Annotated in this window: 50 protein-coding genes (1 of these 50 running past the window's edge); 31 read left to right on the forward strand and 19 right to left on the reverse strand. The window is 58.7% G+C overall.

What is annotated here, in order from left to right:
• Positions 1-180 precede the first annotated feature (180 nt).
• Both G5137_RS15755 and G5137_RS15760 read left to right on the forward strand, forming a co-directional pair.
• Positions 181-1,407 carry a winged helix-turn-helix domain-containing protein gene (locus tag G5137_RS15755; RefSeq protein ID WP_421255644.1) on the forward strand — a complete coding sequence of 409 codons (1,227 nt, stop codon included), beginning with the start codon at positions 181-183 and terminating at the stop codon, positions 1,405-1,407.
• A 91-nt stretch (positions 1,408-1,498) separates the two neighbouring features.
• The gene (locus tag G5137_RS15760; RefSeq protein WP_421205255.1) at positions 1,499-2,248 is read left to right on the forward strand and encodes a substrate-binding periplasmic protein; all 750 of its coding nucleotides are present in this window, start codon (positions 1,499-1,501) and stop codon (positions 2,246-2,248) included.
• Between the two features lie 88 nt (positions 2,249-2,336).
• Here the strand turns inward: G5137_RS15760 and G5137_RS15765 are convergent, their stop codons facing one another.
• The 10 genes from G5137_RS15765 to mscM all read right to left on the reverse strand — a co-directional run bounded on the left by G5137_RS15765 (position 2,337) and on the right by mscM (position 14,754).
• Complete coding sequence (locus tag G5137_RS15765; protein ID WP_128835120.1) at positions 2,337-3,461, reverse strand: M20 family metallopeptidase; 1,125 nt, start codon at positions 3,459-3,461, stop codon at positions 2,337-2,339.
• 25 nt (positions 3,462-3,486) lie between these two features.
• Positions 3,487-3,954 (reverse strand): YjiG family protein, encoded by a 468-nt coding sequence (locus tag G5137_RS15770; protein WP_005335063.1) that lies wholly within the window; start codon positions 3,952-3,954, stop codon positions 3,487-3,489.
• Positions 3,951-4,679 (reverse strand): nucleoside recognition domain-containing protein, encoded by a 729-nt coding sequence (locus G5137_RS15775; protein WP_158109835.1) that lies wholly within the window; start codon positions 4,677-4,679, stop codon positions 3,951-3,953. Before G5137_RS15775 ends, G5137_RS15770 begins: the two co-directional genes overlap by 4 nt.
• Positions 4,680-4,931: 252 nt before the next feature.
• Positions 4,932-5,288: a fumarate reductase subunit FrdD gene (gene frdD / locus G5137_RS15780; RefSeq protein ID WP_040066869.1), complete on the reverse strand. Its 357-nt coding sequence runs from the start codon at positions 5,286-5,288 to the stop codon at positions 4,932-4,934.
• Between the two features lie 10 nt (positions 5,289-5,298).
• Complete coding sequence (locus tag G5137_RS15785; RefSeq protein WP_005335058.1) at positions 5,299-5,697, reverse strand: hypothetical protein; 399 nt, start codon at positions 5,695-5,697, stop codon at positions 5,299-5,301.
• A gap of 16 nt (positions 5,698-5,713) precedes the next feature.
• Positions 5,714-6,448, reverse strand: coding sequence for a succinate dehydrogenase/fumarate reductase iron-sulfur subunit (locus G5137_RS15790; protein ID WP_005335057.1), 735 nt, complete (start codon positions 6,446-6,448; stop codon positions 5,714-5,716).
• Positions 6,441-8,225 (reverse strand): fumarate reductase (quinol) flavoprotein subunit, encoded by a 1,785-nt coding sequence (frdA, locus tag G5137_RS15795; protein ID WP_421255645.1) that lies wholly within the window; start codon positions 8,223-8,225, stop codon positions 6,441-6,443. The genes G5137_RS15790 and frdA overlap by 8 nt, the downstream gene beginning before the upstream one ends.
• A gap of 509 nt (positions 8,226-8,734) precedes the next feature.
• On the reverse strand, positions 8,735-10,612 hold the full coding sequence (locus G5137_RS15800; protein WP_421208790.1) for a methyl-accepting chemotaxis protein: 1,878 nt from the start codon (positions 10,610-10,612) through the stop codon (positions 8,735-8,737).
• A 158-nt stretch (positions 10,613-10,770) separates the two neighbouring features.
• The gene (locus tag G5137_RS15805; protein ID WP_421255646.1) at positions 10,771-11,448 is read right to left on the reverse strand and encodes a glycerophosphodiester phosphodiesterase; all 678 of its coding nucleotides are present in this window, start codon (positions 11,446-11,448) and stop codon (positions 10,771-10,773) included.
• 24 nt (positions 11,449-11,472) lie between these two features.
• Positions 11,473-14,754 (reverse strand): miniconductance mechanosensitive channel MscM, encoded by a 3,282-nt coding sequence (mscM, locus tag G5137_RS15810; RefSeq protein ID WP_421255647.1) that lies wholly within the window; start codon positions 14,752-14,754, stop codon positions 11,473-11,475.
• Between the two features lie 155 nt (positions 14,755-14,909).
• Here mscM and G5137_RS15815 point away from each other — a divergent pair, with 155 nt between their 5' ends.
• Positions 14,910-16,247, forward strand: a complete 1,338-nt coding sequence (locus G5137_RS15815; RefSeq protein ID WP_421255648.1) for an MATE family efflux transporter — start codon at positions 14,910-14,912, stop codon at positions 16,245-16,247.
• Between the two features lie 88 nt (positions 16,248-16,335).
• On the opposite strand, the gene G5137_RS15820 is transcribed toward G5137_RS15815, so the two are convergent.
• A complete protein-coding gene (locus G5137_RS15820; protein ID WP_139408095.1) occupies positions 16,336-17,157 on the reverse strand; it encodes a peptidoglycan DD-metalloendopeptidase family protein in 822 nt (273 codons plus the stop codon).
• Positions 17,158-17,458: 301 nt separating this feature from the next.
• Between G5137_RS15820 and G5137_RS15825 the strand changes: the two genes are divergently transcribed.
• Positions 17,459-18,238: a BPSS1780 family membrane protein gene (locus tag G5137_RS15825; protein WP_005362278.1), complete on the forward strand. Its 780-nt coding sequence runs from the start codon at positions 17,459-17,461 to the stop codon at positions 18,236-18,238.
• Positions 18,239-18,304: 66 nt separating this feature from the next.
• Here G5137_RS15825 and G5137_RS15830 read toward each other — a convergent pair whose 3' ends face one another.
• Positions 18,305-19,204 (reverse strand): LysR family transcriptional regulator, encoded by a 900-nt coding sequence (locus G5137_RS15830; protein ID WP_005362277.1) that lies wholly within the window; start codon positions 19,202-19,204, stop codon positions 18,305-18,307.
• A 126-nt stretch (positions 19,205-19,330) separates the two neighbouring features.
• Here G5137_RS15830 and G5137_RS15835 point away from each other — a divergent pair, with 126 nt between their 5' ends.
• From G5137_RS15835 to oxyR, 4 genes are all read left to right on the forward strand, one after another.
• Entirely contained in the window at positions 19,331-20,191 is an 861-nt protein-coding gene (locus G5137_RS15835; RefSeq protein ID WP_058055949.1) for a Vmh family MBL fold metallo-hydrolase, read from the forward strand.
• Between the two features lie 75 nt (positions 20,192-20,266).
• Positions 20,267-20,911, forward strand: a complete 645-nt coding sequence (locus G5137_RS15840; protein WP_421255649.1) for a DsbA family protein — start codon at positions 20,267-20,269, stop codon at positions 20,909-20,911.
• Between the two features lie 171 nt (positions 20,912-21,082).
• Positions 21,083-22,723 (forward strand): methyl-accepting chemotaxis protein, encoded by a 1,641-nt coding sequence (locus G5137_RS15845; RefSeq protein ID WP_216953054.1) that lies wholly within the window; start codon positions 21,083-21,085, stop codon positions 22,721-22,723.
• 156 nt (positions 22,724-22,879) lie between these two features.
• Complete coding sequence (oxyR, locus tag G5137_RS15850; RefSeq protein ID WP_257687017.1) at positions 22,880-23,779, forward strand: DNA-binding transcriptional regulator OxyR; 900 nt, start codon at positions 22,880-22,882, stop codon at positions 23,777-23,779.
• A gap of 49 nt (positions 23,780-23,828) precedes the next feature.
• On the opposite strand, the gene G5137_RS15855 is transcribed toward oxyR, so the two are convergent.
• The gene (locus tag G5137_RS15855; RefSeq protein ID WP_421255650.1) at positions 23,829-26,300 is read right to left on the reverse strand and encodes a penicillin-binding protein 1A; all 2,472 of its coding nucleotides are present in this window, start codon (positions 26,298-26,300) and stop codon (positions 23,829-23,831) included.
• Between the two features lie 299 nt (positions 26,301-26,599).
• Here G5137_RS15855 and tapM point away from each other — a divergent pair, with 299 nt between their 5' ends.
• From tapM to G5137_RS15945, 18 genes are all read left to right on the forward strand, one after another.
• On the forward strand, positions 26,600-27,661 hold the full coding sequence (gene tapM, locus G5137_RS15860; protein WP_323137627.1) for a PilM family type IVa pilus assembly protein TapM: 1,062 nt from the start codon (positions 26,600-26,602) through the stop codon (positions 27,659-27,661).
• The gene (tapN, locus tag G5137_RS15865) at positions 27,649-28,227 is read left to right on the forward strand and encodes a PilN family type IV pilus biogenesis protein TapN (protein WP_216953058.1); all 579 of its coding nucleotides are present in this window, start codon (positions 27,649-27,651) and stop codon (positions 28,225-28,227) included. Before tapM ends, tapN begins: the two co-directional genes overlap by 13 nt.
• Complete coding sequence (gene tapO, locus G5137_RS15870; RefSeq protein WP_216953059.1) at positions 28,224-28,823, forward strand: PilO family type IV pilus biogenesis protein TapO; 600 nt, start codon at positions 28,224-28,226, stop codon at positions 28,821-28,823. The genes tapN and tapO overlap by 4 nt, the downstream gene beginning before the upstream one ends.
• Positions 28,820-29,353 carry a pilus assembly protein PilP gene (locus tag G5137_RS15875; protein ID WP_216953060.1) on the forward strand — a complete coding sequence of 178 codons (534 nt, stop codon included), beginning with the start codon at positions 28,820-28,822 and terminating at the stop codon, positions 29,351-29,353. The genes tapO and G5137_RS15875 overlap by 4 nt, the downstream gene beginning before the upstream one ends.
• Positions 29,354-29,369: 16 nt before the next feature.
• Positions 29,370-31,583, forward strand: coding sequence for a type IV pilus secretin PilQ (locus G5137_RS15880; RefSeq protein WP_421255651.1), 2,214 nt, complete (start codon positions 29,370-29,372; stop codon positions 31,581-31,583).
• 191 nt (positions 31,584-31,774) lie between these two features.
• Positions 31,775-32,293 (forward strand): shikimate kinase AroK, encoded by a 519-nt coding sequence (gene aroK, locus G5137_RS15885; protein WP_005347909.1) that lies wholly within the window; start codon positions 31,775-31,777, stop codon positions 32,291-32,293.
• Positions 32,294-32,307: 14 nt separating this feature from the next.
• Positions 32,308-33,390 carry a 3-dehydroquinate synthase gene (aroB, locus tag G5137_RS15890; protein WP_421208787.1) on the forward strand — a complete coding sequence of 361 codons (1,083 nt, stop codon included), beginning with the start codon at positions 32,308-32,310 and terminating at the stop codon, positions 33,388-33,390.
• Positions 33,380-34,960 (forward strand): SPOR domain-containing protein, encoded by a 1,581-nt coding sequence (locus tag G5137_RS15895; protein WP_421255652.1) that lies wholly within the window; start codon positions 33,380-33,382, stop codon positions 34,958-34,960. The genes aroB and G5137_RS15895 overlap by 11 nt, the downstream gene beginning before the upstream one ends.
• A gap of 70 nt (positions 34,961-35,030) precedes the next feature.
• The gene (locus G5137_RS15900; protein ID WP_005335008.1) at positions 35,031-35,903 is read left to right on the forward strand and encodes a Dam family site-specific DNA-(adenine-N6)-methyltransferase; all 873 of its coding nucleotides are present in this window, start codon (positions 35,031-35,033) and stop codon (positions 35,901-35,903) included.
• 189 nt (positions 35,904-36,092) lie between these two features.
• The gene (rpe, locus tag G5137_RS15905) at positions 36,093-36,767 is read left to right on the forward strand and encodes a ribulose-phosphate 3-epimerase (protein WP_005335006.1); all 675 of its coding nucleotides are present in this window, start codon (positions 36,093-36,095) and stop codon (positions 36,765-36,767) included.
• Entirely contained in the window at positions 36,754-37,422 is a 669-nt protein-coding gene (locus G5137_RS15910) for a phosphoglycolate phosphatase (RefSeq protein ID WP_139494141.1), read from the forward strand. The genes rpe and G5137_RS15910 overlap by 14 nt, the downstream gene beginning before the upstream one ends.
• Positions 37,423-37,464: 42 nt before the next feature.
• Positions 37,465-38,469 carry a tryptophan--tRNA ligase gene (trpS, locus tag G5137_RS15915; RefSeq protein ID WP_005362251.1) on the forward strand — a complete coding sequence of 335 codons (1,005 nt, stop codon included), beginning with the start codon at positions 37,465-37,467 and terminating at the stop codon, positions 38,467-38,469.
• Positions 38,470-38,586: 117 nt separating this feature from the next.
• Entirely contained in the window at positions 38,587-38,802 is a 216-nt protein-coding gene (locus G5137_RS15920) for a hypothetical protein (protein WP_216953064.1), read from the forward strand.
• Between the two features lie 21 nt (positions 38,803-38,823).
• Entirely contained in the window at positions 38,824-39,405 is a 582-nt protein-coding gene (locus G5137_RS15925) for an aminodeoxychorismate synthase component II (RefSeq protein WP_216953065.1), read from the forward strand.
• Between the two features lie 277 nt (positions 39,406-39,682).
• The gene (locus G5137_RS15930) at positions 39,683-40,900 is read left to right on the forward strand and encodes an aspartate aminotransferase family protein (RefSeq protein ID WP_421255653.1); all 1,218 of its coding nucleotides are present in this window, start codon (positions 39,683-39,685) and stop codon (positions 40,898-40,900) included.
• A gap of 76 nt (positions 40,901-40,976) precedes the next feature.
• Positions 40,977-41,996 (forward strand): arginine N-succinyltransferase, encoded by a 1,020-nt coding sequence (gene astA, locus G5137_RS15935; protein WP_278167812.1) that lies wholly within the window; start codon positions 40,977-40,979, stop codon positions 41,994-41,996.
• 72 nt (positions 41,997-42,068) lie between these two features.
• Positions 42,069-43,538 carry a succinylglutamate-semialdehyde dehydrogenase gene (astD, locus tag G5137_RS15940; protein ID WP_421255654.1) on the forward strand — a complete coding sequence of 490 codons (1,470 nt, stop codon included), beginning with the start codon at positions 42,069-42,071 and terminating at the stop codon, positions 43,536-43,538.
• A 59-nt stretch (positions 43,539-43,597) separates the two neighbouring features.
• Positions 43,598-44,395 (forward strand): DUF1338 domain-containing protein, encoded by a 798-nt coding sequence (locus G5137_RS15945; protein WP_421255655.1) that lies wholly within the window; start codon positions 43,598-43,600, stop codon positions 44,393-44,395.
• Between the two features lie 92 nt (positions 44,396-44,487).
• On the opposite strand, the gene G5137_RS15950 is transcribed toward G5137_RS15945, so the two are convergent.
• Entirely contained in the window at positions 44,488-45,594 is a 1,107-nt protein-coding gene (locus G5137_RS15950) for an anhydro-N-acetylmuramic acid kinase (protein WP_421202767.1), read from the reverse strand.
• A gap of 123 nt (positions 45,595-45,717) precedes the next feature.
• The gene (locus G5137_RS15955) at positions 45,718-47,043 is read right to left on the reverse strand and encodes a peptidoglycan DD-metalloendopeptidase family protein (protein WP_157161227.1); all 1,326 of its coding nucleotides are present in this window, start codon (positions 47,041-47,043) and stop codon (positions 45,718-45,720) included.
• 109 nt (positions 47,044-47,152) lie between these two features.
• Here G5137_RS15955 and tyrS point away from each other — a divergent pair, with 109 nt between their 5' ends.
• Positions 47,153-48,352: a tyrosine--tRNA ligase gene (gene tyrS / locus G5137_RS15960; RefSeq protein ID WP_005347884.1), complete on the forward strand. Its 1,200-nt coding sequence runs from the start codon at positions 47,153-47,155 to the stop codon at positions 48,350-48,352.
• Positions 48,353-48,394: 42 nt separating this feature from the next.
• Here tyrS and G5137_RS15965 read toward each other — a convergent pair whose 3' ends face one another.
• Positions 48,395-49,330 carry a LysR family transcriptional regulator gene (locus tag G5137_RS15965; protein ID WP_124929994.1) on the reverse strand — a complete coding sequence of 312 codons (936 nt, stop codon included), beginning with the start codon at positions 49,328-49,330 and terminating at the stop codon, positions 48,395-48,397.
• Between the two features lie 108 nt (positions 49,331-49,438).
• On the opposite strand from G5137_RS15965, the gene budA reads away from it, so the two are divergent.
• Positions 49,439-50,233 (forward strand): acetolactate decarboxylase, encoded by a 795-nt coding sequence (budA, locus tag G5137_RS15970; RefSeq protein WP_227342115.1) that lies wholly within the window; start codon positions 49,439-49,441, stop codon positions 50,231-50,233.
• An 18-nt stretch (positions 50,234-50,251) separates the two neighbouring features.
• Positions 50,252-51,922: an acetolactate synthase AlsS gene (alsS, locus tag G5137_RS15975; protein ID WP_421235968.1), complete on the forward strand. Its 1,671-nt coding sequence runs from the start codon at positions 50,252-50,254 to the stop codon at positions 51,920-51,922.
• Positions 51,923-52,037: 115 nt separating this feature from the next.
• Here alsS and G5137_RS15980 read toward each other — a convergent pair whose 3' ends face one another.
• Complete coding sequence (locus G5137_RS15980; protein WP_421255656.1) at positions 52,038-53,450, reverse strand: MATE family efflux transporter; 1,413 nt, start codon at positions 53,448-53,450, stop codon at positions 52,038-52,040.
• A gap of 73 nt (positions 53,451-53,523) precedes the next feature.
• Positions 53,524-54,462 carry a LysR family transcriptional regulator gene (locus G5137_RS15985; protein WP_042055187.1) on the reverse strand — a complete coding sequence of 313 codons (939 nt, stop codon included), beginning with the start codon at positions 54,460-54,462 and terminating at the stop codon, positions 53,524-53,526.
• Between the two features lie 498 nt (positions 54,463-54,960).
• Here G5137_RS15985 and G5137_RS15990 point away from each other — a divergent pair, with 498 nt between their 5' ends.
• Entirely contained in the window at positions 54,961-56,253 is a 1,293-nt protein-coding gene (locus G5137_RS15990; RefSeq protein ID WP_005338498.1) for an HAAAP family serine/threonine permease, read from the forward strand.
• Between the two features lie 66 nt (positions 56,254-56,319).
• On the opposite strand, the gene G5137_RS15995 is transcribed toward G5137_RS15990, so the two are convergent.
• Positions 56,320-57,348 (reverse strand): MBL fold metallo-hydrolase, encoded by a 1,029-nt coding sequence (locus G5137_RS15995; RefSeq protein WP_421255657.1) that lies wholly within the window; start codon positions 57,346-57,348, stop codon positions 56,320-56,322.
• A gap of 156 nt (positions 57,349-57,504) precedes the next feature.
• Here G5137_RS15995 and G5137_RS16000 point away from each other — a divergent pair, with 156 nt between their 5' ends.
• Positions 57,505-57,671, forward strand: the beginning of a protein-coding gene (locus tag G5137_RS16000; protein ID WP_421172083.1) for a LysR family transcriptional regulator. 733 nt of this gene lie beyond the right edge of the window; only the first 167 of its 900 coding nucleotides appear in the window; its start codon is at positions 57,505-57,507; its stop codon lies beyond the right edge, outside the window.

Genomic DNA, 57,671 nt, shown 5'->3' on the forward strand with positions numbered 1-57,671 from the left:
GTCCGTTTCACACCTTGTCCCATCGGGTTCTCCATTTATTGGGGGGAAAGGTGTAAACCATATTCAGGACGGGACAGCAGGCAAAAAAAGGGTGGGGAGGCATGCCAGCGTGGTGTCTCCCCCGGTTTTGTTGGCTATCCGCCGGGCGCGCGATGGTCAGATACCAGGGAGCGGTTGTTGATGTCGATTACCCATTTGTCACTGCAAGATGCCCGTCATCTGCAACTGGCGGCGCAGGGGCTGCTTGCCCCCCGTCGCAGCAAGGCGACCCCGGCTGATCTGCTGGCCACCATTCGCCGCATGGCGCTGCTGCAGATCGATACCATCTCGGTGGTGGCGCGCAGCCCCTATCTGGTGCTCTTTAGCCGCCTTGGCCAGTACGAACCGCGTTGGTTGGAGCAGCTGCTGGCCGACGGCGAGATCTTCGAATATTGGGCTCACGAGGCCTGTTTTGTGCCCCGCGAGGATTACCGGCTGTTGCGCCACCGGATGCTCGATCCCGCCGCCATGGGCTGGAAGTTTTCGGCCAACTGGCTTGCCACCCATCAGCAGGAGATTGGCCAGCTTATCGAGCGCATTCGCCAGCACGGCCCGGTGCGGGCGGCTGACTTTGAACGCACAACCGGCAAGGGGAACGGCTGGTGGGACTGGAAACCGGAGAAGCGTCATCTGGAGGTATTGTTTACCACCGGTCAGCTGATGGTGCGGGAGCGGCGCAACTTTCAGCGGGTCTATGACCTGGCCGAGCGGGTGCTCCCCGAGTGGTGTGATGAGCGGGATCTGCCGAGCATCGAGCAGGCGCAGCGGGATATGGTACGCGCCAGCTGCCGGGCGCTGGGGCTGGTCAAAACTGGCTGGGTGGCGGACTACTATCGGCTGCGACGCGGCAAATACGACGCCTTGCTCCATCAGCTGGCGGACGAGGGGGAGCTGCTGCCGGTACGGGTGGAGGGGTGGCAGCACGGCGCTTTTGTGCACGCCTCGCTGGCCGATGAGCTGGCAAGGGCACAGGCGGGCAACCTCAAGGCAACCCATACCACCGTCTTGTCGCCGTTCGATCCGCTGGTGTGGGATCGCAAGCGAGCCAAGGATCTGTTCAACTTCGACTATCGCATCGAGTGCTATACCCCGGCCCCCAAGCGCCAATACGGTTACTTCGTGTTGCCCTTGCTCCATCGCGGCAAGCTGGTGGGCAGGATGGATGCCAAGGCCCATCGTCAGCAGGGGATCTTCGAGATCAAGAGCCTCTATCTGGAAGCCGGGGTGAGAGTGACCCGTACGCTTGCACAGGATCTGGCGAAAGCCCTGCAAAAGCTGGCTGACTGGCACCAGACCCCGCAGCTTCGTTATGGTGCCATTCCGGCCAATTTGCTGACGTTGTGGCATGAAAGCGCCCCTGCAAAGTGAGATCTATCCCTTCTGGGCTAAGCTGCAAGAGGGATAAACAGTTCGGGAGCGGGAGATGAAACGAGCGGCAACATGGTGGGCGGGATTGGCGATGGCCATCTTGTCCCCCGCGCTATGGGGGCAAGAGCCGCCAGTGAAGATCTGTCTGGGGGAGGGCAACGAATGGGCCCCCTTTACCTACTGGGAGCGCAAGGACGGTGTGCCCGATACCAGCCGCCTGACAGGTTCGGCGACGACGCTGGTGCTCGATGCATTGCAACAGAGCGGGCTCTCGCACCAGATCCGCTATCTGCCCTGGGCGCGGGTGCAGCAGGAGCTGGCGGATTATCGCCAGAATGGTCTGTGCGAGCTGACTTGGGATGCCAGCTACAAGCCGGAGCGGGCCGAGTTTGCCTTCTACAGCGTTCCCCTCTACTACACCCACCTCGGTTTCTTCTATCTCAAGCGCCGCTACCCCGAACCGCCGGATCTGCAGACGGTCAATCGCTCCCGGGTATGCGGGGTGATTGGCTACAACTACACCCCCTACAGGCTTGCTCAGGAGCCACGCCGGGTCAAGCAGTTGCAGCAGGCGCTCGATATGCTGGAGCGGGATCGCTGCGACTTTGTGCCGAGCGAAATCGAACCTCTGGTGGCAGGCATCAGCCTTGGCATCTACCGCAGCGAGAGCGGGTTGCTCAATCTCGCTCTGCCCAGCCGCAAGGGATTCTATCTGCTGGTGAGCAAGGGCTCCCCCCGCGGTCACCAGCTGGTGAACATCCTCAATCAGTCGCTGGTGGTATTTCAGGAAGGGGGGCATACGGATGAGGTGATGCGCCGCTTCTTGCCGCCGATGGAGTAATAGCGAAGGGGGGCTGTCATTCTGGGGGGCTGATACACAGAGGGCCAGCCGGTGCAAACCGGCTGGCCATTTTTTACGTGAGAGGCTGTCAGGCCGCCAGACGGGTCAGTACCTTCACCAGCAGCTCGATGCGCGGGGCAATGCTGGCCAGATCCAGATACTCCTCGTCACTGTGGAAACCGGCACCGATGGGGCCCAGACCATCCAGAGTGGGGATGCCGAGGGCGGCGGTCAGGTTGGCATCGGAGCCGCCACCTACCTCCTGCCAGCTGATTGGCAGTCCCAGTTCGGCGCCACACTCTTCCACCAGCTGCATCAGCGCCTGAGTACCCTCTGACGGCACCATGGCCGGTTTGTGGGCCTCGCGGGTCAGCTGGATGGTGACACCATCCAGATGCGGCCGCTCGGCCAGGGTCAGCAGATGATCGTCGATCTGGTGGTACTCCTGATTGTCCCAGAAACGGACGTCTACCACAGCGCTGGCATGGGCCGGCACTATGTTGGCGCCATTGCCCCCCTCGACAATGCCGATGTTGAGGGTGGTGCCGCTCTCGAAGTTGGTCAGGGCGTTGATGGCCAGGATCCAGTGGCCCAGCTCGGTGATGGCGCTGCGCCCCTTCTGTGGTTCGTTGCCCGCGTGAGCAGCCTTGCCGGTGAAGTCGATGCGATAACGGGCCATCCCCTTGCGCGCCTTGACCAGCGAGCCATCGGCGCGGGCCGCTTCGGCCACCAGCACCTGTTTTGCCTGTTTGGCCACCGTTGCCAGCCAGTCGCTGGAGTGGAGGGAGCCGATCTCCTCATCCGGGTTCATGCAGACGCAGATGCTCAGGCGATCGCGCACCTCGCGGGGCAGTTCACGCAGGGCATAGACGATGTTGAGCAGGCCGGATTTCATGTCGGAGACACCGGGGCCGTAAGCGCGCTCACCATCGATGCTCATCGGGCGGGCAGCGGCGGTACCGAGGGGGAAGACGGTATCCATATGGCCGATCAGCATTACATCGATCTGCGCCGCATCAGGCTGGTTGCGGATCTCCAGTCCCACCCCGGCTGCGCCACAGTCGACCCGCTTGATCTGCCAGCCGCCCATCGCCTCATATTTGGCAGCCATCAGGTCGGCCACTGCCGCAATGCCCGGCTGGTGCAGGGATCCGCAATCCAGATTGATCAGCGGGGCCAGTTCGGTCAGGTATTGATCCAGAGAAAAAGTCATTGCTTGCTCCACTATCAGGTTCGGGTCAGAGAAGGATGTTCATCACCAGCATGGCGCCGAAGGCGTTGAGTACCGAGATGGCGACCATGATGGGGATGTAACGCCCTTCGGTACCGATGCAGCCGAGGATGCGGCCCATGTACTGCACCTGGGAGCCCATCAGGTAGATGGCTGGCGCCAGAATGGCGATGTGGGTGCCGTTGAGGATCCCCTGATCGAACAGGGTGATGACCACACCGACTGCACCGCCCATCGACATCCAGGCGCCGATCAGCACGGCTGCCGCCTCACCGGGCAACCCGAAGATGGCCATGACGGGGGAGAAAATGGCGCCCATGGCATCCAGCGCGCCGGTGATCTGCAGCGCCTTGATGATGACAAAGGCCATCAGTACGTTGGGAACGGTGGAGGTGGTGGCGATGACCCAGCCCTTCTTGGCCCCTTCGACGAAGATATCGGTGACGATGGGTTTCTTGATGTTGGCCTGGCTCATTTGGCTTGCTCCTGAGTGTTGAGGGTCTGCTGGGTGTTGTTATCGGTCTGCTTGCCTTCGCTCATATTGAGGTAGACCCGAAACAGGTTGGCCCCGACAAATTTGAAGGCGAACATCACGATGACAGCCAGACCGATGGAGGAGCTGACCGCCGGGCTGCCATCTGCCAGTGTCAGGGTGAACAGCACGGCGCCGGAGGAGAAGAAGTTGACGATGGTGGCACCAGCGGAGAACTGGAACATGGTGAATACGTCGGTTTCACGCTTGGTGATGAGCCCTTCATCCTTGAGCTGACGGGTCATGGCGGCACCGGCATCGGTACTCTGCAGGGAGGCGATAAGGGCGAGGCCGGTGTTGCCCGGGATCCCCATCAGCGGACGCAGCAGCGGGGTCAGCAACTTGCGGGCCGCTTCCAGCGCGCCGTAGTGCTCCAGCACATTGATCATGCCGAGGGCAAACATCACGGTGGGGATCAGGGTCAGGGCGAACAGAAAGCCATCTCGCGCCCCGTTGCCCCCCTTGCCGCGCATGTCGGTCATGGCGGTCTTGATACCGTCACCATTCTCGCTGACGCTCTGGACCATGGTACCGAACGAACCGTTCAGCGTGGTGAAATCGAATACCCCGTACCACTCGCCGGATTGCAACAGTCCGGAGAAGAAGACCACGGCGAAGGCCAGTGCCAGGTAACTGCCTAGGCTCACCGAGCGTGTTTTGTCTGTCATTAGCTAGCTCCATATGAATAATTATTTAATCTGAATAATTATAATTGATATGAATGTCACTAAATTGATGGTGGTCAAAATGGTTTGCTACAAATGACGAATGTATTGGGGTTATGTGACTATGATCGCCATATGCTTGGACGATAATCTGGTTTTTATCGAATTGTTTGAGTGAATAAAAAGCAGGGGCGGGATAGCGGGGCAATAAAAAACCGGGCACGAGGCCCGGTTTGGTCAATCAGTCAGATGTGATTACTGGAGTACCAGTACCATCAGCAGGCCGACGGTAATGGCAGATACCAGGAAGGCAAAGCCATAGAACACATAGTGGTGCAGCTTGGTGGTGTGGATCCCCAGATCGTGCAGACCGTGGTAGATACGGTGCATACCGTGCCAGACTGGCAGGGCGATGATCACCAGCAGGATGCAGGCACCCCACCAGGAGCTGGCGAACGCGTGCACGCGGTCATAGCTCATGGTTTCCACGTCCATGATGCCCATGGGCACCAGCAGACCGGTGATGAGGACAATGACCGGCAGCAGCATGGCAACGACCATGCCACCCGCACCAAACAGACCCCAGTAAATTGGTTCGTCAGAACGTCTCATTGTTTTCTCCTCAGGCCACGATGATCAGGACAAGCAGGGACACCACCGCCAGCGCCACATACTGGGCGAGAACGATCGGCTTCTCCGGTACCAGGTCTTCACCACGGAAGATGCGCATGGCTTTCGGCGCCAGGGCGAACCAGGTTTTGGCATGGAACAGGCACGCCGCCAGAGCGACGACATGGAACAGGATGGCGATCGGGCTTTGCAGGGATTCCAGCCAGCCGTTGAACGCTTCCTGACCCTGAACCAGGCGCATCAGGCCCCACATCAGCACAACGGCGTAGATGGAGACGAAGATACTGGTGCCTTCACGGATCATGTAACCGGTGTAGAAGGCGTTCTTCAGCCACCAGTCTTTCTTCATTTCGCGGACGTAAGGTTTACGTTTGCTATCAGTGTTGTTCATGGTCTCAATCCTGCTCTCAATCTGGCTTGAACATGGCGATCATGTAGTCCTTGGCGCTTTCGACCTTGCCAAGCTGGATGGCCGCCGCCGGATCGACGCCCTTGGGGCACACTTCGGAGCAGTAGCCCACGAAGGTACAGCCCCAGACGCCTTCGTCCTGGCTGATGATGCGCATACGCTCTTTGGCACCAGCATCACGGTTGTCGACGTTGTAGCGATAGGCCAGAGCCAGTGCCGCCGGGCCGGTGAACTTCTTGTTGATGCCGTACTGCGGGCAGGCCGCGTAGCAGAGACCACAGTTGATGCACTGGGAGAACTGCTTGTACTGCGCCATCTGGGCCGGAGTCTGGATGTACTCGCCATCACACAGGCTGCGCGGCTCGCTCGGGATGATGTACGGCTTGATGCTCTCCAGCTTCTCGATGAAGTCGGACATGTCCACCACCAGATCGCGCTCGATCGGGAAGTTGTTGAGCGGCTCGACGGTCATCTTGCCCGGCAGGTAGTCGCGCAGGAACGCCTTGCAACCCAGCTTGGGCACACCGTTGACCATCATGCCGCAAGAGCCGCAGATCGCCATCCGGCAGGACCAGCGGAAGCTCAGGGTAGAGTCCAGGTGATCCTTGATGTACTGCAGGGCGTCCAGCAGAGACATCTCTCTCTGGTATGGCACCTGGAAGGTTTGCATCCAGGGCTCGTTATCCTGTTCCGGACGGTAGCGCAGGATCTCAATTTCAATCATCTCAGCCATTCTTCTTAGCCTCGTCTTGTTTCTCACCCTCGGAGCCGTACACGCGTTTTGCCGGCTGGGACTTAGTGATCTTCACATCGGAGTAATCGATGGAGGGCGTTTCGCCATTTTTGTAGAACGAAAGCGTGTGCTTGAGGAAGTTCACGTCATCGCGCTCTTCGTAACCATCCAGACGCTGGTGGGAACCGCGGGACTCTTTACGATTGATGGCGGAGTGCGCCATGGCTTCAGCCACGTCCAGCATGTAACCCAGTTCGATGGCGTACAGCAGATCGGTGTTGAAGACAGAGGACTTGTCGTTGATCTTGACCTTCTTGTAACGGGCTTTCAGCTCGTTGATCTTGTCGATGGTGCCCTGCATCAGCTCTTCGGTACGGTAGATACCGACACCGGCTTCCATGGACATGCCCAGCTCGTTGCGGATATCGGCCGGGTTTTCGGTACCGTCTATGTCCATCAGGGAGAGGTGCTGCTTGATGAGCGCCTCGGCTTTGGCGGCCAGGGCTTCGGTGTTGCCATGCTTCTGAGTCTTGGCAAATTCACCTGCCTGCTCACCGGCCAGCTTGCCGAATACCACGATCTCGGACAGGGAGTTGGAACCCAGACGGTTGGCACCGTGCAGACCGACGGAGGCACATTCGCCCGCGGCGTAGAGGCCGGGCAGACGGGTGGCACACTTGTTGTCAGTCTCGATACCACCCATGGTGTAGTGGGCAGTCGGACGTACCGGGATAGGCTCTTTGGCCGGATCCACGTTGACGTAGGCTTTGGCCAGTTCGCAGATGAACGGCAGACGCTCTTTCAGGTACTTCTCGCCAAGGTGACGCAGGTCGAGGTGAACCACATCGCCCATCGGGCCCTGAATGACGCGGCCTTTCTGCTGCTCTTGCCAGAATGCCTGGGAAACGCGGTCGCGCGGACCCAGCTCCATGTATTTGCTCTTCGGCTGGCCGATCGGCGTTTCCGGGCCCAAGCCGTAGTCTTGCAGGTAGCGGTAGCCATCCTTGTTCAGCAGGACGCCACCCTCACCACGACAACCTTCGGTCATCAGGATGCCGGTGCCCGGCAGACCGGTCGGGTGATACTGGACGAATTCCATATCACGCAGCGGTACGCCGTGACGGTAGGCCAGTGCCATGCCGTCGCCGGTGACGATGCCACCGTTGGTGTTGTAGCGATAGACACGGCCAGCGCCGCCGGTTGCCACGATCACGGATTTGGCCTGGATGAAGCGGGTGATACCGTTCTGGATGTCGAAGGTCAGTACGCCCTGAACGCGGCCGTCGTCCACGATCAGATCAAGGCAGAAATGCTCGTCGAAGCGCTTGATGCTCGGGTATTTGACGGAGGTCTGGAACAGGGTGTGCAGAATATGGAAACCTGACTTGTCTGCGGCGAACCAGGTACGCGGAACCTTCATGCCACCAAACGGACGCACGTTGGCTTTGCCATCCGGCTTGCGGCTCCAGGGGCAACCCCAGTGCTCCAGCTGGATCATCTCTTTGGTTGCGTTGTTGACGAAGTATTCCACTACGTCCTGCTCGCACAGCCAGTCACCACCGGAGACGGTGTCGTTGAAGTGGTTGTCGAGGGAGTCGTCATCACGGACGACACCGGCGGCGCCGCCTTCGGCAGCAACCGTGTGGCTGCGCATCGGGTAAACCTTGGAAATCAGGGCGATGTCCAGGTCTGGCTGTGATTCGGCTATAGCGATAGCGGCGCGTAAGCCGGTACCGCCAGCACCGATGATGGCCACATCGGTCTTGATAATATCCACATCTGCCTCCTTAGGGATAGATTTGCTGGGCACGATTTTGCTCTATGAAAAAAATTCAGGCTTGATGCAAGTCAAACTGCTAGGTTTTATTCCCTTTTTATTGGTTATTTTTCTATAAAACACCCAAATCCCTGGATGAAAATGTCGTTATTATCGTCATTTTTTGGTGTTACTGAGCAGTTGAACACCTAGCTACGAGTACTTTAACTTCTGGATTGTACGTAGTTTTCTTTCAATAAAATGCGAATCACCTCTCTTTTTAGGTACTCGCGAAAAAAATTTTAAGTTTTTTATTGTAATTTTTTAATGAGAATTATTGGCATTCATCTATTCGGATAGAAATAGGTAATCCGAAATGCGGCGGTGACCACGGCGGTGATCTGATAATTCCAGACGAATCACAAGGATTTCAAGGCGGGGTATTTGATGGGTAATGTGAGATTACTCACTGAAAATTAAGCGCTATTTAGAAAAATAAAAGGGGCCTGTACGGCCCCTTTTGCTCATGCTCAAATGCGGAACATGCCGACCTGATTGCTCAGTTCACCCGAAATATTTTTAAGTTGTTCAGAGAGATGGCGTGAGCTGTCTGCATCCACTGCCAGTTCGTCGGAGACATCTTTCACTGCCTGAATGTTGCGACTTACCTCATCGGTGACGGCCCGCTGCTCTTCAGCCGCGCTGGAGATCTGGGTCGCCATGTCGGAGATCTGGTTGATCGAGGTGGTGATCTGCTCCAGCGCGTGGGTGGCGTTGTTGGCGTCATCCACGCTGTTCTGGGCCAGCAGCTGGCCTTCGTGCATGGTGCTGACCGCTCCCTGGGTATTGCGTTGCAGGGTTTCGATCATATTGCGGATCTCGACGGTGGAGCTGTGGGTACGCTGTGACAGGACGCGCACCTCGTCGGCTACCACCGCAAAGCCGCGGCCCTGTTCACCGGCACGTGCCGCTTCGATGGCGGCGTTGAGTGCCAGCAGGTTGGTCTGCTCGGCGATGCCCTGAATGGTGGAGAGGATGGTGTTGATCTCCTGAGCGTTTTTCTCCAGTTCCTGAATGATGTTGGAGGCCTGTTCCACCTGGGTGGCCAGATCGGTGATGGAGCGCTGGTTGCGGGCGATCACCTGCTTGCCATGCTCGCAACTGCTGGTGGAGCTGCGGGCCGCTTCGGCGGTCTGCTCCGCGTTGCTGGCAACCTCGACTGCGGTGGCCGACATCTCGTGTACCGCAGTGGCGATCTGGGAGATCTCGTTTTGCTGGCGTGCCAGACCCTGATTGGCCTTCTCCGCCATGCTGTGGGACGACTTGGCCTGCTGGTTGAGCTGGCCGGAGGAGTTGGAGATATCCTGCACCATCACATGGATCCGCTCGATGAAGGTGTTGACGTGTTTGGCAACCGCGCCTACTTCATCCTCACGTTCAATCTTGATGCGGCGGGTCAGATCACCGTTGCCGCGTGAGAGATCGGCAATCGCTTCGCCCAGGGTTTTCAGGGGGGCCAGCGAGCCGTTGATGGCGACATAGGAGAAGCCAGCCACGATCAGTATGGTGATAAGCCCCTGGATGAGGGAGGAGGTGACCATGCTGCGCACCGACTGATAGGCGGTTTCCTCATCCACCATCATGCCGTAATACCAGTTGGTATTGGGGATTGCGTTGAAGTCAAAGACCTCTTTCTTGCCACTGATCACCAGCTCGTTGATCATGCCGTCATGGGCGATCTGGTTGATGTAAGAAGCAGTCAATTCAGGGGCCAGTGCGGTGGCAGACTTGAGACTCAACGAGGCATCCGGGTGGGCGATGATGGTGCCATTACTGTCTACCAGAATGGCGTAGGTGCCCTCGGTGGTGACTGCCAGAATATCCGAGATAAGGGCGCTGATGGATACGTCACCGGCGATGACGCCCTGAGTGTTGCCGCGCTGGAACGGCTCGGCAATGGTGACAATCAGTTGTCCGGTAGAGATATCCGCATAAGGGGCAGTAATGACCAGTTTGCCAGCTGCCATTGCATCCTTGTACCAGGGGCGTTGACGGGGGTCATAACCGGCAGGGAGGTTGGTGGGCTTGCTCTGGATCATCTTGCCATCGGCAGTACCGGCATAGACCAGGTCGAATCCACCTGCATTCATGGATTGGGCCAGATGGCTGATGGGTTCATCCTCTTTGGTGAAAGCCTCCTTGGTGGTGCTGACGATGGCGATACGGGAGTCAACCCAGCGGGAGATCCCCTTGACGTTGGCCATGGAGCTTTCGTCGATGATATTCCAGACCAGCCGCTGGGTTTCGCTGCGCAGTTGCGAGGTGTTGTACCAGACCTGTATCCCGGTGATCACCAGAATGATGACCCCGATAGCCAGGACCAGCTTGTTTTTAATCGATAAGTTCATAGTTACATCCTTGTGAGCGTCAGTCTGAGTGTGTGGAAACTGGTTATTGTTATGTGCCTGTTCTTATCGGCTGAAGTTGAACTCTTTGTATCCCGATCAGCTATTTAAAGTTAGTGCCTAAATCAGAGCTTATCCATATGTGTATCCTTGTCAGGTGGCTACAGGAAACGATCTGGACGATTGGTGAAGATTCCATCGACCCCCATGCTGGCTAGTTTTTCATAATCTTCATGATAATCAACGGTATAAACTAGAACCCTTAATCCGCGTTGATGTGCATCTTCCACCAGTATCCGGTCGACAAAATCCACGTCGCAGTTAAGTGACCAGGCCCCCAGCTCATCAGCAAACAGCGCCAGGTTGAGTGGCAGATTGGCGGTCAGGGCGCCGAGGCGGATATCGGGCCGCAAGGCGGCAAATCGGGCCAGCTCCGGGTGATGGAAGGACGAAACCACCCACTGCTCTGGGGTAAAACCAAGCTTGGCCTCTGCCCTTCGGGTCAGGGATGCCACTGCGTCAGCGGTATCGGCACCCTTGAGCTCGATATGCAGCTCGCAGCGTCCGGCGATAATCTCCATCACTTGCCACAGGGTCGGTATCACCTCTCCCTCACCGACATCGAGTTGCTCCAGATAGGCTCGTGATTGTTCAGTCAGCACCCCCTTGCCGTTGGTACAACGCTCCAGCCTCCGATCGTGAAATACCCATAACTCGTCATCTGCTGCCTGTACATCCAGTTCGATGGCACTGACTCCCAGCGTCAGTGCTTTTGCCATCGCCTTGAGGGTGTTTTCCGGTGCCAGACCGCTGGCACCACGGTGGGCAATAATTTGCATGTTCTGCTCCTTGTACCTCGGGGATCAGCCGCGGCTCAGGTGAATGTCGATCTGTTGATGGGGTAGGGGAAGTCCCTGCTGCTGCATCTTCTCCAGCACCAGCGAGTGAACCTCGTGAGTGATGGGCATCCGGTGATCCATGTTGTTGACGTAGAGGCGGATCTCGTAGATCAGCGCCGAGTCGGTGAATTCGATCAGGAATACTTCCGGACTGGGGGTCTCCAGTACCAGAGTAGAGGCATGGATCGCCTCCTCAAGAATACGTTGCACCAGTTTCGGATCACGGGTCAGACCGATCCGGATCCGCAGTTTGACCCGGGTTATCGCATCGGAGAGCGACCAGTTGATGAACTGCTCGGTGATAAAGGCCTTGTTGGGCACGATGATCTCCTTGCGATCCCAATCCACTATGGTGGTCGCCCGGGTTTTGATCTTGGTTACGGTGCCGGTGAGATCGCGAATAGTAACAGTGTCACCGAGCCGGATTGGTTTCTCGAACAGGATGATGAGGCCGGAAACAAAGTTGGCGAAGATCTCCTGCAGGCCGAAACCCAGCCCTACCGAGAGGGCGGCTACTAGCCACTGGGTCTTCGACCAGTCGATACCGAGCATGGAGAAACCGGTGAGGGCGCCAACGAGGATCACCAGATACTTGCTGATCGTGGTGAGTGCAAAGCCGGTACCCGGGGAGAGGCTGAGGTGCTGCAGCAGGGTCAGCTCCATCAGCCCCGGCAGGTTGCGGGCTGTCACCACGGTCAGAATGAAGACGAAGGCGGTCAGCATCAGATCCTGCAAGGTGATGGCCGAGAGCTGCTCGATGCCGCCAATCTTGCTGCTCACCTGCCACACCTCGATATTGCTGAGGAAGCTGAAGGCGGAGTTGAGATCCGACCATTGCACCACCACCAGCATGGTGAAGCCCAGCATCAGCAGGGTGCGCACCAGTCCCAGCGACTGGGCGCTGATGGTATCGAGATCCAGCTCAGTCTCTTCCACCACGTCCGGGGTCTCGGAGCTGAGCTCGTCATGCCCCTCTTCCCGGCCGCGCTGGGCCAGGATCTCAGCCCGCTTGCTCTTGGCGCGCTCGAAGGCTAGGCGGCGGCGCTGGATCAGCATCCAGCGTCTGGCTAGATAGTAGACCAGCAGGCAACCCAGCCCCATCAGCAGGCTAAGCTCCAGCTGGCGCAGCAGGGTGCGCGAGGTATAGAAGTAGCCAAACAGGGCGCCGATCACCGCCAGCAGCGGCGCCAGCATCAGGCTGTTCCAGATGAAGTGGTGCAGCAGATGGGGCTTGGTCATATCGGTCTGGCCCCAGGTGAGTGGCAGCCGCTCCCGGTTGAGGCGGGCAAAGAAGAGCAGCAGCCAGAGTGCACCGATCATGAAGGCCATCCGGCCGAGGGAGTCGTAGAAGGCGTGCTCCTGATAGCTGTTGGCCATCCCCTGCACAAAGAAACTCGGGATCAGCACCAGCAGCAGGGTGCGAAACTGCCCCCATACCTTTTGCACCTGTTCCCGGGGCCAGCGGAAGTGGTGGATCAAAATCCCCCGCTCCAGCGTCAGATGGCGGGCCATCACCAGCGCCAGCAGCAGAAACCAGATCTCGCCAAGACCGCGCGCCACCGCCACCGCAAACGGGTATTGCCAGGCCCCTTCGAGCAGGCCGCGCACCATCAGTACCATGGCGGGCAAGGGGAGGGCGGCAAGCAGGGAGCGCAGCAGCAAGCGGCTGGTGAGGCTGAATTTGTCCTGAGTTACCTTGCCGATCCGCGGCGCAATATGGTCGCAATAGAGGCTCAGGTGACGGGCCAGCTTGAACCAGCTCCAGGCCAGCACCAGCAGCCCAATACTGGCCAGCGTGAGGCTCAGCGGGCTGTTTTCGACGATGGCGTAGGGCAGTTGCAACCAGTTGTCCGGGTTGAAGGCCAGGGTCAGCGCGGCAGGAATACCGAGCATCACCTGTGGGGTAAAGGGGCGCACATCCGGCATCCAGAACAGGTGGCTGGCGCTTATTTCGCGGATCTCGTCGATCTTGCTGTTCTGGCGGCTGTAGAGCAGCTTGAGACGGGTCTGCTCCTGAATGAGGGTATCGGAGGCGTCGTTGAGCCGGGTCAGCAGCTGGCGCCGGGCCTTGAGCAGGTTGTCGAGCACAGCTTGCTGCGGCCGATCCAGCGTCACATCCTCTTCGGCCATCAGCTTGTCGCGCAGCTGGCGGGTATCCTTGAGCCCATCCTGCTCGCTCTCGTACTGGTACTTGGCCATGCGGGCGCTGACGATGGCGGACTCCAGCTTGTCGAGGGGGAACTGGGGAGGAAGATCGGAGAGTTTGCTGCGCAGGTTCTCGCCGTAGGCATTACTGATCTGCAGCCACTCCAGCTGTTCGCGTACCGAGTTGACCAGCTCATTCAGTTCAAACAAATTCTTGTCGACGCTGCGCTGCTCGTCCTGCACCCGCTCAATTTGATCTTCCAGTGTGCCGAGCTGGATGGAGAGCGCCTGATTCTGCTGTTGCTGCTCCAGCAGCAGCGGCATGTCGGTGGTGAGCTGCTTGCGCAGCCGTTCGCTCTCCTCCAGCGCCTGCTCGGTCTTCTCCCGCCGCAGCTGGTTCTGCTGGGTCAGCAGGCTGGCTTGCCACTCATCCTCGTCGGCGATGGCCAGATTGAGCTCCTGTAGTTTCAGCTTGCCGAGATCGTTGCGCTGCTGGGCAGAGAGCTGCTCCAGCTCCAGCATCTGGATCCGGTCGGAGAGGCTCTGCTCTTTCATTCTGGTCAGCAGCAGCTGTGCCTCCTGCTGGCGATCCGATTCGCTGCTGAAGCTCAGTCGCTCCAGCTGGCTGCGGGTCAGTTGCAGCTGTTTGCGCAGATCATCCACCCGCAGGTGATACTCCTGCCCGGTACTCTCTAGCTGGTTGAGGCTATCCATCACCCCCTGCCGCTCCTTGCGCAGGTTGAGCTGGCGGTTGCTGCTCAGGCCTATGGCCTGGCGCAGCGCCTCCTCCTTGAGGCTCGCCAGCGGCGGGCGAGCGGCGGGCTGATAGTTGTGCAGGCTCTCCTTGAGCCGTGCCGACTCCTTGGGGTAATCGATAAGGATCTGCTGATAGGCTTTGCTCTGCTCCCGGTAACGCTCGGCCTCTCTGGCAAATTGCAGCGCCTGCTGGTAGCTCTCCCGCAGCTTCTGGTTTTCCGGGGTATCGCTCTTGGGCACGCTCTGCAACAGGGATTCGGCCTGGGCAATGGCATCGTCGGCGCGCACGGCTGGCGGCAACAAGATAAGGGAGAGCAGCAAGAGGGTGAGCAGGCGTTGCAACATGAGGCTCGTTTCCGTTCAGAAGAGGTGGCCCTAGCCTAAAACAGGGCAGGGAGGCGGGTAAAGCAGTCTATATTAATGATTCATAACACAAATAACAGGAAGTCGTGCTGCCGTTTCGCTATGATCCCGGCCGCTTTCTCTCCACCGAGTCGAATATGTCAGCTGTTGATCTGGGCACAGCCCCGCTATCTCGCCTTTTCTGGCGTTACGTAACCCCGACCGTGGCGGCCATGCTGATCACCGGCATCTATGTCACCATCGATGGCATCTTCGTTGGCCATGTGCTGGGTCAGGATGGCATGGCCGGTCTGATGCTGGCTTATCCCATCTGCGCCGTGCTTTATGCGGTGGGGGCGCTGATCGGCATGGGGGCCTCGTCGCTGGTCTCCTTCTATCTGGGGCAGGGCAACCCGGCCAAAGCCCGCCATATCGTCGGCAATGCCCTGGTGATGGTGTTGCTGGCCTCGGCACTGCTCAGTTTTATCGGGATCCGTTATGGCGAGCCCATGCTGGCCTGGATGGGGGCGGAGGGGGAGATCTTCACCGCCGGGCTCTCCTACCTGCAGGCCTACGCCTGGCTTGGTGTCTTTGCGGTGCTGTCGATGGCGTTCAGCTCGCTGCTGCGCAACGATGGCCGCCCCGGATTTGTCACCCTCATCATGGTGGTCGGGGGGCTGCTCAACGTGCTGCTCGACTATCTGCTGATGGTAGTGTTTCCGTTCGGACTGGCCGGGGTGGCGACCGCCACTATGCTCTCCCAGGCGGTGACGGGCCTTGCCTGCCTGTGGCACTTCTTCACGCCGCGTAGCCAACTGCGGATAAGCTGGGACACCCTGCGCCCCGATCTGCGGCTGATGGGAGAGACGGTGCGCCTCGGGATATCCAGTTTTCTGATGTACCTCTATCTCTCGGTAGTGCTGGCGCTGCACAACAAGGCGTTGCTGGCGGTGGGTACTTCGCTGCATGTGGCGGCCTACGGGGTGATCAGTTACACCGAGGCCTTCTTCTATCTGGTGTTTGAGGGTATCGCCATGGGTATCCAGCCCATCGCCAGCTTTAACGCGGGCGCCGGTCACTGGCGGCGGGTGTTGCGGATCCGCAATCTGGCACTCGGAGTGACGTTGGGGATCGCCCTATCCGCGATGATCCCGCTCTATCTGTGGCCGGAGGCGGCGGTCTATCTGTTTGCCGGGGACAACGCTACCTTGCTGCCGGTGGCGAGCCTCGGGATCTGGCTCTACTTCTGGGGGTTGCCGATGGAGGGCTTGCTGCTGGTGGGGGCCACCTACTTCCAGGCCATCAATCGGGCCCGCATCGCCTCCCTGCTCACCGGTGGCAAGCTGGTGCTGATCGGCGGTTTCTTGTGGGGATTCTCGACCCTGTGGGGCGTGCCCGGGGTCTGGCTGGCATTGCCAACGTGCAGCTCATTGCTGGTGTTGGTGATGTGGCGGGCGATGCGTCGGGAGTCCGGCGCCCACGCGCTGGCCGGATAGGTAATCAGGTTCGACGTGCAGATAGCAGACAGGCAGCCATGGGCTGCCTGTTTTGTTAGAGGATGTTTTGTTAACGGGCTCTGCCGATTCAGGGCTTGAAGGCACCGATAAAGATGGCGGGATCGACCCGGGTGTCGTTGAGGCTGACGTTCCAGTGCATATGGGGGCCGGTAGCGCGGCCGGTCGAACCGACTCGCCCGACGATGCCGCCACGCGGCAGGTTCTGGCCGAGCTTCACATCGATCTTCGACATGTGGCAGAACATGCTGATGAGCCCCTGACCGTGGTCGACAAAGACGGTATTGCCATTGAAGAAGTAGTTACCGATCAGGATCACCTTGCCTGCGGCGGGGGACTTGATCGGGGTGCCGGCGCCGACAGCGAAGTCGAGGCCGGAGTGGGGGTTGCGCTCCTCGCCATTGAAGAAGCGACGCAGGCCAAACGGGCTGGAGAGGGGGCCGTTGACCGGCTTGTCGAACATCAGGTTGCTCGGCTGGTTGGGGCTGAAGGTCTGGTAAGCCCGGGTCTGCTCCGCCAGCTCGCGGTTGATACGTGTCATATCCTCGGCGAGCGGATTGACCTGACGGCTGTTCTTGAGCTTGATGTGCTGCTCGCGGTAGTGCTTGGGGGTCACGGTGAAGCCGAGAATACGGCCATCACCTGTGGTCAGCTGCTGGGCCCCAAGCGGGTTTTTGAGAGAGATGCCGACGATGGCGATCCACTGGTTGTCTTCGCGCACCACCAGCACGGGTTTGTCGTGATAGCGGGCCGTGGGTGCAGTGGCAGATGCGCCAAGAGGGATCACCGCAACGCCACCCGGCACCGGATGGTTGAGCAGGCGACTGATAAAACCCTCGGCCAGGGCTGACTGGCTGGCCAGTAACAACAACAGACAACACACAACTCTCATGACGATACACTCGATGTTAAAACGCCCGGGATGGCGGGATGACAACCCCCTATCCGGCATTCGTCGATCACTAAAGGGTGACCACGACATGCTGGCCATGACAGACGCGGCTGGGGGAGGGAGCAGATTGTGCCTCGTTATGGTCGGGGCAGCCAGAGGCGAGGCGTGGCTGACGCCCCTTTTGTGCATAGCTGCGTCAGGTTTTATGTCGTGGTCGGGTTGCTTCGCCATTGAGTCGCCCCCGCCCTGGCTCTAGAATCGGCTTCCGGCACTGATGCCACCGACACTCCGAGGAGACGATATGAACGGATTACCCCCTTTGCGCACCACACCGGCCCGGTACACGACAGGTCGTGGCTGGCTCTGGGTTCGCAGCGGGTTCGATATCTTCAACAAGGGGATGGGGATCAGCGTGGCCATGGTGCTGGTCTGGTTTATGGTGGGCATGCTGCTGGAGCAACTGCCGGCGGGTGGCCTTATCTCCCAGCTGCTCTACATGGTGTGGGGCGCGGGTTGGGTGGCGGTCGCCGCTCGGGGTTATCGGGGGGAGCCGCTGCAGTTTGCCGATCTCTTCGCCGGTTTTCGCCACAAGTTGACCCCGCTGATGCTAGGCGGTCTGCTGGTGTTGCTGCTGTTTAGCCTGGTTGGCCTTGTCTGTCTCGGTCTGCTCTCCATGTGGGGGCTGCTCCCGCTGCTGACGCAGGATCCCGAGAGCATGGTGGTCTCAGCCAGCCAGTTGCAACAACTGCTGCTGGTGTTGCTGGTGGGGATGCTGCTCATCATTCCTGTGCTGATGGGGGTCACCTTTGCTCCTGCGCTGATCTACCACCACGATATCGGCATCATCCAGGCGGTACGGCTGAGCTTCTTCGGCTGCTGGCGCAATATGTGGCCCTTCTTCTGGTGGGGGCTGCTCTCAGCCATGTTGTTGCTGTTTGGCGCTGTGCTGTTGCTGGTAGGTCTGCTGGTGGTGATCCCGGCGCTCAACTACTCCATCTATGTGGCTTATCGGGATATTTTCCTCGACGAGAGTGCGCAGCCGGAAGCGCCGCACTCAGAACCATTCGGATTTGAAGCCTGATCAAGGGATCAGAGTGAAGAAGGGGCCCGCAGCGGCCCCTTCTTCATGATCGGGTTTGAGGTGTGCTCACTCCTGCCAGATGGGATCCGCCGCCATGCGGGCCAGCAGAAAATCGAGGAAGCTGCGCAGCAGTGGCGACATCTGCTTGCGGGTGGCATATACCCCGTAGACCCCGAGCCGCTTGGGCTGCCAGTCGGTCAGCAGGGGCACCAGTTCCCCGCGCTCCAGATAGGGTTGTGCCGAGTAGCGGGGTTGCAGGCTGATCCCTGCGCCTTCCAGCGTTGCTTCCAGCAGCAGGTTGGAGATATTGGCGCTCAGGTTACCACTGACCGGCACTGACTCGGGACCGTCCGGTCCATTGAACTCCCACAGGCTCTTGCCAAAGTAGGTGTAGGTGAGGCAGTTGTGCAGCGCCAAATCCTGCACCTTGTGTGGCATCGGATGACGGGCCAGATAGGCCGGGCTGGCACAGACTACCGAGTGGCAGGTGCCGAGACGGCGCGCCACCAGATTGGGGTCGAGGTCGTTGGTGATGCGCACCGCCAGATCGATCCGCTCCTCTACCAGATTGACGGTTCTGTCGAGCAGCAGAATGTCGATGGCCGTCCCCGGGTATTGCGCCAGATAGTCGTTGGCAGCCCCGACCAGCAGCGCTTCTGACAGGGAGTAGCTGCTGGTGATCCGCAGTTGTCCCTTGGGGGCGTCATCCCCCTTCACGGCGATCTGCTCCATCTCTTCGCCGAGTGCCAGCATGGCGCGGGCTCGGTTCAGCGCCTCCTCTCCTGGCCCTGTCAGGCTCAGACGACGGGTGGTGCGGTGCAGCAGGCGGGCACCCATCCAGCTCTCCAGCTCGGCCAGATAGCGCGACACCATGGCGCGCGACATATCCAGTTTCTCTCCGGCGCCGCTCAGGCTCCCTTGTTCGACTACGCTGACAAAGACCCGCAAGGCGGTCAGTCGATCCATGTCTGGCTCTCTATATGTTCGATGTGTGCAACAGTGATGCGCTTTTTATGCTGTATTTGCACCTTAAGTGATCCAATACACTGTGTCCATCAAATGAACCCCCGAATACTTAATGAGGAATAGATGATGAACAACACCCTGATCCGCAACCTGACTCTGGCGACCACCCTGCTGAGTGGCGCCGCACTGGCCGCCCCCCTGAGCGTGACCGTCTACAACCCTGGCGAGAAGGCGATCTTCCCGGTCTCCTCCTCACTGGTGACCGGTGACAAAGAGGCCATCCTGATCGATGCCCAATTCGATGTGCAAAATGGTCAGGCGCTGGTCGACATGATCAAGAAGAGTGGCAAGAAGCTGACCACTGTCTATATCAGTGCCGGTGACCCCGACTTCTACTTCGGTCTGGAGCCGGTCATGGCGGCGTTCCCGGATGTCAAAGTGCTGGCCGACCAGCATGTGGTTGACCATATCAACCAGACCAAGGATGCCAAGCTGAGCTACTGGAGCCCGATCCTCGGCAAGGGCGCACCGAAGAGCTTGACCGTGCCGCAAGTGATGACCGCCAGCCACCTGACGCTGGATGGCGAGAAGATTGAAATCAAAGAGATGAATACCCCGAATGCCTACCTCTGGGCCCCTTCCATCAAGACTGCTTTTGGTGGTGTGCCGGTCTACCACGGGGTGCATGTCTGGATGGCGGACAGCCAGACCAAGGCGGCTCGCAGCAACTGGGTCAAGGCGCTGGATAACCTGCTGGCCCTGAAACCCGAGCGCGTGGTACCGGGCCACTTCCTGGGCACGGCTCCCAAAGGCACTGCTGCTGTGAGCTTTACCCGTGACTATGTAGAGCGTTTCGAACAGGAGCTGGCCAAGGCGAAAAACTCCGGTGAGCTGATTGAGGCTCTGAAGAAGGCCTATCCGGCACTGCCGGTTGACGATGGTCTGGCCATCGGTGCCAAGGTCAATACCGGCGAGATGAAGTGGTAAGTCACTGAGCCTGCTTTCCCTGTGTTTTTTTACCGGGCCTAAGGGCCCGGTTTTTTATCCGAGATCGAAGTGAGAATGAAGATGAGCGAACAACAAACCACCCTCCATTATGTCTATGACCCCCTCTGTGGCTGGTGCTACGGTGCCGCCCCCCTGTTGCAGGCGGCAGCAACTATTGCCGGACTCAAGATCGAGCTGCATGCGGGCGGTCTCTGGCTGGGTAGTCGCCGTCAGCCGATGGGCGAGGCATTGCGTGATTATGTGCGCCCCCATGATCAGCGGATCGAAGCGCTGACCGGCCAGCATTTTGGCGAACGCTACTTTAACGAACTGCTGCTGCGGGAAGGCTGTCTGCTGGACTCCGAGCCGCCGATCCGTGCGGTTTTGGCCGTCACGGCGTTGGGGGGCGATGGCCTGGTCATGTTGCACCGGATCCAGCAATCCCACTATCGGGACGGGATCTGGATTGGTGAGCCGGCATTTCTCGCCACGCTGGCGGCAGAGCAGGGGATTGCAGCCGAAGCATTCCAGCAATCCTATCTGCAGGCGCCCTTGCTGCAACATCTGGCAGATAGCCAGGGCTGGATGAAACGGCTGGGCGGTCAGGGTTATCCCACCTTTGGGTTGATGCACAAGGGGCGGGTCACGCCTGTACGGGTTGCCGATTTTCTGGGGGAGCCGGATGCTCTGAGCACGCATCTGCTGGCTCTAATGACATGATGGCTGTTATTTGAACACGAGACCGCTTCAGGAAAGGTGTCCAGGGCCGATAGGCAAACAATCACAGAAACGGTATGAAATCCTTCTGTTTTCCGGGTACAGGCTATGCTCTATATGACCATTCCCGGTGGATGTTGCGGGAGTGAAGACTCATTTCAAGGAAGCCCTTATATGTTCAAAAACATGTCCATCGGCCAGAAACTGAGTGCCGGATTTGCCATCCTGGCCTTGTTGGTACTGGGCTTGGCCTGGTTTTCAATCAGCCAGCTGGCAAAGCTCTATGGTGATACCGAAACCATCACGGGTAATTTACTGCCTTCTACTCGTCTGGCGAGCCAGATGCATGTTGCCGTGCTGGATGCGCGTCGTTCAGAGTTGGCCCAGGTCATCGGTGGCCTGAACAAGGATGAGCAAGAGGTAAGCGATCGCACCCTGACCTTCAATAAGGCCAAGCAGGAATTTGAGCAAGCAGCCCAAAAATATGGTGCTTTACCTTTCACTACTGGTGAAGAGAAGCAGGTTTATGAGCAGGTGGTTGCGGCGGGGGCCAAGTATTTTTCGGTACATGACCAGCTGTTAAATGCCTTTGCTGCTGGCGATCTGGATAAAGTCAGAAGTCTGCGCAAAAACGAGACTCGTGCCGCATTGGAAGAGGTTGGTGCCAAGTCTTATCGTTTGCGGGAGATCAATAACGAGATTGCCGATGAGATGGTGAAAGACATTGCGGCCATGTATAGCAATGCCAGAACCATGAGCATTATTGTCAGCCTGGTGACGCTGGCTTTTGTGGTGGTGATTGCCTGGCTGTTGACCGCCCAGATCCGCAATCCGGTGATGGCCCTGCTGGAGCAGACCCGCCGTGTCTCCTCCGGTGATCTTACCTCCCGCATCGATATGCAACAGTTCAACAATGATGAACTGGGGACTCTTGCCAAAGGGTTTGGCGAGATGCAGACCAATTTGCGTACCCTGGTCAGTGAAGTCTCGGGCTCAGTGGTGCAACTGAGTTCGGCCACCGAAGAGATGAGCTCGGTAGCAAGGCAGTCAGCGGCCAACATGAGTGCCCAGCAGCATGAACTTAATCAGCTGGCAACCGCGATGAACGAGATGCAGGCTACGGTTCAGGAGGTTTCTCGCAACACCAGCGATGCCGCCAGTGCCGCCACCTCGGCCAGCGAAACAGCAGAGATTGGGGCCAAGACTGTTAATGACTCTATTTTGCGCATCGAGCGGGTGGCGGGGGCCATCGAGAGCACTGCAGTGGTGATCCGCCAACTGGGCGATGATAGCCGCAATATCGGCATGGTGCTGGAGGTGATCCGCGGCATTGCCGAACAGACCAACCTGCTGGCATTGAACGCGGCGATTGAAGCGGCCCGGGCCGGTGAGCAGGGACGGGGTTTTGCGGTGGTGGCTGATGAGGTGCGTACTCTGGCCAAACGAACCCAGGACTCCACCTCCCAGATCAATACCATCATTGCCGAGTTGCAGCAGCGTGCCGAACAGGCGGGCAGTACCATGCAACAGAGTCAGGAGCTGATGAACACCACGGTAGCTACCGCGCGGGAAGCGGGCGAGTCTATCTCCCAGATCAGTGGCTCGGTCAGCAGCATCTCCCACATGAACATCCAGATTGCAACGGCCACCGAAGAGCAGGGCGCGGTGAGCGAGGAGCTCAACCGTAACGTGGTCAATATCAGTCATGCTTCCGAAGAGGTGGCCGCCGGTGCCACCCAGATGGCTCAGGCGTGCAACGAGTTGAACCACCTGGCTACCCAACTGCAGGATATGGTGCGCCGTTTCAGGGTGTAATCCATCGGCGAGTCAAACAGCCTGATTACCGCGAGGTGATCGGGCTTTTCTGTTTTGGAGGGGCAGCCAGAGAGGCTCACTGCAAGTGGATGACTTGTCCCGCCGGACGATATTGTGCATGCTGATGGCCCATTTTCCAGGCAGGACTCTTGCTGTATGAATCTTCGCGATCTCGAATATCTGGTGGCGCTGGATGAGGAAAAACATTTTCGCAAAGCCGCTGAACGCTGCTTTGTCAGTCAACCCACCCTGAGCGGCCAGCTGCGCAAGCTGGAAGATGAACTCGGGGTCATTCTGATCGAACGTACCTCGCGCAAGGTGCTGTTTACTCCGGCTGGCGATGCCATGGCCCATCAGGCGCGTCGGGTGCTCAAGGAGGTGCGCGAGCTCAAGAGCATCGGTCAGCACTTCTCCGAGCCGATGTCAGGGGAGATCCATATCGGTTTTATTCCGACCGTGGGCCCCTACCTGTTGCCCCGCATTATCCAGACCCTGCGTGAGCGTTTTCCCCAGCTGGAGTTCTATCTCTATGAGGAGCAGACCCAAACCCTGCTCAAACGGCTGGAAGAGGGGGAGCTGGATTGCGTCATTCTGGCCGAGATGCCTGGGATGGAGGGGTTTGGTTCAATCCAGCTCTATCATGAGCCGATGTGGTTGGCGGTGCCTTGCCATCACCCCGAAGCACAGGCCAGACAAGTGCCACTCGGCAATCTCAAGGGCAAGAAATTGCTGATGCTGGCCGATGGCCACTGTTTGCGGGATCAGGCGATGGGCTTCTGTTTCGCTGGCGGGATAGGTGAGGATCAACGCTTCAAGGGGACTAGTCTCGAGACGCTGCGCAACATGGTGGCCGCCGGTAGCGGCATGACCCTGGTGCCAAAGCTGGCCGTACCCGCCGATCATGATGAGGGAGGGGTGAGCTATCGTCCTGTGGTTGACCCTGTGCCGGGTCGTACCATCTCGCTGCTCTATCGCCACTACTCGGTACGTCGCCCCTGTTTCAACGAGCTGGCCGCCTCGATCTCCACGCTGATGAGCAAGCAGTTGGCCCAATAAAAAAACCGGCAGCCAAGGCTGCCGGTTTTGTTGCTGCCGCGAGAGCAGCTTAGAAGATATCGTCGGTAGAGACAGGCCCTTCCACATCGGGGTTGTCGCCACCGTAGACCTGATTGCCGTCCGAACTGGGCGCGGCGTAACGGGTCGGCTCGGTCCCTTCCTTGAAGTATTCGTCGGTTCCGCCACTGGTCGCCAGCAGTCCGGTTTCGCTGTCAATCTTCACCGTCATGATCCCTTCGGGAACCGGCATCTTGTGCTCCGGCTGCTTTTTGAGGGCGACTTTCATGAAGTCGATCCAGATAGGCTGTGCAGCGCCACCACCAAACTCGGCACGGCCAAGGCCACGCTGGTGGTTGTCAAAACCGATCCAGGAAGTAGCTACGATGTCCGGGGTATAGCCGGAGAACCAGGCATCCCGCGATTCGTTGGTGGTACCGGTTTTGCCGGAGATATCGTGACGTTTCAGGTCACGGGCTGCACGCCAGCCGGTACCACGCCAGCCGTTGCCACCCCAGATGGCTGTGCTCAAGGTGTCGGTGATCAGGAACGCGCTCTGGGCACTGATGGTATGCGGGGCGATGGTTGGCGCGAGAGGGGTCTGCGTGCCATCTTGTGCTGCGCCATCAACAGTTGGCTCCGGCAGTGTGCTCTGCTCGGACGCCGTCTGCTGTTCGCAATTGTTGCAGGCAATGGCAGGATTGGCCTGATAGAGGGTGTTCTCCAGGCTGTCGGTGACTTTGTCGATGAAGTATGGGGTCACCAGGAAGCCACCGTTGGCCAGTACCGAGTAACCACGCACCACCTCGAGGGGGGTAAATTCGGCTGCGCCCAGCGCCAGTGACTCATGGGGCGAGATGAAGTCGCGGGGGAAGCCAAAGCGTGTCAGACCGTCGATATAGGTATCCAGACCGATGGCGCGCATCAGTCGAACCGACATCACGTTCTTGGACTTGGCCAAACCCAGACGCAGCGGGGTGGGGCCATCATAAACGGCCGGGGAGTTCTTGGGCTGCCACATGGGCCCTTTTGACGGATCCCACTGGTTGATTGGCGCATCGTTGATGAGCGACGCCAGGGTATAGCCGTGCTCCAGCGCGGTCGCATAGAGGAAAGGCTTGATATTTGAACCGATCTGGCGACGCGCCTGATCGACCCGGTTGAATTTGGATAGTTCGAAGCTGAAGCCGCCAACTACTGCTTCCAGCGCGCCATTTTTCGGGTTCATGGCAACCAGCGCGGCGTTGACGTCCGGGATTTGGGCCAGCAGCAACTCTTCGCCCTCTTCCCGCACCCAGATCTGGGCGCCGACTTTCAGTACATCGCGTGCCGATTTCGGGGCATAGCTTTGGCGGTCGTCGGTAATAAAGGAGCGAGCCCATTTAATGCCGTTCCAGCCCAGCTCTGCTTCCTTGCCATTTTTAAGTACCAGTGTGGCGCTACGGTCACCGAGCTTGGTAACTACGGCCGCCATCAGCGGATCATAAGTGGGTTGCTTGCCAAGGTGGGCCACGATCTGCTCGTAATCCCAAGCTGTTTCGCCTGCCTTCCACAACTGGGCCGTCGGGCCACGATAGCCGTGACGCATATCGTAGGCAAAGACGCCATCCAGCAGAGCCTGTCTGGCGGCCCTTTGGCGTTCGGCAGAGACGGTAGTGTAGACGTGCAGGCCCATGGTGTAGGCATCTTCACCAAACTGCTCTACCATCTTCTGGCGTACCATTTCACCCAGATAGGGAGCGTGCAGGGTCACTTCGGCGCCGTGAAAACGGGCCTTGATCGGCATTTTGGACGCTTCGTCAAACTGGGCCTGGGTGATCTTGCCGGTCTCCAGCATCCGACCAAGCACAACGTTGCGGCGCGCAAAGGCGCGCTCGGGGGATCGGATGGGGTTGAGCATGGAGGGGGCTTTGGGCAGACCTGCAATGATGGCGATCTCGTCCAGCCCCAGATCCTTGACCTCTTTACCAAAATAAACCTGAGCCGCAGCACCGATCCCGAAGGAGCGATAACCGAGAGGGATCTTGTTGAGGTACAGTTCGAGGATCTCGTCTTTTGAGAGATTCTGCTCGATCCGCCAGGCCAGGAAGACCTCCTTTATCTTGCGGATGATGGTTTTCTCATTGCTCAGGAAGAAGTTGCGTGCAACCTGCTGGGTAATGGTGCTGGCACCCTGACGGGCATGACCTGATACGGCCCAGACGGAGGCGGCGCGAATGATGCCGATGGGGTCAATGCCGGGGTGCTCGTAGAAGCGGGCATCTTCGGTTGCCAGTACGGCATCGATTATTGGTTGGGGGATTTCATCCAAGCGCAACGGAATGCGACGGATTTCACCATATTGGGCGATCAATTCCCCATCTCGGCTGTAGACCCTCATCGGGGTTGCCAGTTTGACATCACGCAGTGCGGTGACATCGGGCAGTTGGGGTTTGATATAGAAGTAGATACCGATGAGGCTGGCAACACCCAGCACAGCACCCAGCATCATGACAATAAACAGGCGAACGAGCCATTTCAGCATGGAAGAACTACCAATCGTCTTAAATTTAGCCAACGGGCGCAGAGTATAGCCCTTTTGCCATCTGGAATTCGAGGTTTTCCTGTGGCAAGTCACCCATCGACAGGATGCGAGAGGTTAGCACTACAGTGAGCAATAACCAAGGTGCCTCCCTTTATCTCAAGAAAGCGAGGTGGGTCACTTTTCGGTATAAACTTTATGACATTGATAGTTAGAGCATTTAGGATGGATCAAGCTCTCATCTGATTAGAGTGTCCTACACTCAATTCAGGTATAAAACCCAATAACGCATGGATGTGTATATGTTTGGGCTATTTAATAAGGGATCCCTCCTCCCCCTGGTGGGCATTGATTTCGGTAGCCAGACCATCAAGGCCGTTACCCTCACTGGTCGTCCCGGCAAGCTTCATATTGAATCTGTTGCCGAGGTCGCCACCCCGAAAGGTACGCTGGTTGATTACCAGCTACAGGATATCGAGCGGGTCAGCCCATCTTTGAAAACCCTCAAGCGCCTTATCTCTGGCCACAGCGATTATGCCGCGACAGCGGTGACTGGTTCCAATGTGATCACCAAGGTCATCCAGATTGATGCTCGCCTTGGTGACAAGGAGCTGGAGAGTCAGGTGCAGCTGGAGGCCGAACAGATCATTCCCTTTCCCCTCGATGAAGTCAGCCTCGATTTTGAGGTGCTGGACACCAGCGCCAGTGAAGATCGTCAGGATGTCCTGTTGAGCGCAGCCCGTACTGAGAGCGTCAATGGCCGGGTCAGCGCTCTCGCTGAGGCTGGCATTGCCGTCAAGGTAGTGGATGTGGGAGCCCATGCCTTGGGGCGGGCCGTTGTGGCCTGTTTGCCCGAGTTGCAGGAGAGTGAGCGACCGATCGGGGTGATCGACATCGGTGCCAGTGCCATGACCTTCGCGGCGCTGGTCAAGGGAGAGGTGATCTACTCCCGCTTGCAAAACTTCGGCGGCGATCAGTACAGCCAGGCGCTCTCCTCCTTTTATGGCATGACGCTGGATGAGGCTGAGCAGGCTAAAACCAAAGGTACCTTGCCTGTTGACCATGAGCTGGATGTGCTGATGCCCCACATCAACTCGCTGCTGCAGCAAGTGCGGCGCAATATCCAGCTGTTTTGCAGTTCATCCGGTTATCGCGACATCGCAAAACTGGTGCTGACGGGGGGAGGCAGTCTGCTACCCGGTTTGTTGGTACAGGTAAAAGAAGAGGTCAATTGCGAGGTGTTGCACCCGGATCTGTTCGCCCTGTTTGGCAAACCGAAAGGAGAGGCCGAGCTGGTACATGGCGCTAAATATATGACGGCATTCGGGTTGGCTCTGAGGAGTTTTACACCATGTCAAATATAAACCTTCTCCCCTGGCGCGAGGCTCGTGCTCAGCGGCAAAAGAAACAGTTTGGTGCCCTGCTCGGGCTTTTCGTGTTGGTCACTGTCGCACTGAGCCTCTTTGCCAACTGGCTGGTCGAGCGTCAGATTGCCGCCCAGCAGCAGCGTAATCAGCGTCTGGTTCAGGAGATGACCATCCTGGATGCACAACTGGGAGAAATCCGCCTGCTTAAAGAACGTCGCAAGGAGCTGATCGATCGGATGCAACTCATCGAACATCTCCAAATGCGTCGAAATGTGCCCGTTCGTCTTTTCAACCAGTTGCCCTCTCTGGTACCCAATGGGGTTTACCTCAATACCCTCTCGTTGCAGAACAATATTATCGATGTCAACGGCAAGACAGAAGCTTATGGTCGAGTTGCCAGCATGATGCGTCGAATCGATGGTTCCGGCTGGCTGGGACAGTCGAAAATAAGCACCATTTTTGCAGCGGAGGTCGCGCCGGTATCGTTGAGTCAATTCTCGATGATGTTCCTGATTGCCAATAATACCGCGGCTGCCGGGGATATGGCCAAGGAGAGCAAATGAACCTTCAGCAACTCAACGAGCTTGATCTGAATGACATCGCGAGCTGGCCAAAATGGGCGAAAGCTGTCTTTATCCTGCTGTGCTGTGTGTTGACTGGTGGCGCTATTTATTACTACGTGATTGCCAATTCCTTAGGCAATCTGACCAAAGAGAGCGCCAGAGAGACGGAGCTTAAAGGCCAGTTTGAAAGCAAGGCGATGCTGGCAGCCAATTTGGGCGCCTACAAGGCACAAATGATCCAGCTCGAGCAACTGGTCGATACCCAGCTCAAGCAGTTGCCCAATACCCATGAGGTCGCCGGTTTGCTGGACGATATCAGTTTTATTGCCACCGATAATGGCTTGAAACTCAATCGCATCAACTGGGAACCTGAGGTCAAGCACGAGTTTTCTACCGAATTGCCCATGCGGATCGAGGTAGTAGGTAATTATCATCAGATCGGCAAGTTTACGGCAGATATGGCAGCCCTGCCTCGTATCGTCATACTCGACTCCTTTACCTTGAGTCAGAGCAAGGATGAGGGAGACCTGATTGCTATGTCGATGCTGGCCAAAACCTACAAGTACAACGGTAAAACAGTGGAGCAGAAACAATGAGACGCATCTGCTGGTTGTTACCTGCCCTCTTGCTGACGGCCTGTGGTGGTCAGGAGGAGATGGATTCCTATATTGCCGAAACAAAGGCAAGACCCCCTGTACCTATTGAACCCTTACCCCAGTTGAAGCCGTTTTCCCCCATGCACTATCAACAACGCGATCTGCGTAGTCCCTTCATGATGCCGCAACCAGAAGCAAGTGTCGGGCGCGCGAATAGTGCCCAGGTGAAGCCTGATTGCGCACAGGTTATGATGGACAGAGAAAAAGAGGTATTGGAAAACTACTCTCTCGCCAGCTTGTCAATGCACGGCTCCTTGGGAAAGGCCGGGCAGTTGTGGGCCCTGATCAGCACACCTGATGGAAAATCAATACGGGTCGGGCTCAACCAGTATATGGGGCTCGATCAGGGTAGAGTCATCAAGATTACTCCTACGGCAGTGGATTTACTGGAAACCATTCCGGACGGGAAGGGGTGCTGGGTAACAAGAGAAACCCAGTTGGCGATGGCCAATATGCAAGAAAAACAATAATCAGGGACGAACAGCAATGAGAACAACCATAGACAGTGTAACAAAAGTGGCTTTGCTGTTTTGCGCCAGTGCCTTTGGTCAGGCGTGGGCAGTGGCAACCTTGCAAGAGATAAAAGTTAATCCATTGCTGGCAGACCAGTTGCAACTGGAGCTCAGCTTCAGCGAGCCTGTGAGTGGCTTTACCGATCGTCTCTCCTATAAACCTAACCAGCTCCTGCTGCATGTCCCCGGTGCTGTGGGTGCACTCAAGGTGAACCCGCTGCCTATTCAGCGTCAGGGAGTAGACAACATCAAGGTGGAAGGGAAGGGAGCTGGCCTTGATATCAAGATTGCTCTCGATCAGCTGGCTCCCTATCAGGTGCAGCAACAGGGTAACAAATTGCTGGTTTCCCTTGGTGAAGGGACCTCATCAGCTCTGATTAATGGCGAAAGCGCCCTGATTGCACCAGCCGCAACGGCTTCCTCAGCCATGGTGGCCACTCCAGCTCCTTCGGCACTGCTCAATTCTCAGGTTGTTGCCAAGTCAATGCCTGTTGCACCGGTAACCCCTCCTGTTGCGACGCCTGCTGCCAGCAAACCACTGCTCGGCAGCTATCAAAACAGTGGCAGTGGAGCCTATTTCAACTCGGTGACCGGGGTGGATTTTCGTCGTGGCAAGGATGGTCAGGGGGAGTTTCTGGTCACACTTGACAACAGCTCGGCTGCCGTCGATGTGAGCAGCCGCGGTCAAACTGTGCTGGCCAAGTTTCATGGTACTCGCGTGCCTGATGGTTTGCTTAATCTGATCAATGTGCAGGATTTTGCGACACCGGTCTCTCAGGTTGAGGTGTCCCGGCAGGGCAACGATACCCTGTTTGAGCTGTCGGTTAATGGCCAGTTTGATTACCGTTACGATCAGGCTGATAAACTGTTCATTATCGAAGTGAAAAAACGCACGGCGGCATCTGCGTCTTCAAAGCAGTATCAGGGCAAGCCCATCTCATTGAACTTCCAGGATATCCCGGTTAGAACCGTGTTGCAGCTTATCGCTGACTTCAACAACCTCAATCTGGTTACTACCGATTCTGTGGCAGGCAATCTGACACTACGTCTGGATGGCGTGCCCTGGGAGCAGGCGCTCGACATCATTTTAAAAGTGCGCGGTCTGGATAAGCGGCTTGATAACAACATCCTGCTGGTTGCTCCGGCTGAAGAGATTGCGGCACGGGAGAAACAGCAGCTGGAGAGCCGGAATCAGGTGGCTGATTTGGCCCAGTTATATACCGAATATATGCAGATCAACTATGCAAAAGCATCCGAAGTGGCTGCTCTGCTCTCATCCGAGAGTACCAAGTTGCTATCGCCACGTGGCGCGGTGAGTGTGGATGAACGGACCAACGTGCTGGTTGTGAAGGATACGGCTGAGGTTATCAGCAGTATCAAGCGGATGCTGGATATTCTGGATATCCCGGTCAAGCAGGTGGTGATCGAAGCGCGTATGGTGACCATCGATGACGGTTTCGATGAAGCGCTCGGGGTACGTTGGGGAGTGACCAAGAACGATGGTCACGGCAACAGCACTTCAGGCTCTATTGAAGGGAATGATTCGTCCGGTAATAACGACGGTAGTTCAACGATTACCAGACCCTCGGTCGATAATCGGATGAACGTCAATCTGCCGGTGACCAATGCTGCCGGTACCTTGGCATTCCAGGTTGCCCGTCTGGCCGATGGAACCCTGCTTGACCTTGAATTGTCTGCGCTGGAAAAAGAGAGCAAGGCCGAGATTATCGCCAGTCCGCGGGTGACCACTGCGAACCAGAAACCGGCGTTGATCGAACAGGGTACCGAGATCCCCTATGTGGAGTCCTCTTCCAGTGGTGCAACCTCGGTCACCTTCAAGAAGGCGGTACTGAGCTTGAAAGTCACGCCGCAGATCACCCCTGACAACCGGGTGATCCTCGACCTGACCGTGACCCAGGATACCAAGGGCGAAACCGTACCGACCGGTACCGGTGATGCAGTCTCCATCAACGCCCAGTCCATCACGACGCAGGTACTGGTTAACAATGGCGAGACACTGGTGCTGGGCGGCATCTATCAGCAGACTATCAAAAGCGATGTGACCAAGGTGCCCTTGCTGGGTGATATCCCCGGATTGGGCGCCCTGTTCCGCAAGACCACCAGCGAGAACAAAAAGCGTGAACTGCTTATTTTCGTGACCCCCAAGATAGTCACCGACGCCTTCTGAAGGCTTTACATGTGAAGGTAAAACACATATAACCTTACGCCCCAATGAGGCTGGGGCGTAAGGGCTGCGGTTGCCAGTCCCGATATCTATTGAGATAATCCCCCTCCTGATCCATCGCAAGATAAGGTTCATAGGTACCCCGATCCAGTATTTATCGGGGTCGTACAGTTTGTAATTACTAACGAAAAAACATGGCTGAGAAACGCAATATTTTCCTGATAGGTCCCATGGGTGCGGGCAAGAGCACCATAGGTAGACATCTGGCAGAACAACTGCATATGGAGTTTTTCGACTCAGATCATGAGATTGAGCGCCGCAGTGGTGCTGATATCGGCTGGGTGTTTGATGTTGAAGGCGAAGAGGGTTTCCGTATTCGCGAAGAGAAGGTGATCAGCGAATTGTCTGAGCAGCAGGGTATCGTGCTGGCAACCGGTGGTGGAGCCATCAAGAGCCGGGAAACCCGCAACAAGTTGTCTGCTCGTGGCATCGTGGTCTACCTCGAAACCACCATTGAAAAGCAGTTGGCGCGTACACAGCGAGACAAACGCCGTCCTCTGCTACAGACTGAAGAGCCGCCGCGTGAGGTGCTGGAACGTCTGGCACAAGAGCGCAACGCCCTGTATGAAGAAGTGGCTGACTTTGTTATCCAGACAGATGATCAAAGCGCAAAGATCGTTGCCAATCAGATTGTGAAGCTGATCGGTATGTAATCAAGAGGACGTCCATGGAACGGTTGAAGGTTGAACTGGGTGAGCGCAGCTATCCCATCGAGATAGCTGCCGGTTTGCTACAGCACCCCGAGGTGCTGGCAGCAAGCATCAAGGGCAGGCGGGTGATGATAGTGACCAATACGGTCGTCGCCCCGCTCTATCTTGAGAAAGTGACTTCCCTGCTGGCGGATTTTCAGGTGGAACACCTTGTTCTGCCCGACGGCGAGGCGTACAAGAACCTGGCGACCTTTGAGCAGATCATGTCTGCTCTGCTTGAAACCAACCATGGGCGCGATACGACACTGATCGCTCTGGGGGGCGGCGTGATCGGGGATGTGGTGGGCTTTGCGGCAGCAAGCTATCAACGTGGCATTCCTTTTATCCAGATCCCGACCACTCTGCTCTCCCAGGTTGACTCCTCTGTTGGCGGTAAAACCGCGGTCAACCACCTCCTCGGCAAGAACATGATTGGGGCTTTTTATCAGCCCAAACAAGTTGTTATCGATACCGAATGTCTGAGTACCTTGCCAGCCCGCGAATTTGCCGCAGGGATGGCCGAGGTGATCAAGTACGGCATCATTTGGGATGCTGATTTCTTCAGCTGGCTGGAGCAGAACATGGTGCGTCTGCAACAGCTGGAACCTGCCGCGCTGGCCTACGCCATCAAACGCTGCTGCGAGATCAAAGCCGATGTGGTCGGTCAGGATGAGACCGAGCACGGCGTCCGTGCGCTGCTCAATCTGGGCCACACCTTTGGTCATGCCATCGAGGCCGAGCAGGGGTATGGCAACTGGCTGCATGGTGAAGCGGTATCCGCCGGCACCATGCTGGCAGCCTGGACTGCGCAGGCCCGTGGCGATATGAGCGAAGCGGACGTCGCGCGAGTGCGCGCCCTGCTGCTGGCCGCCAATCTGCCCATTCATGCGCCTGCCGAGATGGATTTCGCCGCCTTTATTCGCCATATGCGCCGTGACAAGAAGGTGCTTGAAGGCAAGCTGCGTCTGGTGTTGCCGGTTGGCATCGGCCATGCGCAGGTGGTGGGGGATGTGTCCGATGCCGAGTTGCTGGCGGTGATCGAGTCTGGTCGTGACGAATAAACTGCTAAAACTTCCTTCCCAGCGGCAGCTGGTTGACCGGCTGCTGCATCTGATTGAATTCAATCACCCTTTCATTTTTCTCTCCGGTAAACCCGGTTGTGGTCGCGGTACCCTGTGCGAATCCCTGCTCGGCGTGTTGCCGGAAAAAGTGCGGGTGGTGAGCCTGATCGGCACGCCTGCCATGAAGATGGTGGATGTGCGTCAACTGTTGCTGCCCCAGGTGGTGGCACGTCCCCTATTCAACCCGCAGGATGCCCTTGCTGATAGTTTCTTTCGCATGCTGGAAGGGGGCAAGCCTGCCACCCTGTTGCTGCTGATAGAGCGGGCCGACCTGTTACCGGCTGAACTGCTGGGAGAGTTGTGGACCATCAGCCGTCACAACGATACCCTGGCGGCGCCCCATCAGCTGGCCATTATCGTCTCGGGCAGTGACGTCTGGTGTCGTACCCAACGGCCGCAGCTCAAAGGGCGAGCCATGCCAGCCCTTGAGCTGGAAGTGCCGCCACTGAGCCCGCCGGAGCAGCGCATCTTCTTGTATGAAAAAGCCAAAGAGCTCAAGATCCCGGCGGCTCTCCTGCCCAAGCTGCAAGTGGAAGAGATCCTGAAAACGGCGAATGGACATCCGGCCACCATCATGCAGTCACTGGAGGATATCATGACCGACAGAAGGCCCAAGAAGCGTCAGGCGGAGTTGCCTGTCAAGAAGATTGCCACCGCTATCGCGTTGGTCGCTGGCGGGCTGCTGGCGTTGAGCTACCTGCTGCCTGCGCTGTTTGACAATGAAAGCAAACCGGCGCTGCAGGATCCTGCGCAGAACACGGCATTGCCGATCCCGGTAGCGGGAGGCGATCCCCTCACCGCTGGCGGTTCGAATACAGATTCCGCTGCACAAGGCGCGCAAAACAGCGATGCAGCCAGCAATCCAAACGGGGTTGTGAAAGATTGGCAGCCGGAGGCGAAAGTGCTGCCCAAATCGGTGGAGAGCGAAACTGTGACCACCGAATCAACCAATTACGAAGGGCGTCGGGTGGTGATCTCTGACGAGGTCGTGCAAAAGCTGATGACCGAACCCAAGGTGAGCGGCGCACTGCCTACTGACGTGGTGGACGAGCTGACCGGCAAGAACCCGAGTGGCACAGCCCCCAGTGGTGCAATCGCAACCACGGCGCCAGCCAGTACCGCCAAAGCACTGAATCCGGTGACAACCGCAACGCCTGCGGCCACCACCAAAACAGCCAGCAACGAGCCGGTTGCCGCGCCTGCACCCAAGGTGGTCCTGACACCGGTCGCCACCTTGAACAAGAAGCCGCGCAATCACTACAGCGTTCAGCTGATGGGGGCGAGCAACACCAAGGCGGTGGATCAATTTGTCGCCGAGCATGGTCTGGCGGGCAAGGTATGGGTCTATCAAACCAAATTCCGTGGCAGCCCCTGGTACGTGGTGCTGCAAGGGGATTATGCCGGTCTGACCCAGGCCAAGAGTGCCATTCGCAAGCTTCCGCCAGCCTTGCTGAAAGGTCAGCCCTGGCCCAAGTCGTTTGCACAGGTACAAAAAGAGCTGAAGCAATAGCCTTGATACCGGATAAGGGGGTAGAATCGTCCCCCTTTTTGGGTCTTGCCTTCTTACACACCGGATTTCCATGAAAAAAACACGCGCTTTTTTAAAATGGGCCGGGGGAAAATACTCCCTGGTTGAAGAGATTGCCGAGCGCCTGCCGGCCGGGCGTGTGTTGCTGGAGCCCTTCGTCGGGGCCGGGTCTGTGTTTCTCAACACCGACTACGACGCGTATGTGCTCAACGACATCAATCCGGATCTGATCTGCCTGTACAACCACCTCAAGCTGACGCCGGACAGTTTCATTGCCGAGGCGCGCAAGCTGTTTGTGGCAGAGCACAACCACAAGGCGGCCTATTACCGGCTGCGTACCCAGTTCAATCAGACCGAGACCACCTTCGAGCGGGCACTCTTGTTCCTGTTTCTCAACCGTCACGGTTTCAATGGATTGTGCCGCTACAACAAGAAGGGCGGCTTCAACGTGCCGTTCGGTTCCTACAAGAAACCCTATTTCCCGGAAAAAGAGCTGTGGGCCTTTGCCGAAAAGGCGCAGAAGGCGACCTTTATCTGCGAGAGCTACGCCGACGCCATCAAGCGTGCCGAAGAGGATTGGGTTATCTACTGTGATCCACCCTATGCGCCGCTCTCCACTACGGCGAGCTTCACCACCTATGCCTCCGGTGGGTTTACCCTGGATGATCAGGCGATCCTGGCGCGACTGGCCCGCCACACAGCGGCTCACAAAGGGGTGCCGGTGCTGATTAGCAACCACGATATCGAGCTGACTCGTGAGCTTTATCGCGGTGCCCGCCTCGATGAAATCCTGGTCAAGCGCACCATCAGCCGCAACGGCGGCACCCGCAACAAGGTGGCCGAGTTGTTGGCGCTCTATCCGCCCGGAATCGAACCGGAGCAGGGCTACTATCCCAGCGACAGTGAACTGCTGCCACTGACGTAACAGACCATGCGGCGCCCAGGGGCGCCGTTTTTTATGGGCGAGTCCGCGCCCGTGCCGATGCCCCAAAACCCGGGTGGCAGGGGGAGGGGAGGCGATTGCCCCATTTCCCCCGCATTCGAGTCGTTTTCGCCCGCCTTTTACGTTAAAATTGCGCCGCTTTTTCTCCCTGGCTGCCAATGGATGATGCTGATGAAAGACTTTCTGATTGCCCCCTCGATCCTCTCTGCCGATTTTGCCCGTCTGGGTGACGATGTAGCCAAGGTACTGGCTGCCGGTGCCGACGTGGTTCACTTCGACGTGATGGACAACCACTATGTCCCCAACCTGACCATTGGCCCCATGGTCTGTCAGGCGCTGCGTGACTACGGTATCGAGGCCCCCATCGACGTGCACCTGATGGTCAAGCCGGTGGATCGCATCATTCCCGATTTTGCCAAGGCGGGTGCTTCCCTCATCACCTTCCATCCGGAAGCGTCCGATCACGTTGATCGCTCTTTGGGCCTCATCAAGGAGATGGGCTGCCAGGCGGGTCTGGTGCTGAATCCTGCTACCTCGCTCTCCTGCCTCGAGTATGTGATGGACAAGCTGGATGTGATCCTGCTGATGTCGGTCAACCCGGGCTTCGGTGGCCAGAGCTTCATTCCCGGCACCCTCGACAAGCTGCGTCAGGTGCGTCGTCTGATCGACGAGAGCGGCCGCGATATCCGCCTCGAGATCGATGGTGGGGTGAAGGTCGACAACATTCGCGAGATCGCCGAAGCGGGCGCCGACATGTTTGTCGCCGGCTCGGCCATTTTCAGCCAGCCTGACTACAAGGCGGTGATCGACAAGATGCGTGCGGAGCTGGCTCATGTCACACGCTGAGCGCGCATTTGATTTGGTGCTGTTCGATCTGGACGGCACCCTGATTGACAGCGCCGCCCAGCTGGCGCTGGCTGTCAATCTGACTCTGGCAGACCTCGGTCTGGCGCAGGCTGATGAAGCGGTGATCCGTACCTGGGTCGGCAACGGAGCCGACAAGCTGATCCAGCGGGCGCTCGCCTATCGCGAGGCCGATCCCGAGTTGTTTGCCAAGGCCAGACCGATCTTTTTCCAGCACTACAACGCCTGCCTGCTGCAAGGGCTGGCTATGTATGACGGGGTTGCCCAGAGTCTGCGTCGCCTGCAAACCCTGGGTTACAAGCAGGCGATCGTCACCAACAAGCCGAGTGATTTCGTGGCACCCATCCTCGATGCCCTTGGCATCAGCGATTGTTTCGAACTTTGGCTTGGCGGCAACTGCGTGCCGGTCAAGAAGCCGAGCCCGGAGCCATTGCTGCACGCTTGCCAGGAGTTGGGGGTGAGCCCGGCTCGCACTCTAATGGTGGGCGACTCCGAAAATGACGTGCTGGCGGCCAAGGCGGCCGGCATGAAGGTGGTGGGCCTGACCTACGGTTACAACTATGGCCGCCCCATTGCCGACTCCCATCCAGACTGGGTATTCGAGCAGTTTGCCCAGCTCGATGCACTTTTGGTCTAATAGCGCAGCTGGGCTGGCTGAATAACAAGGATTAACACTCTCATGACTAAACCAATCGTATTGAGCGGGGCGCAACCCTCCGGTCAACTGACCATCGGCAACTACATGGGGGCCCTGCGTCAGTGGGTCAACATGCAGGATGAGTTCGACTGCCTCTACTGCATCGTCGACCTGCACGCCATCACCACTCGTCAGGACCCGGCTGCCCTGCGCAAGGCTTGTCTGGACGCAGCCGCCCTCTATCTAGCGGTCGGTATCGATCCCAAGAAGAGCACTGTCTTCATCCAGTCTCACGTGCCGCAGCACGCCGAGCTGGGCTGGATCCTCAACTGCTATACCCAGATGGGTGAGTTGTCGCGCATGACCCAGTTCAAGGACAAGTCCGCCCGTTTCGAGAACAACGTCAACGTCGGCCTGTTTGGTTATCCGGTGCTGATGGCAGCCGATATCCTGCTCTATCAGGCCAATCAGGTGCCGGTCGGCAACGACCAGAAGCAGCATCTGGAGCTGACCCGCGACATCTGTACCCGTTTCAACAACCTCTATGGTGAAGTGTTCACCATGCCGGAGCCCTTCATTCCGACCGAAGGGGCGCGGGTGATGAGCCTGCAGGATCCGACCAAGAAGATGTCCAAGTCGGATGACAACGAGGCCAACTTCATCGGCCTGCTGGAAGATCCCAAGCAGATCGTCAAGAAGATCAAGCGTGCGGTGACTGACTCCGACGAGCCGGCGGTGGTGCGTTTCGACCCGGAAAACAAACCGGGTGTCTCCAACCTGCTGACCCTGATGTCCGGCGTGACTGGCCGCTCCATCCCCGAGCTGGAGCAGCACTTCGAAGGCAAGATGTATGGTCACCTCAAGACCGAGACCGCCGAAGCCGTGGTTGCGCTGCTGGAACCGATCCAGGCTCGTTTCCACGAGTTGCGTCAGGATGAGGCCCATCTGATTGCGATTCTTGCCGAAGGGGCACAAAAGGCGCGTGAAAGAGCTGAAAAAACCCTGACCAGCGTATATGATGTAGTCGGCTTCGTTCCTCGAGCCTGACATACTGGGAAGGTGTAGTAGAAGAGAGCTGGGTATTTGCCTGGCTTTCTTTATTTTCCCACGTTGTATTTTGTTTAATTCTTTATTTCAACCCGGGTTATATCCCCAAGAGTACGCATGTCTGTTCAACCAAATATTTCGATTGAAGAGCTGAGTGATAAAGGTCACTGGCTGCGCAAGTTCCGCAAGGCGAAAAACCTCAATACCCTGCAATTGATGGTCTCCAATGCCATCGATAAACATCACAAGACTGCTGCCATCGCTGCAGCCATCTATCTGGCCGAGTGTCAGCGTGAACGGGAAATGGAACAGGGTCGTTATCTCGATCGTTAATTCTCCACTGTTGGTTATCTCATGCTGTTGTTGATCGATAACTACGACTCTTTTACCTGGAATCTGGTGCAATATTTCGGCGCCCTGGGACAAGAGGTTGTGGTCAAGCGCAATGATGAACTGACGCTTGATGCCATAGCGCAGCTCTCCCCCCGTTTTCTGGTGATCTCTCCCGGTCCCTGTACGCCCAATGAGGCGGGGATCTCTCTCGATGCCATCAGCCACTTCGCCGGCAAGCTACCCATTCTTGGCGTCTGCCTTGGCCACCAGTCGCTGGCGCAGGCGTTTGGTGCCCGCGTGGTTCGCGCGCGTCAGGTGATGCATGGCAAGACCTCCCTGATTCGCCATCGCGGCGAAGGGGTATTCTACGGTCTAAAGGATCCCTTGCGGGTGACCCGTTATCACTCACTGGTGGTGGAGCGCGACACGCTGCCCGACTGCTTCGAGGTCACCGCCTGGAGCGAGCATGCCGATGGCTCGTTTGACGAAATCATGGGATTACGCCATAAGACACTTCCTGTCGAGGGTGTTCAGTTCCATCCGGAGAGTATTTTGAGCGAACAGGGCCATTTGCTGCTGGCCAATTTTCTGTCCTGTTCATAAAAATTTGTGATCACCTTCTCAAGTTTGAAAGAAGGTAAAAAATATTTCTCTGACACTTTATTCAGCCCCCTTCCAGCCCAAATTATCTCTTGCCAAGCCCCCCTGAGTCGTTATGCAATGCGGTTGCCTAAAATCTCAAGGTCAATCGAACATTGTTCCTCATAGGTCGTCTTGTTACAGACTTTTTACTTTATTTCTGTGATAATCCCGTCACGTTTACACGGATTTAACTTTTAGGCGGTGGATTATTCTGTCGCCGAATCTGAAGGAGAGCTATATGTCAGAGTTGTTGGCAGTGACACGTGAAGTGTTTGATGAAGTGATGGTTCCCAACTATGCGCCCGCCAAGATCATCCCGGTGCGTGGTGAAGGGTCACGTGTCTGGGATCAGGAGGGGCGCGAGTATGTCGACTTCGCCGGTGGTATCGCCGTTAACGGCCTGGGTCACTGTCATCCCAAGCTGGTCGAGGCTCTGAAAACCCAGGGCGAGAAGCTGTGGCACCTCTCCAACGTAATGACCAACGAACCGGCCCTGCGTCTGGCCAAGAAGCTGGTCGCGGCCACCTTTGCCGACAAGGTCTACTTTTGCAACTCCGGCGCCGAAGCGAATGAAGCTGCCCTCAAGTTGGCTCGCCGCTACGCCATCGAGAAGTTTGGCGAGCAGAAGACCCAGATCATCGCCTTCAATCAGGGCTTCCACGGTCGTACCTTCTTTACCGTCAGCGTCGGTGGCCAGGCTGCCTACTCCGATGGCTTCGGTCCCAAGCCCGGTGACATTACCCATGTTCCCTACAACGATCTGGCGGCACTAGCCGAGGTGATCTCCGACAACACCTGCGCCGTGGTGATGGAGCCGCTGCAAGGGGAGGGTGGCATTATTCGTCCTACCGACGAGTTTGCCAAAGGGGTGCGCGAGCTGTGCGACAAACACAATGCCCTGCTGGTGTATGACGAAGTGCAGTCAGGGGTCGGCCGGACCGGTGATCTCTATGCCTATATGGGGCTCGGCGTCACGCCGGACATCCTCACCAGCGCCAAGGCGCTGGGGGGCGGTTTCCCCATCGGCGCCATGCTGACCACCGACGAAATCGCTTCTTACCTGAAAGTGGGCACTCACGGCTCTACCTACGGCGGTAACCCGCTGGCCTGTGCGGTCGCCGAGGCGGTGATCGACGTGATTAATACTCCCGAGGTACTGGACGGGGTCAAGCGGCGCGAACAGCTGTTCCGCGAGGGGCTCGAGGCGATCAACGCCAAATACCACTGCTTTAGCGAAATCCGCGGCAAGGGGCTGCTGCTGGGCGCCGCTCTGAGCGAGGACTTCAAGGGGCGTTCCCGCGACTTCCTGCTGGCCTCTATCGATCAGGGGCTGATGGCACTGGTTGCCGGTACCAACGTGGTTCGTTTTGCCCCTTCACTGGTGATCCCGGAAGCTGACATCAAGGAAGGGTTGGCCCGCTTCGAGAAGGCGGTTGCCCAGGTGGTCAACGCCTGATTCCAAATTGAGGTGGGGAGCTCTCCCGGCAGGAGCCGGGCCCCCACCTGTCGTCAATGAAAGGGAGTTGTCATTTATGTTGGTTATCCGTCCCATCGAGCAAAAAGATTTTGCCGGGCTCAAGACCTGCGCCATCGAGTCCGGCACCGGCATGACCTCGTTGCCCGTCAACGATGAGTTGCTGCAGCGCAAGATCGATGCTTCTACCCAGACTTTTTCCGACAAGCCCGCCGGCAAGGGGGACTGCCTCTACTTCTTCGTGGCTGAGGATCTCGAGACCGGCGAGATGGTCGGCACCTGTGCCATCGATGCCGCGGTTGGCCTCTCCCAGCCGTTTTACAACTACCACATCGGCAAGGTGGTGCACTCATCACCCAAGCTCGGTATCTACAACGTCGTTGAAACCCTGACTCTCTCCAACGACTACACCGGCAACTCCGAGCTCTGCACCTTGTTCTTGCGCGAATGTGCCCGCGAGGGGCTCAATGGTCGCTTGCTCTCCAAGCACCGCTTTCTGTTTATGGCCGAGCACCCCGAGCTGTTTGACGAGACCGTCTTTGCCGAGATGCGTGGAGTCTCCGATGCCGACGGCCACAGCCCCTTCTACGAGTGGCTACAAACCCATTTCTTCTCGATGGATTTTCCCACCGTCGACTATCTGACCGGCATCGGCAAGAAGCGCTTTATCGCCGAACTGATGCCCAAGTACCCCATCTACGTCAATTTGCTGAGCAAAGAGGCGCGAGCCGTCATTGGCCAGACCCACGAGAAGACCCGACCGGCCATCAAGATGCTGCAGGATGAGGGCTTCGTGAACCGTGGCTACGTCGATATTTTCGATGCGGGCCCCACCGTCGAGTGCGACGTGAAGAATATCCGTAGCGTGCGCCGCAGCAAGAAGCTGCGGGTGCTGGTGGGCGAGCCCATCGGTGGCAAGACCCATCTTATCTGCAACAGCCGTTTCGAGCATTACCGCGCCTGCTACGGCAATATCCGGGTCGATCTCGACAAGCACGAAGCCATCATTCCGCCGAAGATGGCGGCGGCACTCAAGGTGCAGGATGGCGACATGGTGCGGGTGGTTGACCTCGACTGAGACAGACAGGACAAGCAAACCGATTATCAGACAGGCAGCCGAGGCTGTCTGCCAGCGACAGGGAGTGAATGGATGAGCCAGTCAGTACAATTTATCGACGGTAAATGGCTTGCCGGTGAAGGCAAGCCGTTCGAGTCAAAGGACCCGGCCAAGAATCAGGTGATCTGGCAAGGGGAGGCCGCCAGCGCAGCGCAAGTGGATGCCGCCGTCAAGGCTGCTCGCGCTGCTTTCTACCATTGGGCGGATATGAGCCTTGAGGATCGTCTTACCATAGTGCGTCGCTATGCCGACCTGCTGGGTGAGCAGAAAGAGGCGCTGGCGCTGACCATCGCCCGCGAAACCGGCAAACCGCTGTGGGAGACCCGCACCGAAGTGGCCGCCATGCAGGGCAAGATCGCCATCTCCATCCGCGCCCATGACGAGCGCACTGGCACCGTTGAAAATGCCATGCCGGGCGCCAAGGCGTTTGTCCGTCACAAGCCCCACGGTGTGGTGGCGGTGTTCGGCCCCTACAACTTCCCGGGCCATCTGCCCAACGGCCATATCGTACCTGCACTGATCGCGGGTAACGCCGTGGTGTTCAAACCCTCCGAGCTGACCCCCATGGTGGCCGAAGCCATGGTCAAGGTGTGGCAGGAGGCCGGATTGCCCAAGGGAGTGCTCAATCTGGTGCAAGGGGAGGTCGAGACTGGCAAGGCGCTGGCTGGCAACCCCGATATCGACGGCCTCTTCTTTACCGGCTCCTCCCGCACCGGTCATTTCCTCCATCAGCAGTTTGCCGGTCAGCCGGGCAAAATTCTGGCCCTCGAGATGGGCGGCAACAACCCGCTGATCGTGAAAGACGTGAGCGACATCGATGGCGCTGTGCATGCCATCGTCCAGTCGGCATTTATCACCTCGGGTCAGCGCTGCACCTGCTCCCGCCGCCTGTTTGTCGAGCGCGGTGAGCGTGGCGATGCGCTGGTCAAGCGACTGGTCGAGGTGGTTAGCCAGATCAAGGTCGGCCTCTATAACGCAGCCGAGCAGCCGTTCATGGGCTCGATGATAAGCGAGAAGGCTGCACTGGGCATGGTCGAGGCGCAAGCCAACCTGCAGCGCCTCGGTGGCGAGAGCCTGCTTACCCTCAAGCACCTGGAAGCGGGCACAGGCTTTGTCTCCCCGGGTATTATCGACGTGACCTCAGTGAGCGCGCTGCCTGACGAAGAGTACTTCGGCCCGCTGCTGCAACTCATTCGTTACGATGATTTCGATGCTGCCATCGATCAGGGCAACGCCACCCGCTACGGTCTCTCGGCCGGTCTGCTGGGGGACAAGGAGGCGGACTGGCACCACTTCTTCAAGCGGATCCGCGCCGGTATCGTCAACTGGAACAAACCCATCACCGGCGCCTCCAGTGCCGCGCCGTTTGGTGGCATCGGCGCTTCCGGCAACCACAGGGCAAGCGCCTACTACGCTGCTGACTACTGTGCGTATCCGGTTGCCTCTGTCGAAGACAGCAAAGCAACCATGCCGGATCAACTGTCGCCCGGCCTGCGCTTCTAATAACGACACGGGGCATCCAGCGGTGCCCCCATCTGTACCCGCAATCAAAGGAAAGAGAGATGCAAATGGATATCGACACCCTGTTCAGCCATCTGTGGGACAACTACATCAAGGTGACCCCGAGCGCCCTCAAGGTGCACACCCTGCTGGGTGGCGGCGAGCCCATCGTCAACGATCACGTGGCGTTTCGTACCTACAACCTGCCCAAGCTGGGGCTGGAGAAGCTTGCCGCCCACTTCCTGGCGCTCGGTTACGAGCAGAAGGGCGAGTACGTTTTCAAGGCCAAGAAGCTCTACGCTAAGCACTTCGAGCATCAGGATCCGGACGCTCCCAAGGTGTTTATCAGCGAGCTGAAGGTGGAAGAGCTCTCCCCAGCGGCGCAGGCCATCATCCACAAGCTGGCCGATCAGGTGCCCGATCATCTGACCGATACCCCGGCATTTCTCTACACCGGCGCCCCCTGGCAGGTCTCCTATGCCGATTATCAGACTCTGCTGGCGGAGAGCGAGTACGCGGCATGGATGGCAGCATGGGGCTATCGTGCCAACCACTTCACGGTCAATATCAACAAGTTGAAGGATTTCGACACCATCCATCAGGTCAATGCGGCACTGAAGGCGGCGGGTTTCGTGCTCAACAGCGTGGGTGGCGAGGTGAAAGGGGACCCGCAGGTGATGCTGGAGCAATCCTCCACCATGGCCGACAAAGCAGAGGTGCCGTTCAGCGATGGGGTGCGTACTATCCCGAGCTGCTTCTACGAGTTTGCTCTGCGCTATCCGCAGGCCGACGGCGTACTCTATCCGGGCTTTGTCGAAGCGTCCGCCGACAAAATTTTTGAGTCCACCAATGCCATGTAACAACGGGTGTTGGCCAAAGTGCCACTGTTCATGATGTGACATGACGACAGCCCCATATCGGGGCTGTCGTCATTTGCATATCTGGGGGATATCTAGGGTGCGGGGTAGAGAGCACCCAGCACAGCCGGACGGCTGGCGCCGGTGACGGCGGGCAGGTTGCCGGGTTTGTGCTTGATAAAGCGCTCCGCCAGCCAGGCAAAGGCTGCGCCTTCCATCCAGTCGGGCGCAATGCCCAGTTCGGCAGTGCTGGCGATGCGCCAGCCGGGCAGCAGGCTGGCCAATTCGCTCAGCAGCGGGGCGTTATGGGCGCCGCCGCCGCAGACAAACAGCTCGGGACGGGTTTGCGCCTCATTCGGGGCAGGCAGCTGGCGGGCGATGCTGTGGCAGGTGAGCGCCTGCAGAGTGCGCTGCACATCCGCCGCAGCATAGGGGTGGCCAGCCAGCTCGCCATCGAGCCACGCCAGGGTGAACATCTCCCGCCCGGTGCTCTTGGGGGCGGGGGCGGCGAAATAGGGGTGAGCCAGCAGCTTCTCCAGCAGGGCCGGGATTGGCTTGCCGCTGGCCGCCCACTGGCCGCCGGCATCGTAACCGGTCCCCTTGGGGTGATGGCGGCGATACCAGCCGTCGAGCAGGGTGTTGGCCGGGCCGGTATCGAAGCCATAGACCCCGTTGGCATGGCCCGGCAGCACCGAGATATTGGCGATGCCGCCGAGGTTCAGCACCACCCGCAATGCACCGGGGCGGGCAAAGAAGGCCTGATGGAAGGCGGGCACCAGCGGGGCCCCCTGACCACCGAGGGCCATATCCATGGTGCGAAAATCGGCGATAACGTCGATGCCGGTTAGCGCCGCTAGCAGGGCGGCGTTGCCGATCTGCAGGGTGAAGCCAAGCTGGGGGCGGTGGCGGATGGTCTGGCCGTGGCTGCCGATGGCGCGAATATCGGCGGGCGTGAGGCCCGTCTTGGCCAGCAGGGCGTGGGTGGCGGCGGCAAATTCGCGCGCCACCAGATTGTCGGCCACCCCCATGCGATCGATCTCGTTGTCGCTAGGGGTACAGAGCTCATGCAGCTCGTGGGCGGTGGGCCAGGGGTGGCTGAGGGCCGCCTCGACCCGCAGTTGATCCCCGTCGATCACCACCAGCACGGCGTCAATACCGTCCATGCTGGTGCCTGACATCAATCCGATATAGCGTTCAGCCATTGGCTCTCCTCACTCGCTGGTCGGGATAGTCCGCTTCCCGACACCGATGCAGCATGGCGCCGAGCCATGCGCAGGCAAAATAAAAAGGGCTGGCGGGGCTGCTACCCCGCCAGCCCTGATGGCTTAGTTGCCGCGGCTATCCCGCTTGTTCTGGGCCAGCTGCAGCTCGGGGCTGTCGAGCTTGGCCAGTTGCGGCATCGCCAGCTTTTTGAAGTTGGCCAGCTCGCGTCCGCTCAGGGTCTCTGCCTGCGGCAGGGTGAGGGTGCGCGGGTTCTTGTGAATGCCGCCCACCACGAATTCGTAGTGCAGGTGCGGGCCGGTGACGCGGCCGGTGCCACCCAGAGTGCCGATGGTCTGCCCCTGCTTCACCCGCTGTCCCTTGTTGACGGTGCGTTTGGAGAGGTGCAGGTACTTGGTCACATAGTTGCCGGCATGCTTGATAAAGACGTAGTTGCCGTTGAACTGGTTGTAGCCCGCCGCCACCACGTTGCCGGAGCCCGCCGCCATGATGGGGGTGCCCACCGGCGCCACATAGTCGATGCCGTTGTGGGGGCGGATCTTGCCGGTCACCGGATGGAGGCGGCGCGGGTTGAAGTTGGAGCTGATGTATTTGAAGTTGACCGGCGCACGCAGGAAGCTCTTGCGCATGGCTTTGCCTTCCGGGGTGTAGTAGTTGCCATCTTCATTGAGCACGGCGCGGTAGGCAGTGCCCTGGTTGACGAACTCGGCGGCCAGAATATCGCCGGAGGCGACCCGCTCGTCGTCGCGGAACTTGTCTTCATAGACCACCCGGAAGCTGTCCCCCGGCTGCAAGTCCTGGGCAAAGTCGATGTCCCAGCCGAAGATGGCGGCCAAGTCCATGATCTGATCTTCGGTCATCCCCGCATCCACCGCCGCGCCCCAGAAGCTGGAGCGGATCTCCCCCTTGCTCACCTGTTCGCGGGTGTCGAGGGCGATCTTGACGTTGCGGGCGACAAAGGTCTCCTCCTTGCGGCTCACCTTGAGCGCCTGCTCCAGACTGTGGGGGTAATAGAGGCTGTGCAGCTCGCCGTTCTCGGTGAGCGTGAAGGTGAGCTCCTGCCCCGGTTGCAGCATCCGCAGGGGATCGCTGCCCTCGAGCTGGTCGATCAGGTGCAGATCCGTGGTGCTCAGGCCAATGCGCTGGAAGATCACCCCCATGTTGTCGCCACGGCGCACCTTCACCTGCTTGGTGATATAGCGCGGCTTGGGCGGGGTAACGGGCTGGGCGGCCTCGGCTGGCAGCTCGTTGTTTAGCGCGTTGTCGTTGGCCGGTTCCCGCAGGGCAATTTCGTTGCCGTTTTCATCGACCCGTGTTGCTACTGCCTGTTCGCTGGGCCAGGCCGCCAGCATCATGATCATGATGCTCAAGATCAGCACCATCTTGCGGTGCCAGTGGGGGAGTGCGTTGAAGGCGTGCCAAATAACCATGAGAAGCAGATGAAGTCGGGCAGAATGGACGGATTTTACAGCCTTTCCAATTGGCCCGCCATTCCAGTAATATGTTTGGCCCTGTGGAATCGTGATGGAGAGTCAAAAAATGTCCCAGCTCGAGGTGGCGCTAGCCGAGATCAAGCGCGGAGCGGAAGAAATTCTGGTTGAAGAAGAACTTGTCGCCAAGTTGAAGGAAGGGCGCCCGCTGCGCATCAAGTTGGGTATGGACCCGACTGCCCCTGACATTCACCTGGGTCATACCGTGATCCTCAACAAGCTGAAGACCTTCCAGGATCTGGGCCATGAAGTGATCCTGCTGATCGGTGACTTCACTGCCATGGTGGGTGACCCCTCCGGCAAGAACGCCACCCGTCCGCCGCTCTCCGAAGAGGCCATCAAGCACAACGCCCTCACCTATGCCGAGCAGGCGTTCAAGATCCTCGACCCGGCCAAGACTCGCATCGAGTACAACTCGACCTGGCTGAGCGAGCTGGGTGCGACCGGCATGATCAAGCTGGCGGCCAAGCAGACCGTGGCACGCATGATGGAGCGCGACGACTTCAAAAAGCGCTACACCGGCGGCCAATCCATCGCGATTCACGAATTCCTCTATCCGCTGCTGCAAGGCTATGACTCGGTCGCGCTGAAGGCGGACGTTGAGCTGGGCGGTACCGACCAGAAGTTCAACCTGCTGATGGGCCGCGAGCTGCAAAAAGATGCCGGCATGGCGACCCAGTGCGTGCTGATGATGCCGCTGCTGGTGGGTCTGGATGGCGTCAAGAAGATGTCCAAATCCGCAGGCAACTACATCGGCGTTCACGACGCTCCGGGCGAGATGTTCGGCAAGATCATGTCCATCACCGACGATCTGATGTGGAACTACTACGAGCTGCTCTCCTTCCGTCCGCTGGCTGAAATCGAAGAGTTCAAGGCAGGCATCGCTGCCGGTACTCTCAACCCGCGCGACGTGAAGATCTGGCTGGCCAAAGAGATCATCGCCCGTTATCACGATGAAGCGGCGGCCGAAGCTGCCCACGAAGATTTCACCCAGCGTTTCTCCAAGAACGCCATTCCGGACGAGATGCCGGAAATCGAGCTGGCACTGGAAGGTGAAGGTCTGGCCATTGCCAACCTGCTGAAAGAGGCCGATCTGGTGGCCACCACCTCCGAAGCGCTGCGGATGATCAAGCAGGGGGCGGTCAAGGTGGATGGCGAGAAGCTGGAAGATGGCAAGGCACTCATCGGTGCCGGTACCGCCGTCTATCAGGTCGGCAAGCGCAAGTTTGCCCGGGTGACTGTCAAATAAGCATCACCGTCAAATAAGCCGTCGCATCAGGCAAGCTGGTCATCAAACCGGTTCAAGCTTGTTCAACAGGGCCTCCTTCGGGAGGCCTTGTCGTATCTGGGCAGCACGGATCTGGGCGATAAAGTGCCGCAGCACGGCACTACCTGGGTGAGGCCGTGTCGCCAGACTGATGCTGGTCATCATGCCGTTGCCCTCAATGGGGTGATAACTGACCCCGAGCGGGCGCAGCGCCGCCACCGAGCTGGGCACCAGAGTTACGCCAAAGCCCGCCTGCACCATGCCGACGGTGGAGATCACCTGCGGGCATTCGGGCCCCAGTATCGGCTCGAAGCCCGCCTCCCGGCAGAGACCTACGATGCCGTCATAGAGCCCGGGCCCGATGGCGTGGGGAAACAGAATAAAACTCTCGTCCTTCAGGCTGGCCAGTGGCAAGGGGCCAGGCTTGGCTTTGGGGTGGCTGGTGGGCAGGGCGATCAGCAGCGGCTCCTGCTCGATAAGGTGATGGGCAAAGCCCTCGCTACCCCGGCAGGGCAGCCGCAAGATGGCGGCGTCCAGCCGATCGTTGCGTAGCGCCTCCACCAGTGCCGGCATGGTGCCCTCCTGCGGGCTGAGGGCCACCTCGGGGTAGCGCTCCCGATAGTCGTGCAGCAGGGTCAGCACCGCGGGATGGAGCACGGTGGAACCGGCAAAGCCGATCCGCAGTGCCCCCTGCTCGCCCCGGGCAATCCGCTTTACCTTCAGTTTTGCCGCATCGGCCAGCGCCAGGATCTGCGCCGCATCCCGATAGAGGCTCTCGCCCGCCTCGGTCAGCTCGACACTGCGGGTCAAACGGCGCAGCAGCGGGGTGCCCAAGGTCTCCTCCAGCTTGCGGATCTGCTGGCTCAGCGGCGGCTGGGCCATGTTGAGTGATTCGGCTGCGCGGGTGAAATTCTGCTTTTCAACAACGGCCATGAAGTAGCGGAGCGTACGAAGTTCCATATCGATTGAGTCTCAAAGTCATGGGATCAGCGTATTGGTGTTGAAATGTGAACCAAGTCACCATTGGATCCGAACGCTAACAGGATTCACGGTGGAGGTGAAACCCGAATGGAACATATTGCAACATCTGACAGTGCCGGGTGCAGCTGTGCCCTCGAAGTGAGCCAGCAGTTTTCTCGCTGGCGCAGGCAGCATGACGGTGGCGAGATCTACCAGAGTTCCCTGATGAGCGCCCTGCTGGCGGGGGTCTACGAAGGGGAGACCACCATGAGCGAGCTGCTGCGCCACGGCGACTTTGGCCTCGGCACCTTCAATCACCTCGATGGTGAGCTGATCGCCTTCGAGCGCCAGATCCACCAGTTGCGCTCCGATGGCTCGGCTCGGCCCGCCCGCGCCGATCAGAAGACCCCCTTTGCGGTGATGACCCATTTTCGCCCCTGTCTGGAGCGTCGTTTCGATCACCCCCTGAGCCGTGACGAGATCCACCAGTGGGTGGATCGGCTGGTGGGCTCCGACAACGTCTTCGTCGCCCTGCGCCTCGACGGCCAGTTTGAAACGGCCAAGGTTCGTACCGTGCCGCGTCAGGAGCCCCCCTATCGCCCCATGCTGGAGGCCATCGAGCAGCAGCCGCTGTTCCGCTTTGCCGCGGTAGCGGGGACTCTGGTGGGCTTTCGCTGCCCGCCGTTCGTGCAGGGGGTCAATGTGGCGGGCTTTCACGAACACATGATCACCGCCGATCGCAAGGGGGGCGGCCATCTGCTCGACTACACCATGGCCCACGGCACCCTGCGACTTTCGGTGGTGCGTCACCTCAATCTGGCCCTGCCATCGGATCCCGCTTTCCGGCAGGCCGACCTCACCCCCGCCGATCTCGATCGCGCCATTCAAGCCGCCGAAGGCTAATAGACAAGGAGCAATAACATGGAAAACAGACAGTGGAAGTGCGGTGCCGAGCTGGTGGTTCGTCATCTGGAGGCGCAAGGGGTCAAGCAGGTGTTCGGTATTCCTGGTGCCAAGATTGACCGGGTGTTCGATGCGCTGGAGGATTCCCCCATCGAGACCATAGTGGTGCGCCACGAGGCGAATGCCGCCTTTATGGCGGCCGCCGTGGGGCGCCTGACCGGCAAGGCGGGGGTGGCGCTGGTCACCTCGGGCCCCGGCTGCTCCAACCTCATTACCGGGTTGGCGACTGCCACCTCGGAGGGAGACCCCATGGTGGCGCTGGGCGGTGCAGTGCGCCGTGCCGATGGCCTCAAGCTCACTCATCAGAGCATGGATACGGTCAACCTCTGCCGTCCGGTCACCAAGTTCAGCGCCCAGGTCAACAGCGGGGCGGCGATCTCGGAAGTGATGGCCAACGCTTTTCGCGCCGCCGAGCTGGGACGGCCGGGGGCGGCGTTTGTCAGCCTGCCGATGGATATCATCAACAAGCCGGTGCAGGGCAATGTGCTGGTGCCTCGGGAAGTGCCGGAGCCGGGCTGTGCCGATGAACAGAATATGGAGCAGGCATTGACCCTGCTGCGCAACGCCCAGAATCCAGTGGTGCTGCTCGGCCTGATGGCGAGTCGGCCGGAGAATGCCGAGGCAGTGCGCGCCTTCCTCGACAAGGTGCGGCTGCCGGTGACCGGTACCTATCAGGCTGCCGGGGTGGTGGACAGCTGCCACTTCGATGACTTTGCCGGACGGGTGGGGCTCTTCAACAACCAGCCGGGGGATCAACTGCTGGCAGGGGCCGACCTGGTGATCTGCATCGGCTACAGCCCCATCGAGTACGACCCCGTGCTGTGGAATGGCGACCGGGAGCGGCGCATCCTCCATATCGACGTGCTGCCTGCCGATATCGACAGCAGCTACTGCCCGACCGCCGAGCTGGTGGGGTCGATCCGCGCCAACCTGTTGCAGCTGACCCGCATCATGGGCAATCCGAAAATCCGTCCCCCCGAGGTGGATCGGCTGCTGCAAGGGGTGCGCCAGCAGCGACTGCGACTGGCGATGCGGGCCGATGATCTGCACGGCAATCCGGTTCACCCCTTGCGTATCGTGCGCGAGCTGCAGGATCTGGTGCGCGACGACATGACCCTTTGCGTCGACATGGGCAGCTTCCATATCTGGATTGCCCGCTACCTCTACAGCTTCCGCGCTCGTCAGGTGTTGATCTCCAATGGTCAGCAGACCATGGGGGTGGCACTGCCGTGGGCCATCGGTGCGGCGCTGGTGCGACCGGGTGAGAAGGTGATTTCGGTATCGGGGGATGGCAGCTTTATGCAGTCGAGCATGGAGCTGGAGACGGCGGTGCGGCTCAAGAGCAATATCGTCCACATTATCTGGGTCGATAACGGCTACAACATGGTCGCGATGCAGGAGCAGCAGAAGTATTGCCGCACCTCCGGCGTCTCTTTTGGCCCCATCGACTTCAAACGCTATGCCGAATCGTTCGGGGCGGCCGGGTTTGCGGTGCGCTCGGCCGACGAGCTGCGTGCCACCCTGCGGGCCGCGCTGGCGGTGGAGGGGCCTGCTGTGGTGGCGATCCCGGTGGATTACTCCGACAACCCGGGGCTGATGGCCCAGCTCAGGCCAGAAGTATTGGCATAAGTGTGGGCAGCAGTGCTGGCCTGAATCCCTGTGTAAGAGCAGGCAGACCCGACCATATAGCAAAAACCGGCATCATGGGATGCCGGTTTTTTATTGCTACGCGGGATTGGTGGCCTTAACGGGCCAGCTGGACGGCGGCGCGTGCGCGGGCCGGTTGTGGGCGCTGTTTGGCTTTTGGCGCGCAGGCCATCTTCAGGCGCAGCCACTCGCGCCACAGCAGCCAGCAGAGCGGCAGGGTGAGCAGCAGCACGGTCGCGGGCTGGGCCATCAGCACGCCATCACGCCCCCACAGTTGTGGCAGCAGGAAGATGAGCGGCAGCAGCAACACGGTTTTGGCGATGGAGATGGCCAGCGCCTGACGGGTACGCGCCATGGATTGCAGCAGCACGATGCCGAACATGATGATCCCCTCCAGCGGAATGGCGCCGAGGTTGAGGGTCAGGCTGCTGATGGCGGCGGCCAGCAGTTCGGGATCCTTGTCGCCGGTATAGAGCATGGCGACCTGTCCCGGCAGCAGCTGGATGGTGAGCCACACCAGCATGCCGTAGATAAAGGTGAACTTGAGCCCCATCTCCATCAGGTACTTGAGGTTGCGATGGCGCTTGGCCCCCGCCGCCTTGCTGATGAGCGGCTGAATGCCGAAGGCGAGCCCCTGCAGAATGACGATAAAGACCGCCTCGGTGTAACCGGCAACGGTAAAACCCGCCAGATCCTTCACATTGCCGTACACCATCAGCTGGCTGTTGTGCAGCATCAGCAGCAGGCCGAGGTTGAACTGGGCAATCAGGCTCGGCAGACCGGTAAAGAGCAGGTGCGGCATGGCGGGGAGGTTGGGCACCAGATCCCGCCAGCTGAGGCGCAGCCGCGCCCAGGGGGTGAAGAAGTAGCCTAGGCCGATCAAGCTCACCGCACCCTCTGCCATCAGGGTGGCTTGCGCGGTACCGATCAATCCCAGCCCCAGCCGACCCACCATGATGTAGTTGAGGATGATGTTGAGCACGGCGCCGCTGCTCACCAACACCATGGCCAGTTTCGGGCGGCCATCGTTGCGCAGCAGATAGGGGACCGCCAGATTGCTGGCCAGCAACAGAGTGCCGCCGCCAATCCAGGTGAGGTAGTCACTCGCCTGTTTCCAGGTCTCGGTGCCCTGTTCAATCCTCAGTCCCAGCAGGATATCGGTGTGGGTGTAATAGAGAAGCACCGGCGCAACGCCCCCGAGTCCGGCCAGCAGCCAGAGGGCGTTGACCAGCGCCTGACGGGCCAGCTTGTCGTTTTTCGCCCCTTGCTGGAAGGAGATGGCGGTGGCCGCCCCCATGCTGATCATGGCGGCCAGGCCGATCAGCACCATGATGACCGGATAGACCAGGTTGATCCCGGCGAGGCCAGCGGCACCGACATAGTGGCCGACGAAGATGCCGTCGATGAGGTAGTAGGCCCCCGAGACCAGCATGGCAAGAATGGAGGGGAGGGCGTAAGCCCAGAAGCGACGGGTCATGGCCCGTTGCCGCAGTGTTAAATAGGCAGACATATCTGTTCTCTCGGGGAGTTCGATTATCGAACAGCTAGTCTAGATTAATACTTATTTGGTGATAATCAGGGTTTCACTTGATGAATTGCTGAGTATTACTCACTAATCCGGGATTTTGGTAGTGGGCCTTGAGCATGTCGATCAGGATGCGCAGGCCGCTGCCCAGTTGATGCCGACTGGGATAGAAGAGGTAAAAGCCGGCAAAGGTAGGGCACCAGGGCTCCAGCACGGTGAGCAGTTTCCCTTCCGCGACCTTCTGGCTTACCTCCTCTTCCAGACAGTAGGCCAGTCCCAGCCCCGCCTCGGCGGCGCCCAGATAGAGGGCCGGGGTGCTGGTGGTGAGCGGCCCGGTCACTTCGATCTCCAGCATGGTGCCATCGGCGGCAAAGGCCCAGCGATAGTGGTGGTGCGGGGTGAGGCGATAGCCGATACAGGCGTGGCGGCTCAGCTCGCTCGGGTGCTCCGGCGTACCGTGCTCCGCCAGATAGGCCGGGGAGCCCACCACCAGATAACGCTGGGGCGGGCCGAGGGGGATGCCGATCATCTCCTTGGGCAGCAGATCGCCATAAAAGAGCGCGGCATCGTAGCCATCTTCAATCAGCCGGGGCATCAGCTCCTGCTCCACCACCTCCACCTGCATCCGCGGATAACGGGCCAGATAGTCGATGAGTACCGGAGCCAGCAGGCTGTCGATGGCGCCGCGGGGGGCGCAGAGCTTGAGTCGCCCCACCGGTTCATCGCTGTTGCGGGCCAGCTCGCAAAGCGCCTCTTCAAGAGTATTGAGGGTGGGGAGCAGCTGCTTGAGCAGCCGCTGACCCGCTTCGGTCGGCACCACGGCGCGGGTGCTGCGGTTGAGCAGCCGTACCCCCAGACGGGCTTCCAGCCCTTTCAAGCTGTGGCTGAGGGCGGAGGCGGAGACCCCGAGTTCGAGGGCGGCCTTGCTGAAACTGCGGTGACGGGCGACGGCGGCAAACACCGCCAGTTCGGCGAGATCGGTACGGGTAATGGTCATCATCAATCAACAAAAAGGCGTGAGTCACAAGGGTACGCCAAGGCCGTGCTGCACACAATCCGCGCTAAATGGGTGGCTTGTTGCAAATATGTAGCTGCTCGCATGCCATTGATTCCAGTGAAACTAAGTTGAATTGTTAAAAAAAACTCACAATAAGGCGCTTTGAGTGTGATCTTGGTCGTCCGAAAGGCGACCAAAATCAAACTTTGGTTGATTAATTCAAAAAAACGCTGTGATTAATAAGGGCATTTAATTAAAGTCAGCCCATCAAGAGTGGCGCACGTTAATCGGTTGTTAAGTGAGACGGGCGCCGACCCTCAGGGTCAAAATCTCGCACTGTTGTTTGTTGCAATCCTGTTGTCACAAGGAGTGATGACCAGGTTGCCGGGGGGCGAGAGGTTAATATCAAGGACGGACAGCAGGCGTTCCAGGGAGATGGAACCGGGCCAAGGCCCGACCAAACAAGAATCCCATTTTCCTAGATGACAGGAACAACGTATGTCTGACATGAATATTGCAGCTGATGGTCGTTTAGCCAGCAACACCTCCCGCGGCGTCAACAAGGCCGATGTGGTCTGGATGCTGGGTCTGTACGGTACCGCGATCGGTGCCGGTGTGCTCTTCCTGCCAATCAACGCCGGTGTAGGTGGCCTGTGGCCGCTGGTTGCCATGTTGATCCTGGCGCTGCCGCTGACTTTCTTTGCTCACCGTGGTCTGACCCGCTTCGTGCTGTCCGGCTCTACCCGTGATGGCGACATCACTGAAGTAGTAGAAGAGCACTTCGGCAAGACCGCAGGCAAATTCATCACCCTGCTCTACTTCTTTGCCATCTACCCGATCGTGCTGATGTATTCAGTCGCCATCACCAACACCGTCGAGAGCGTGATTGTTCACCAGCTGGGCATGTCTGCACCTCCCCGTGCCGTTCTGTCACTGGCCCTGATCCTCGGTCTGATGGCGGTTGTTCGTCTGGGCGGCCAGGTTATCGTCAAAGCGATGAGCGTGCTGGTATTCCCGTTCGTACTCACCCTGATGGGTCTGGCGTTCTACCTGATCCCGCACTGGAACGGTGCCATCATCACTGAAGCTCCGGCCCTGTCCGACGCCTTCAACGGTGACTTCATCAAGACCCTGTGGCTGGCTATCCCAGTAATGGTGTTCTCCTTCAACCACTCCCCGATCATCTCCTCCTTCGCGGTGGACAACAAAGGTCGTTACGGTGAAGGTGCCGAGAAGAAGTGTAGCAACATCCTGCTGGGCGCCCACGTCATGATGGTCATGACCGTTATGTTCTTCGTATTCAGCTGCGTACTGAGCCTCTCCCCGGCTGACCTGGCTGCTGCCAAAGAACAGAACATCTCCATCCTGTCCTACCTGGCCAACCACTTCGATAACCCGGTTATCGGTACTGTGGCTCCGCTGATCGCCATGGTTGCCATCAGCAAATCCTTCCTGGGTCACTACCTGGGTGCGCAAGAAGGCATGAACGGCCTGATGGCCAAGGCGCTGCGCGAGAAGGGCAAGAACGTTGACACCAAGCAGCTGAACAAAGTCACTGCCGTGTTCATGATCCTGACCACCTGGGCCATCGCTACCATCAACCCGAGCATCCTCGGCATGATTGAAGACCTGGGTGGCCCGATCATCGCAATGCTGCTGTTCCTGATGCCGATGTACGCCATCACCAAGGTTCCGGCCATGCGCAAATACGCTGGCAACATCAGCAACGGCTTCGTGACCATCATCGGCCTGATCGCCATGTCCGGTATCATCTACAAGCTGATTGCCTGATAACTCCGGTTACCAAGTTGAATGAAGAAGCCGCCTCGCAAGAGGCGGCTTTTTTATGGCCGGGATTCAGGATTGGGCATTGTCGATATTCTCCGACTGCCAGAGGGCATAGCCCTTGCCGGAGGCCGTGGTGGGCAGATCAATCTGCATCAGGTCGTTGCCGATGACAAAGGGGCCCGAGTAGCGGGCGCGCAGATCCTGCGCCAGATCCTTCACCCTGATCTTGCCGTTGAGGCCGATATGGCTGAACACGGTCAGCGCCGGTTTGGCTTCGTTCATTACCCGGGCCGCCTGCTCAGGGGAGGCGAGGTGACCGGCGATTGCCTTGTAGCCGGGGTTGGCCTTCATCTGCTCGGCAGAGGTCATGGAGACGCAGTGCACCAGCAGATCGGCCCCTTTGGCCTGCTTCACTACTTCGGGGCTGTAGCGGGTATCGCCGGAGAGCACCACGCTGTGGCCGTGGTAGTCGATGCGATAGCCGAATGACGGCTTGATGTTGACCCCGTGGTCGTTGTCAAAGGCAGTCACCTTGACCCCGTCATGGTTGTAGACCACCCCGGCGGTGACCTCGTGGCTGTTGATCTCCACCCCGTCCAGCGGCGTTCCCTCATCCTTGACCCGGGTGGCGATGTCGGTGGCGTAGGCCTGCTGCAAGCCACGGGCGAGAGCTGTGGTGCCTTTGGGGCCGTAGAGCTCCATCGGCGCGTGGCGCTGGCCATAGGCCGGTTGCAGCCAGCCGGTCAGCCAGAGATCCGCCAGCCCGTTGGTGTGGTCGGAGTGAAAGTGGGTGAGGAAGAAGACGTTGACCCGGCCGATGGGGATATGCAGCTGCCACAGGCGAGTGGCGGAGTTGCGGCCAAAGTCGAACACCAGCTTCTGGTTGCCCGCCTCGACCAGGGTGCTGTAGCCGCCGCGGCTGATCTGGGGCACCGGGGTGCCGGTACCGAGCAGGCTGACCCGGAAGATATCGGGCCGGGCTTGAGTTGCTGTGGCCGGGGCGTGATCGAGGTTGCTGATAAAGCTGCTTTCGGCCGCCTGGCTGACACCGGTGGCCAGCAGACCGACCAGCAGGGCGGCCAGATAGGTGCTTTTCATGGGGATATGTCCTGTTTGGTGGCGTTGCTGGTCACTATATTGGTAACCAAAAGTGCGATAAATTGGCTAAAAATCATTTCTTACTAAACTTTTGGTTGTGAATCAGAGCCCTTGTCGCGGGCCAAACGGCCTTGAAACGGGCAAAAAGGAGGGGTTGTGGACCGATTGACCAGCATGCGTATCTTCACCCGGGTGGTGGATCTCGGCTCCTACAGCGCGGTAGCGAGCGAAGAGGGGATCAGCGCCCAGATGGTGGGCAAGCATGTGCTGGGGCTGGAGCAGTGGCTGGGGGGCAAGCTGTTTCACAAGACCACCCGCCAGCA

Origin of the sequence: Aeromonas sp. 600282 (assembly GCF_049175755.1) — a bacterium.
Lineage (GTDB): Bacteria > Pseudomonadota > Gammaproteobacteria > Enterobacterales > Aeromonadaceae > Aeromonas > Aeromonas veronii_A.

What these genes read in the sequence shown, in the direction of transcription:
- rpe (WP_005335006.1), top strand. Translation starts at nt 36,093, where the DNA reads ATGAAAGACTTTCTGATTGCCCCCTCGATCCTCTCTGCCGATTTTGCC.
- G5137_RS15900 (WP_005335008.1), top strand. Translation starts at nt 35,031, where the DNA reads ATGAAAAAAACACGCGCTTTTTTAAAATGGGCCGGGGGAAAATACTCC.
- G5137_RS15815 (WP_421255648.1), top strand. Translation starts at nt 14,910, where the DNA reads ATGTCAGCTGTTGATCTGGGCACAGCCCCGCTATCTCGCCTTTTCTGG.
- G5137_RS15765 (WP_128835120.1), bottom strand. Translation starts at nt 3,461, where the DNA reads ATGACTTTTTCTCTGGATCAATACCTGACCGAACTGGCCCCGCTGATC.
- tapO (WP_216953059.1), top strand. Translation starts at nt 28,224, where the DNA reads ATGAACCTTCAGCAACTCAACGAGCTTGATCTGAATGACATCGCGAGC.
- G5137_RS15930 (WP_421255653.1), top strand. Translation starts at nt 39,683, where the DNA reads ATGTCAGAGTTGTTGGCAGTGACACGTGAAGTGTTTGATGAAGTGATG.
- aroB (WP_421208787.1), top strand. Translation starts at nt 32,308, where the DNA reads ATGGAACGGTTGAAGGTTGAACTGGGTGAGCGCAGCTATCCCATCGAG.
- G5137_RS15760 (WP_421205255.1), top strand. Translation starts at nt 1,499, where the DNA reads ATGGCCATCTTGTCCCCCGCGCTATGGGGGCAAGAGCCGCCAGTGAAG.
- G5137_RS15805 (WP_421255646.1), bottom strand. Translation starts at nt 11,448, where the DNA reads ATGCAAATTATTGCCCACCGTGGTGCCAGCGGTCTGGCACCGGAAAAC.
- G5137_RS15965 (WP_124929994.1), bottom strand. Translation starts at nt 49,330, where the DNA reads ATGGAACTTCGTACGCTCCGCTACTTCATGGCCGTTGTTGAAAAGCAG.
- G5137_RS15980 (WP_421255656.1), bottom strand. Translation starts at nt 53,450, where the DNA reads ATGTCTGCCTATTTAACACTGCGGCAACGGGCCATGACCCGTCGCTTC.
- G5137_RS15985 (WP_042055187.1), bottom strand. Translation starts at nt 54,462, where the DNA reads ATGACCATTACCCGTACCGATCTCGCCGAACTGGCGGTGTTTGCCGCC.
- budA (WP_227342115.1), top strand. Translation starts at nt 49,439, where the DNA reads ATGGAACATATTGCAACATCTGACAGTGCCGGGTGCAGCTGTGCCCTC.
- G5137_RS15755 (WP_421255644.1), top strand. Translation starts at nt 181, where the DNA reads ATGTCGATTACCCATTTGTCACTGCAAGATGCCCGTCATCTGCAACTG.
- astA (WP_278167812.1), top strand. Translation starts at nt 40,977, where the DNA reads ATGTTGGTTATCCGTCCCATCGAGCAAAAAGATTTTGCCGGGCTCAAG.
- G5137_RS15790 (WP_005335057.1), bottom strand. Translation starts at nt 6,448, where the DNA reads ATGGCTGAGATGATTGAAATTGAGATCCTGCGCTACCGTCCGGAACAG.
- frdD (WP_040066869.1), bottom strand. Translation starts at nt 5,288, where the DNA reads ATGAGACGTTCTGACGAACCAATTTACTGGGGTCTGTTTGGTGCGGGT.
- G5137_RS15855 (WP_421255650.1), bottom strand. Translation starts at nt 26,300, where the DNA reads ATGCTGAAATGGCTCGTTCGCCTGTTTATTGTCATGATGCTGGGTGCT.
- aroK (WP_005347909.1), top strand. Translation starts at nt 31,775, where the DNA reads ATGGCTGAGAAACGCAATATTTTCCTGATAGGTCCCATGGGTGCGGGC.
- G5137_RS15990 (WP_005338498.1), top strand. Translation starts at nt 54,961, where the DNA reads ATGTCTGACATGAATATTGCAGCTGATGGTCGTTTAGCCAGCAACACC.
- G5137_RS15770 (WP_005335063.1), bottom strand. Translation starts at nt 3,954, where the DNA reads ATGAGCCAGGCCAACATCAAGAAACCCATCGTCACCGATATCTTCGTC.
- mscM (WP_421255647.1), bottom strand. Translation starts at nt 14,754, where the DNA reads ATGTTGCAACGCCTGCTCACCCTCTTGCTGCTCTCCCTTATCTTGTTG.
- G5137_RS15920 (WP_216953064.1), top strand. Translation starts at nt 38,587, where the DNA reads ATGTCTGTTCAACCAAATATTTCGATTGAAGAGCTGAGTGATAAAGGT.
- G5137_RS15825 (WP_005362278.1), top strand. Translation starts at nt 17,459, where the DNA reads ATGAACGGATTACCCCCTTTGCGCACCACACCGGCCCGGTACACGACA.
- G5137_RS15875 (WP_216953060.1), top strand. Translation starts at nt 28,820, where the DNA reads ATGAGACGCATCTGCTGGTTGTTACCTGCCCTCTTGCTGACGGCCTGT.
- G5137_RS15840 (WP_421255649.1), top strand. Translation starts at nt 20,267, where the DNA reads ATGAAGATGAGCGAACAACAAACCACCCTCCATTATGTCTATGACCCC.
- G5137_RS15785 (WP_005335058.1), bottom strand. Translation starts at nt 5,697, where the DNA reads ATGAACAACACTGATAGCAAACGTAAACCTTACGTCCGCGAAATGAAG.
- oxyR (WP_257687017.1), top strand. Translation starts at nt 22,880, where the DNA reads ATGAATCTTCGCGATCTCGAATATCTGGTGGCGCTGGATGAGGAAAAA.
- G5137_RS15995 (WP_421255657.1), bottom strand. Translation starts at nt 57,348, where the DNA reads ATGAAAAGCACCTATCTGGCCGCCCTGCTGGTCGGTCTGCTGGCCACC.
- tapN (WP_216953058.1), top strand. Translation starts at nt 27,649, where the DNA reads ATGTCAAATATAAACCTTCTCCCCTGGCGCGAGGCTCGTGCTCAGCGG.
- G5137_RS15835 (WP_058055949.1), top strand. Translation starts at nt 19,331, where the DNA reads ATGAACAACACCCTGATCCGCAACCTGACTCTGGCGACCACCCTGCTG.
- G5137_RS15955 (WP_157161227.1), bottom strand. Translation starts at nt 47,043, where the DNA reads ATGGTTATTTGGCACGCCTTCAACGCACTCCCCCACTGGCACCGCAAG.
- G5137_RS15925 (WP_216953065.1), top strand. Translation starts at nt 38,824, where the DNA reads ATGCTGTTGTTGATCGATAACTACGACTCTTTTACCTGGAATCTGGTG.
- G5137_RS15910 (WP_139494141.1), top strand. Translation starts at nt 36,754, where the DNA reads ATGTCACACGCTGAGCGCGCATTTGATTTGGTGCTGTTCGATCTGGAC.
- G5137_RS15880 (WP_421255651.1), top strand. Translation starts at nt 29,370, where the DNA reads ATGAGAACAACCATAGACAGTGTAACAAAAGTGGCTTTGCTGTTTTGC.
- G5137_RS15775 (WP_158109835.1), bottom strand. Translation starts at nt 4,679, where the DNA reads ATGACAGACAAAACACGCTCGGTGAGCCTAGGCAGTTACCTGGCACTG.
- G5137_RS15820 (WP_139408095.1), bottom strand. Translation starts at nt 17,157, where the DNA reads ATGAGAGTTGTGTGTTGTCTGTTGTTGTTACTGGCCAGCCAGTCAGCC.
- astD (WP_421255654.1), top strand. Translation starts at nt 42,069, where the DNA reads ATGAGCCAGTCAGTACAATTTATCGACGGTAAATGGCTTGCCGGTGAA.
- alsS (WP_421235968.1), top strand. Translation starts at nt 50,252, where the DNA reads ATGGAAAACAGACAGTGGAAGTGCGGTGCCGAGCTGGTGGTTCGTCAT.
- G5137_RS15800 (WP_421208790.1), bottom strand. Translation starts at nt 10,612, where the DNA reads ATGAACTTATCGATTAAAAACAAGCTGGTCCTGGCTATCGGGGTCATC.
- G5137_RS15845 (WP_216953054.1), top strand. Translation starts at nt 21,083, where the DNA reads ATGTTCAAAAACATGTCCATCGGCCAGAAACTGAGTGCCGGATTTGCC.
- G5137_RS15830 (WP_005362277.1), bottom strand. Translation starts at nt 19,204, where the DNA reads ATGGATCGACTGACCGCCTTGCGGGTCTTTGTCAGCGTAGTCGAACAA.
- tapM (WP_323137627.1), top strand. Translation starts at nt 26,600, where the DNA reads ATGTTTGGGCTATTTAATAAGGGATCCCTCCTCCCCCTGGTGGGCATT.
- G5137_RS15950 (WP_421202767.1), bottom strand. Translation starts at nt 45,594, where the DNA reads ATGGCTGAACGCTATATCGGATTGATGTCAGGCACCAGCATGGACGGT.
- G5137_RS15945 (WP_421255655.1), top strand. Translation starts at nt 43,598, where the DNA reads ATGCAAATGGATATCGACACCCTGTTCAGCCATCTGTGGGACAACTAC.
- trpS (WP_005362251.1), top strand. Translation starts at nt 37,465, where the DNA reads ATGACTAAACCAATCGTATTGAGCGGGGCGCAACCCTCCGGTCAACTG.
- tyrS (WP_005347884.1), top strand. Translation starts at nt 47,153, where the DNA reads ATGTCCCAGCTCGAGGTGGCGCTAGCCGAGATCAAGCGCGGAGCGGAA.